This window comes from Simplicispira piscis (assembly GCF_054783455.1).
This window is the reverse complement of sequence record NZ_BAAGQN010000006.1, coordinates 18081-73944: the sequence shown is the minus strand read 5'-3', so window position 1 is coordinate 73944 and position 55864 is coordinate 18081. Positions and strand designations below refer to the sequence as shown.

Sequence of the window (55864 nt, the reverse complement as noted above, 5' to 3'; positions counted from 1 at the left end):
CTGCTTCGATATTAGAATACGCGCTTCGCCGATTTAGCTCAGTGGTAGAGCAACCGCCTTGTAAGCGGTAGGTCGTCAGTTCAATCCCGACAATCGGCACCATCATTTTTCAAGCGCTCTGAAAAACCCGCACTTCCATTGATCTGGAGATGCGGGTTTTTTATTGTGGCTGCAGAGGTCGTCGGAGTCGCGTCAAATTCACAAGGAAGATCCCGGTATCTGCAACCAATGAAGTTGCGGGGGGCTAGAAACGAAAAACGAGCCGGGAGGGCTCGTTTTTTTATGATGTGGCGGAGACTGTGAGATTCGAACTCACGGACGGTTGCCCGTCGGCAGTTTTCAAGACTGCTGGTTTAAACCACTCACCCAAGTCTCCGTGATGGCAGCCGCGTATTTTAGCCGCCCCAGCGGCGTTCTTCGGGCGAGTTGGTGTTGTTTTATCTGTAGCGTACTTGACCGCGGTAAGGGCACCCATCTATTCTGGTTGCTTCGGCGGCAGATGGGACAGGCACTGGCGGGACTCTGTCTTGCCTCGGCAACTTTGCTGGCCTTTGGCACACTGGAGCACTATCCATGCACAACGAATCCATTGATGAAACCATGCAGCGTTTGCAGGCGATCGTCGTGCGCGAAACAGGGGTAGGGCTTGGGGCGGCGGCGCTGGCTGAAGTGCAAGGCTTTCTGACGGCGGGTGACAGGCTGCGCGCCGACTGGGTGAAGACCGGCGATGCCACGCTGCAGGCGCAGCCGCGCGAGGTCACCTTGCTGCTGGCAGACCTGCGCGGCTTTACAGAAATGTCTGCGCTGCAACCTGCGGCAGAGGTGATTGCCGCGCTCAACCGCTGCCTGGTGCGGCTGAGCGAAGTGGTGTTGCGCCACCAGGGCACCATCGAGCAGTTCCTGGGTGATTCCATGCGCGTCGTTTTTGGCGCACCCATCGCCCATGAGGATGACGTGGAACGCGCCCTGGTGTGCGCGGTCGAAATGCAGCTGGCCATGCGGGATCTGAATCTGGTGCATCTGCGCGAGCGCTTGCCACAGGTTTATCTGGGGATTGGCGTCAATACCGGTATGGTGATGGCCGGGCGCTTTGGCTCGGATTTGTTCTCGCAATACACGGTGATGGGGGAAGAGGTCGACCTGGCTTCGCGCATCGAGGCCTTCAGCCTGCGCGGGCAGGTGCTGATCAGTGAATCGACCTACCAGCGGTGCTGGAATCTGGTGTCTGCCACGGCGCCCATGCAGGTCTACGTGAAAGGGCGGCTGCAGCCTGTCAGCCTGCGGGAGCTGGTGGCTATTCCGTCGCGCAAGCTGAAGGTGCCGCGCCAGGAGTTTCGGCGCAGCCACCGCGCGGGCACCCGCGTGCCCTGCTTGTGCCAGCTGGTGCAGGGCGATGATGTGCAACCCCGCATCATTCACGCCATGATTCTGGACATGAGCTACCACGGCCTGATGCTGGAGTTGCCCGAACGGATCGAGCCTGGCAATGTGCTGCAGCTGGAGTTTGATCTGACGCTGGTGCAGTACCGTGCCGTGGGCGTGTTTGCCCGGGTAGTAAAAATCAAGGCGGAAAAAGGCCACTGGGTGGCGGGCCTGGAGTTCACCGAGATCAGCGAAGAATGCCGCCCCAAGGTGCAGATGTTTGTGCAGTTGTTGGTGGCTTCACGTTAGGCGATGGGTGGTCTCACCAAGCTTGGTCCCCTCGACAGGAATCGAACCTGTATCTGACGCTTAGGAGGCATCCGTTCTATCCATTGAACTACGAGGAGCAAGCAGGCGTGAATTGTACGCGGAGATATGCTTCTGTATTGATAGCTGGTGCCGCTTGCTGGTAGAGCGCTAGAGGCTAATTTCACTCAAAAATGCAGCTGGGCTGGTTGCGGCTCAGTCGTAGCGCATGGTGTAGATCAGGTCGGCAGCGCTTTTCTCGCCGGTTTGCCCGCGCAGTGTGAGGTGGCGGGTGAGGTCGTAGAAGATGTAGAGCGTGCCCAGCGTGCCTGACAGGCTGCGCTCGTACGTCACGTACAGGTCCTTGGACAGGCGCTTGCCAAACGTGAGAGCCGCGCCAGTGGCGTCTTCGCCAGCGCCTGGGCCTTTGAAGCCGATTTCGTCCAGGCCCAGGCGGCGTGCCGCGTTGGCTGCGGTGTTGTCGGTGCCGCCCCGGCCGAGCAATGCCAGTGCGGCCTGCTGCAGCACGGCGGCCTCGGCGCCACCGCCGGCGGCGCTGCGGCCCAGCACCACCCACGAGAGCTTTTCGGCGTCGGGCAGCTCCGGGTCGGAGTAGAGCTTGACACGCGGTGCCAGCGCGCTGCCGGTGACCTGCACCCCCGCACGCACGCTGATGTGTGGGCGCAGCGCCAGGATGTCGAGCGAAGGGTTGTTGTATGGCCCGTTGAAGCGGATGAGGCCGGTTTCCACATCCAGCATCTGGCCCCAGGCGCGGTAGCGGCCCTGCTCGGTTTGCACCTCGCCGGTGATGCGCGGGGGTGAGCCCGGCGTGGTGCTGCTCCGAATCTCGACCTCGCCGGCCAACCGGGTGGTGATGCCGTGGCCGCTCAGGGCAAAGTCGTTGCCCAGGTTCAGGGTGACGGCGATGCTGGGTGGCTTGGCGGTCTGGGCCTGGGCGCCTGCTGTAGCGGCCTCTTGCGCCTGGGTGCGGTCTTTGGCGGCGGAGCGGACCACCACGTCGCTGCCCAGGCCGGGCGCCGATTCGTCGGGCAGGATGATGGTGGCACGGTTGGCGGTCAACTGGCCGTGCAGGCTGATCTGGCCCTGCTGCAATTGGGCCCGCAAGGGGCCTGACACGCTGAGCTGGCGGTCGGCGCGCACCTGCACCTGCAGGGCCTTGGCCTCCGCTTGGAAGTCCATGGTGATACCCGAAAAGCCATCGGTGGCGGCGCTCCACTGGATATGGCCCGTGCCGGTGAGCAAGCCGCCATCGTCGGGCGCAGCCGTGCGGTTGCCGCTGAGCCCGGCGATGCGTGCACGGCTGCCGCGCCCGCCTTTCAGTTGGAACTCGGTAATGTCGATCCGGTCACCCTCCAGCGTGGCGCGCAGCCGCCCGTCCTGCAGGTCTACCCCGTCAACAATGGAGCGCACGGCCAGGGCATCGGCGCCCAGTGTTCCTGTCCAGCGGGGTGCGCTGCGGGTGCCTGCCAGGGTGGCGCTGGCGTCCAGGGTGCCGCGCACGCGCCAGCCGGGTGGGGCCAGGGCCGACCACACGCCCACATCGGGCAGGCGCGCCCGCAACTGGCCCTGCAGCGGCGCGTCGGCTGGCCAGAGGCTGGCGGCATTGCCTTGCAGTGCCAGCTGGGTGCTTACGCTGGCATCGATTTCACCAGCACGCTCGCTGGCCCAGACGAGGCGCGCACGCAGGGTGTTTCCTTCGGCCTGCAGCGCCAGTTCGGCCTGGCGTACGCCAGCGGGCGTGCCCGCCGTCGCGGCGGTGCTGCTGGCAGTGCCCTGCACGGTGGTGGCGATACCTGCATCGCCCGCCAGGATGCGCAGGTCGCCGCTGCTGCGGCGCAGGCTGGCGCTGGCGCGCAGGGTGTCGCCCATGTCCACATTCCATTCGCCGTCGAGCAACAGGCTGGTGGCCAACCCCAGGCGAGCGAGCAAAGGCTGGGCCGGGCTGCCCTGCACGGCAGGGGCGCCGTCGTTCAGGCCCAGGGCATCCAGCCAGGCCATGGGCAGGCCTTGCAGAGAGCCCTGGGTTTGCAGCCGCAAAGGCGTACCGGTGCCACGGCCCCAGCGCATGGGCTGCCAGCGCAGCGCGACGCTGCCCTGCAAGGGGCCGGTCAGGTGGGCCTGGCCTGCCGATGTTTGCAGCTGGAGTGTGCCGCTCTGCGCCTCGGTGCGGGCTGAAAGGCCCAGGGGGGCGTCCAGTTGCAAAGCCCAAGGGCCAGGGCGCTGGGTGTCCTGTGCCTGCAGCGCCAGTGTGGCGATCTGCGCCTGCCATTGCCCGGCGGAGGCCTGCCCGCCTGCAACGCGGGTTTGCAAGCGCAGGCGCTGTTGTCCAGTGGGGCCTGTGCGGGCTTCGGCGTTCAGGTGGAGCGTGGCCTGCGCGAGGGAGCCCGACACGCTCGCCTGCACTTCTCGCAGTTGCACCGCGGTGGGTCTGCCGCCTTCGCCAGTGGCGGATGGGATCGACAGGTCAAGCCGTGGGGTGCTCAGGCTGGCTTGCAGCGTGGCGTCGCTTTTTCCAGGGAGGGGCTGCATCAGCCCGCGCCAGCCACCGTTCCAGCGCGCGGTCAGCTGGGCTGCACCCTGGGCTGAGGCGCCCTGCAAGGCGCGTTGCAACTCGGCGCCGATCAAGGGCAGGCCGGCCAGCCAGCGTTGGGTCAGTGCGACGTCGGCCCATTGCACCTGCAGATCTCCCTTGCCACTTTGCGCTGCCAGCTGCCCGCTGGCGCGTGCCGTGGCCCCTGGCACAGCCAACACCAGCTGGCCCTGGGCGGACTGTGCGCCGGGGTGGATCAGGAGGTCGGTCGCCTCCACGCGCGCTTGCAGTGCGTCGATGAGCAGACGATCGATCTGTAGTGTGTCCGTGGAGGTGCCGTTGTCTGTCGTTGCGGAAGATGCTGCCTGCCATTGGCCCTTGCCGGTGAGACGGCGAATACGCAGCGGGGCAGGGTGGCCGGGTGCGGCTTTTTCTGTGGTCGAGGAGGCTGCGGTTCCGATGTCTGCGCTGAAATGCACGGCGCTGCCCTGTGTCCGGGCGCTGATCTGGCCCGACAGGGGCGCTGCCGCCAGCGCAGTGTGCAGGGCGTCGGGATGGAGCTGGCGCAGTTGCGCAGTGCCCGCCAGCGCGCCCGTGGCGGGTGTGTAGTGGCCTTGCAGTGCGACGCTGCCCTTGCCTGCGCTGGCGCTGGCGCCGGGCAGCGTCCAGCGGGTGCCGTCATAGGTGGCGTTGGCCTGCAGTGCTGTCAGCGGCAGGCGCGAAGCGTCCCAGGGGCCGGGCAGGGTGTTCTGCAACTGCACGCCGATGGCCCAGCCTGCAGGGGCCTCGGCCGTGCCGGGTGTGGGGCCCGCATGCACGGTGCCCTGCAATTGCGTGGTGGGGGCTTGTGGCCACAGAGCCGCCAGATTGAGGGCGCGCAGCGTGGCCGTTGCCGACTGCAGGGGCTGTGTCGCCCAGGGGGCAGCGGCCGCTTGCACATCGGCTTGCATGGGGGGGCCGGGCGCGTCTGCCGCATCGCCTTCGGGGCGCAACTGTGCCTGTAGCTGTAGTTGGGCCGCCGATGTGGCCAGGGTACCCTTCAGCGTGGCGTGGGCAGCGATTTGCAGGGGTGCACTGCTGCCAGGCGCTTGTGTGTGTACGCTGCCGTCGAGCGTGACCTCCAGCGCCATGGGCGTTTGCGCATCAAGGGTTGCGCGTGCGCGGTAGCGGCCCTGCGCCAGCTCCACGCTCTGGACGTTCAGGCGGTGCTGCCGACCGTCAAACCGGTAGTCACCGGCCAAATCTCGCGCCTGGACCGCGGGTGCGCCCGCCCAGTCCAGTTGATCGACCCGGAAAGACAGGCCGATATGCAGGGGCAACTCCAGCGCCGTGGGCGGTGTGGGTGGTTCCTGGGTCTGGGGGGCGCCTTGCGGTGTGATTTGAACCTGCGCGGCATGTAATTCGCCCAATTCCAATCGGCCCTGCAGCAGCGGTGCCAGCTGCCATCCCAGTTGGATGTCTTTGGCCTGGATGACCAGGCTGGGGCTGCTCCAGCGCAACTCGCCAATATGGCCCCCGCTGCGCAGCGAGCCGGTGACACCGCGTGCTTCCAGCTGCTGGTGTGCGGGCAAAAACTGTGCTGCACGGCGCAGGGTGGACGCCAGTGAGGCATCCCCGCTCGCCCACCACCAGGCGCCAGCGCCCAGGCCCAGTACCAGCGCGACCGCAACCACCAGCAGCCAGCCCAGTGTGCGCACGGTGCTGCGCCGTGCCCCGGTGCGCAGGTGTGCTGAACCTCCGGGGCTGAAGTCCGGCCCTGCGACGGGTGGGGGGGACGTGTGGCGGCCCATCAGAAGCTGAACCCCAGGCGCAGATGCAGCCGCACTTCCTTGGCCTGCACGCCATAGGCCAGGTCGGCCTGCAGCGGCCCCACCGGGCTGCGCCAACGCACCCCGGCGCCTACGCCGACGCGGGCGTGCAGGTCGCTGGCGCGGTCCGCCACGGCGCCCGCATCGATGAAGAGGGTGCTTTCCCAGTCGGTCATTTCACCGCCGTAGACGATGGGGCGCTGCCATTCGACACTGCCCGCCGCCATGTAGCGGCCGCCGTAAAGCTGGCCGCTATCGGTACGCGCGCCAATGCTGCGGTAGCCATATCCGCGCACCGTGGTATCGCCGCCGGTTAGGAACAGTTGCGTGACTGGCAACTGGGCGCCGTCGCGCGCCAGCACGGCGCCCCCCTCGGCGCGCAGTGCCACGCGGGCGTTGCGGCCCTTGCCGTCGGCTGCCTCTACCCGCCCTGCCGGCAGGAAGGTTTGCCAGCGCACCAAGGTGCGCACAAAGGGGTCTCGCTCGGGCCGCAGCGTGGTGCCTATGCCCAGTTCCACGCCTATGCCGTGGCCTCGGGTGGGCGCGGTCAGGCTGTTGAAGTAGCGGCCTGTCCAGCCGTAGTTCACGCTCAGTGCCGTGCTGGAGGGGGGGGCGCTGGTGCCCTGGTTGTTGGCATAGTCGTATTGCAGGAAATAGTTGCGGTCGATGCGTTGGGTGATTTTGCTGCGGCCCGTGCGCAGGCGGCCGCTGTTCACAGTGAAGTCGCCCGTTGCTTCGCGCAGTACCTGGCCCTTGGCAAACCAGCGCCAGCCGTTGTTGTCGGGCAAGTCGGTCCATTCGGTATCCAGCAGCTTGGTTTCGCGGTCCAGCAACAGCTTGCTCACGGCGCGCCAGCCCAGGCCGGGCACCCGGTTGTGGGTGTGCTCCATCGACAGGCGGGCGCCGCTGTCGGTCGAAAAGCCGGGGCCGAACACCAGTTTTTGCATTTTGGCTTCGCGCACATGGGCCACCACGGGGGCGGCCTGCGGGTCGTCGCCCTCGGTGTCCAGCGTCAAAAACACGGCGTCGTAGTACCCGCTACTGGCCAGGTTGAGCTGGGCGTCGAGCAGTGCCGCCTCATCGTAGATAGCTCCCGTGGGCAGGCGGGCCAGGCGCCGTGCGCCGTCGGGGTCATAGCGCTCGCTGCCCTCTACCTTCAGCGGGCCGAAGCGGTAGGCCGGGCCGGGGGCGTAGGTGACGCTCAGGCGGGCCTCATGGGTGTCGGTATCCACCTCGGCGCGGCTGTTGGCAATGTGGGCGGTGGGGTAGCGGCGCACCTGCAATTGGCGCAGGCCGTCGTTCTTGGCTGCATCCCACGCAGACTGGGTGAATGGCTGCCCAGGGGGCAGCGACCAGCCGCGCTGCACGCGCTGCTGCTGGCGCGTGCGGGCGTCGGGATCACCATTGGGCGTTTCGGCAAAGGCGATGTCTGCACTGGCAATATGCGTTTGGGGGCCGGGCTCCACGGTGATGGTGACCGTGCGCAGCCTTTGTGGCTCGTCGGGGGGTGGCGCTTCCAGTGCCAGCGCGATGGTGGGCGCAAAGTAGCCCAGGGTGCCCAGCAGCTCCCGCGCATTGGCGTCCGCCGCGCCCAGCAGGCGCTGCAATTCGCCGTCCTGCAGGTCGGGCAGGTGGCGAAAGCGCTGCAGTTCGAGGTGGCGCTCCAGTGTTTCGCGCACGGTTTTGGGGGCGTGCACCTGTACCTCGAACGAGGGCGCTCCCGAGGTGGCGATGACCGGGGCCGGCGCGTTGTCGGCGGCGGCTTCGTCGCTGGCGCGCGGCAGCAGGCTGCAGCCGGGTAGGCACAGGGCCAGCAAAAGCAGCAACGCCGACCAGGGGGTCGGCGTTGCTGTGGCGACGGTCGGGCGCGGAACGCAGTGTGGCACAGCAAATAGAGGACTGAATGGAAAAAAGTGGAGGCTGGGTGGCGGGGTTTCTCCGACCGCCCATCTTTGCCACTATGCCCTGAAAACCAGCGTGCCCGTGTCAGACAGCATCGCACGCTGCATGGGGCGCCGTGGCCTATTTGGACAGCAGCCGCATCGTCTCTTCCAGGCCCTTGAGCGACAAGGGATACATGCGGTTGCTCACCAACTGCTGGATGATGCTGATGCTCTGGCGGTACTGCCACACGCCCTGGGGCTCAGGGTTGATCCACGCAAACTTGGGGAAAGCGTGCGTGAGGCGCTGGATCCACTCGGCGCCGGGTTCTTCGTTGTTGTATTCGACGCTGCCGCCGGGCTGCAAAATTTCATAGGGGCTCATGGTCGCGTCGCCCACAAAGATGAGTTTGTAGTCCTTGTTGTACTTGCGGATGATGTCCCAGGTGGGGAATTTTTCGGCAAAGCGGCGGCGGTTGTTCTTCCACATGAAGTCGTACACGCAGTTGTGGAAGTAATAGAACTCCAGGTGCTTGAACTCCGTCTTCACGGCGCTGAACAGTTCTTCCACCCGCTGGATGTGTTCGTCCATCGTGCCGCCCACGTCCATGAGCAGCAGCACCTTCACGTTGTTGTGGCGCTCGGGCACCATCTTGATGTCCAGATACCCGGCGTTGGCCGCCGTGCTGCGGATGGTGTCGGGCAGGTCGAGTTCGAGCTCATGCCCTTCGCGCGCAAATTTGCGCAGGCGGCGCAGCGCCACCTTGATGTTGCGTGTGCCCAGCTCCTGCTGGTCGTCGTAGTCGCGGTAGGCGCGCTGCTCCCATACCTTCACAGCGCTCTTGTTCTTGCTTGCTCCGCCAATGCGGATGCCTTGCGGGTTGTAGCCGCCGTGGCCAAAGGGGCTGGTGCCGCCGGTGCCGATCCACTTGTTGCCGCCCTCGTGGCGTTCTTTTTGTTCTTCGAGGCGCTTTTTCAGCGTCTCCATGAGTTCGTCCCAGCCCATCTTTTCGATGGCGGCCTTCTGCTCGGGCGTGAGCTCGTTCTCCAGGATCTTGCGCAGCCAGTCGGCGGGAATTTCCTTGGTGAAATCGGCCACCATTTCCACGCCCTTGAAGTAGGCGCCAAAGGCCCGGTCGAACTTGTCGTAGTGCTTCTCGTCCTTGACCAGCGTGAGGCGGGCGATGTTGTAGAAGTCGTCCAGGCTCCAGGCGTCGTCCGATTTGGGGCCCACCACACCGGCCTGCAATGCTTCGAGCAGGGTGAGGTATTCCTTGACCGAAACCGGCAGCTTGACCGAGCGCAGGGTGTAGAAAAAATCAATCAGCATGGTTTTGCATGTTTTTGGTCTCTAGCGCTTATGCAGCCTGCGCATGAAGCTCTAAAAGATATAGCAATTGTGCCCGGGCTTCGGGCCATTCACCGGCACGCATGCTGTACATGACCGTGTCGCGGATCGTGCCGTCGCGTCGCAGTGCATGGCCACGGATGACGCCGTCTTTCCGGGCGCCCAGGCGCTCGATGGCGCGCTGCGAGGCGAAGTTGTAGTTGTCCGTGCGCCAGCCCACGACGTTGCAGCCAAGCTGGTCAAAGGCGTGGCCCATCATCAGCAGTTTGCAGGTGGTGTTGACGTGGCTGCGCTGCACGCTTTTGCGGTACCAGGTGTAGCCAATTTCCACCCTTTTGACGGTGGGCAGGATGTCATGGAAGCTGGTGCTGCCCAGCACCTCACCCGTTGCGTCATCGCACACGGCAAAGGCAAAGCGATTGCCGTCTGCACGCATTTGCAGCGCTGTTTCGATGTAGGCGCGCGTGTCCTGCGGCTCGGGCACCGAGGTGATGCGCAGCTTCCACAGTGCGCCGTCGGCTGCTGCGGCGCGCAGGCCCTCTTCGTGCTCCAGGACCAGGGGCTCGAGGCGCACGCCGTTTTGGCACATCACGAGGGGCTCTATAAAACGCATGGACAGGCTCCCGGACTCAACGGTTCCTCTGGTTCATGAAAACGAGCTTTTCGAACAGGCTTACGTCCTGCTCGTTCTTGAGCAGCGCGCCCACCAGCGGCGGCACCGACACCTTGTTGTCCGCGCTTTGCAGGGCGGTGAGCGGAATGTCTTCTGCCACCAGCAGCTTGAGCCAGTCGAGCAGCTCGCTGGTCGAGGGCTTCTTCTTCAGGCCCGGCAGATTGCGCACGTCGTAGAAGGTCTTCATCGCCACGCCCAGCAATTCGCTCTTGAGCGTGGGGAAGTGCACGTTCACGATCTGCCGCATCGTGTCCGCCTCGGGGAACTTGATGAAGTGGAAGAAGCAGCGGCGCAAAAACGCGTCGGGCAGCTCTTTCTCGTTGTTCGAGGTGATGAACACCAGTGGCCGGTGCTTGGCCTTGATGAGTTCGCGCGTCTCGTAGCAGTAAAACTCCATGCGGTCGATCTCGCGCAGCAGATCGTTCGGGAATTCGATGTCGGCCTTGTCGATCTCGTCGATCAGCAGGGCCACCGGCTGGTCTGCCGTGAAGGCCTGCCACAGCACGCCCTGGATGATGTAGTTGCGGATATCTTTCACGCGCTGGGCGTTCTCGCCATCATTGAGCTGGCTGTCGCGCAGACGGCTCACGGCGTCGTATTCGTACAGACCTTGCTGCGCTTTGGTGGTGGACTTGATGTGCCATTGCAGCAGCGGCATGCCCAGGGATTGGGCCACTTCTTCGGCCAGCATGGTCTTGCCGGTGCCAGGTTCTCCCTTGATGAGCAGGGGGCGCTGCAGCGTGATGGCGGCGTTGACGGCCAGCATCAGGTCCTGGGTCGCGACGTAGTTTTCCGAGCCTTGAAATTTCATGGAATAGATTGCGGGAACGTTGACAAATGGGCTTGACAGCTGCTGGCTATAATCGCCAACAAAATCTGAGCCCCCTGAGCTTCACTCTTTCAAGATTGTGCGCGCAAAATGAACAAGACGTTGACCACGCTATTTGCCCTTGCTGTCGCCTGCGGGACGGCACTTTCCCATGCCCAAGAAGTACAGGGCGACGTCAAGGCGGGAGAGCAAAAAATAGCCATGTGCATCGGCTGCCACGGCATCGTAGGCTATCAGTCGAGCTTCCCCGAGGTGTACAAGGTGCCCAAGATTTCGGGCCAAAGCGCGGGCTACATTGCCTCGGCTCTGCACGCCTACCAAAAGGGTGACCGCAAGCACCCCACCATGCGCGGCATCGCCGTCTCGCTGACGGACCAGGATATTGCTGATCTGTCCGTTTACTACGCACAGCATGCCAAGACGACCGTCGAACTGCCGGCCAAGCCAGCACGCGAACCCCATGCACAAGTGACGGCCCTGTTACAGAAGGGTGCCTGCGTGTCCTGCCACGGCGACAACTTTGCCAAGCCCATTGACCCGTCGTACCCCAAGATCGCAGGTCAGCACGCGGACTACCTGTTTGTCGCACTCAAGTCCTACAAGACTGAAAATAATCCGCACGTAGGTCGCAACAACGGTGTGATGGCTGGCATCGCGGGCCAGTTCAGCAATGCAGAGCTGAAGGCGCTGGCGGGCTATATCGGCAAGGTCGATGGCGACCTGCAGGTGGTGCCGCAGCCGCGCTTTCGCTGACCGCTCAAAACTGTCTCCTTCGCAAAACCCGCCTTTGGCGGGTTTTGTTTTTTGGGAGCGGATGCCGCTGCGGCGAACATAGAATCGACGCACCCGATGGCCGCACTGGTGTGTTCATGGGAGTGCTGAGCGGGAGCATGGAGCTTGTGCCAGCAGCGGTTTTTCGCTTGAGTTGGCCTGCTGGCCCCGTACCCATGCATTTCCCACATCACCTTTTCGTGGCTTTGGCGCTGGTCGCTGCCGCTCCCCTGGCCTGGGCGCACATGTACAAGTGCACCGATGCGCAAGGGCGCTCCATTTATTCGGATCGCGCCTGTGCGCTGGGTCCCAAACCGGTGCCCCCGCCCGCGCCGGTCGAAGCAGCCCCGCCCAAGAAGCCGGGTGCAGCGGTGGTCAAGCCTTTTATTGACGGCAAACTCACGGTAGCCGCTGTCGACCGGGTGGTGAGGCAGGCGGCAGACATGGCGGAACGGTCCGACTACCGTGGCCAATGTGCATTGGCCGGGCCGGAGCTGACGTTCAAGATGACCGACCACAGCACAGCACCGGCCTCGGTGCACTCGGGTGGACGGCGCGAAATCTGTGCAGTACAGCGCGAATCGGCCCAGGCCGTGGATGCCATGCAGTTGAGGGCTTCGGTGCGCTTGGGAAAACTGGCCATCAGTCTCAATCCCGACAGCACCCGGGCCACGGTGAAGTATGAAAGCGTATCGACCTTGACCCACCAGGGCGAAGTGTTGATGGTGCTCAAGTGCACGCGTGAAGAGGTTCTGGGCGTCTATGACGGCGAGATTCTGTATGCGCAGGCCCAGGCCGTTTGCAGGCCGTGAACAGGCCTTTCCCAAGCGCCCGATAGCGCGCGCCGCCCGATACTGGCACGGTGCGGGGGGGTATGCTTGCCCTGAGGGAGCGGGTCACCTAGAATGACCCTATGACTTTCCTGGTTTTCACCCTTCGCACGCCCGCCGTGCTGCCTGCATCGGCAGCTCTGACGGCCTGTGTGCTGCAAAGGATGGGTGATGCGAAACCAGCCGTGCGGGCCGCAGATTCCTGGGCCCGGCGGTAAGCACCCCCCACCTTCTTCAGCGTCATCCAGACCGCCGGGCTTTTTTGCCATTGGTGCGCGCCCGTGCGTTGCGCATGCCATGGCCGCATGCCTTGTGCCTTTGCCTGACCGCCTGCACAAGATGCACGATGACGCAGCCGCCGGCGCCGCCCGCCGTTTATCGACTGCCGACCAGGAGACTGCCCGTGCCCATCCACACCATTCTGGCCCTCACCGATTTTTCTAACCAGGCTGAGCGCGCCCTCGACCGTGCCGCCCTTCTGGCTGCCGCCCACCAGGCCCGGTTGCGCATTGTGTATGCGTCCGACACCCCTCCGCTGCAGCTTGCCGATCCCTATGCCCGTCTGGAGCAGCGTGCGCGTCAACTGGCACGGCGCCACAGCGTGCAGGTGACTGCTGTCAGTGGCTCGGGCCAGCGCATGGCCGATGCCATGGCCGAGGCCGACCGTGCCGACCTGCTGGTGGTGCACCACACCATGCACCGCGGGCCGTTCTGGCGCCGTTCTGCCTTGTCGCGGCTGTTGCAGCGCAGCCCCTGCCCGGTATTGGTCGTGCGCCAGTCCGCCCAGGCAGACTATGAGCAGGTGCTGGTAGCGGTGGACTTTTCCGCCACCTCCCGGCCCCAGGTGCGCTACGCCAGCGGTTTTGCGCCCGGGGCGGCCCTGGAAATTTTCCATGCCATCGACACCGGAACGGAAGCCTGGATGCGCCGTGTTCAGGCCGATACGTCAACGGTGCAGGCCTACCGGCGCGAAGTGCAAGCGCAGGCGCAAGACCAGATGTTCCAGCTCTCGGACTCGTTTGACACCCGCAGAAACCGTGTTGGTACGCTGATTGGCCGAGGATGCCTGGCGCGCCATCTGGAAGTGCAACAGGAATGCGTGGCCGCTGATCTGATCGTGGTGGGCCAGCCGCGCCGCACGGCCTGGTTTGATGTGCTGCGTGGCAGCGTGGCGCGCAAGCTCTTGGGGCTGGGCTTGGGCTGCGACCTGTTGCTGCTGCCGCATGACTCCCCCAACGTGGCACGGTCGGTAGTGCGCCAGCGTGGGCTGGCGCCAAGGCTGCAGACCTGAGTCGGGGTGGGGCCCTGCCGCGTCCGGTCAGTCCTGCGTGGCCCGACGCTGCACGCTGGCGATATAGGCATCGCCATCGGGCGGGCGGCCCGAGCGCTGGCTCTCCCATAGCATCTGGCCCAGGCATTCCATGGTGGCGTGGTGCGCGTCGTGCAGCGAGTCGAGCCGCCGGGCCAGCAGCTCTACCGCCTGGCGGATGCCGCGCGGCTGGTCGATGCTGCACTGCTCGCTGATCGACAGGTGCATGGACAGGTGCAGGAAAGGGTTGGTCCGGTCCGGGGTTTCGTCGTAGTTGCGCGCCAGGGCTGCGTCTACGTCCTGCAAATCGGCATGGAACTCGGGGTGCTCGGCGATCCACAGGCTGGCCAGTGTCTCGATGGCCTCCATGGGCTGCTGGGCGTTCGCCTTGGCATGCGCGGCACAAAAAAAGCGGCGGACATCCGCCTGGGATGGATTGAACATGGGGCGATTGTCCCGTATGCAGCAGCAGTGCACCTGCGGTATGGATACAGTGGCGCCCCAGCACAGGAGACTCTTGCATGACCCATGCCTTTATTTGCGACGCCGTGCGCACGCCATTTGGCCGTTATGGTGGCGCGCTCTCCGGGGTGCGTGCCGATGACCTCGGCGCCATCCCCCTTAAGGCCTTGATGGCACGCAACCCCCGCGTGGACTGGGCCGCCATCACCGATGTGCTGCTGGGCTGCGCCAACCAGGCGGGTGAAGACAACCGCAACGTGGCCCGCATGGCCAGTTTGCTGGCGGGTCTGCCGCTGCAGGTGCCGGGCGCCACCATCAACCGCCTGTGCGGCTCCGGGCTTGATGCGGTCGGCACCGCGGCGCGCGCGATCAAGGCGGGCGAGGCCGATTTGATGATTGCGGGTGGCGTGGAGAGCATGAGCCGTGCCCCTTTCGTCATGCCCAAGATGGACGCAGCCTTCGCGCGCAACAACGCCGTCTACGACACCACCATTGGCTGGCGCTTTATCAACCCGCTGATGAAGGAAAAATTTGGCGTGGATTCCATGCCCGAGACGGCCGAACATGTGGCCCATGAGCACGGCATCGAGCGCGCGGCCCAGGACCGCATGGCCCTTGCCAGCCAGTGCAAGGCGGTAGCGGCCCAGCAGGCCGGCCACTTCGCCCGCGAAATCACTCCGGTCACCCTTGCGCAGAAAAAGGGCGATGCCGTCACCTTCAGCCAGGACGAGCATCCCCGCGAAACCAGTCTGGAGGCCCTGGCCCGCCTGCGGGGCATCGTGCGACCTGACGGCACCGTCACGGCGGGCAATGCCAGTGGCGTGAACGACGGCGCCTGCGCCTTGCTGCTGGCCAGCGAAGGCGCTGCCCGGCACCATGGTTTGACACCGCGTGCGCGCATTGTTGGCATGGCGGTGGCTGGCGTGGCGCCGCGCACCATGGGCATCGGCCCCGCTCCCGCTACGCAGAAGCTGCTGGCGCAGACCGGCATGGCCCTGGAACAGATCGATGTGATTGAACTCAACGAAGCCTTTGCTGCGCAAGGCCTGGCTGTGCTGCGCTTGCTGGGCCTGCAGGACGATGACGAGCGCGTCAACGCCTGGGGCGGTGCCATTGCGCTGGGCCACCCGCTGGGGGCCAGCGGTGCGCGCCTGGCGACCACGGCGGTCAACCGCCTGCATGCCACGGGCGGGCGCTACGCGCTGTGCACCATGTGTATCGGGGTGGGGCAGGGGATTGCGCTGCTGCTGGAACGGGTGTGACCGCTTGCCCATCCACCGCGCACACTGGTGCTTGGGTGGGTTAGTACTCTCAAAACAATAGCTGCTTGCGCTTGCCTATCAAGCGTTAGAAGCCATTTTTGCTTGAAGTATTGAGTGGAGACTCATCTGCTGGGGTCATCGCCTCCGCATCTTTCCCATAGCCCGGGTACCCCCTGCCTGCCGCATGGCGCAGGTTGCGCTCCTCCCGCTCCTTGGCCAACTGCTCGGCCAGTTGGCTGCGGCCTTCGCGGGCCACCGCGATCATGCGGGCCTGGTCCTTGTGGTGCGGGTACATGCGGTCGGCCAGTGCAATGTTGTGCTGGCGAAAGCGCACCAGCAGAGCGTCGGCCTCGGCGGCTTCCAGGCCCATGTGCCCGAGCACGCTGCGCGCGCTCAACAGGCTGGACTCAAACACCTCGCGCTGCACCTGCTCGACGCCCAGGTCGCGCAGTTCGTTCCAGTGCGTGAGGTCGCGGGCGCGCGCCACGATCTTCAGGTGCGGGAAATGCTCACGCGCGAGTGCCGCAATCTTGAGCGATGCGCTCGGTGCATCGACCGCCAGCACCAGCACGCGTGCCTGGGCAGCACCCGCCATGCGCAGTAGGTCCAGGCGCGTGGCGTCGCCATAAAAAACGCGGTAGCCAAAGGTGCGCGCCACTTCCAGAATATCGACACTGTGGTCCAGCACCGTGGCGGGAATGCCTTGGGCCAGCAGCACGCGCGCCACGATTTGCCCGTAGCGGCCAAACCCGGCAATCAGCACCGGCGCCGTTTGCGGCTCGGAGATCTCGCCTTCGGGAGGCGCGCGCAGCGTGGCGGCAAAGCGCGGCAGCACGAAGCGATCGATCAGCAGCAGGAGCAGCGGCGTGCACAGCATCGACAGTGCGACGGCGCCGATCAGCAGCGAGGCCATCTCGCCCGGCAGCGCACCTGCACCCGCTGCGGCCTGGAACACCACAAAGGCAAATTCCCCGCCCTGCGCCAGCAGCAGCGTGAACACCGGGCGCTCCTGGTACGGAATTTTCACGGCCCGCGCCAGTGCATAAATCACCACGCTCTTGATCGCCACAAAGCCGGTGAGCAGCAAAGCCACCACAAGCGGCGCGCGCAGCATGGCGCCAAAGTCGATGCTCATGCCCACGGCAATGAAGAACAGGCCCAGCAGCAGGCCCTTGAAAGGCTCGATATCGGTCTCCAGCTCGCGCCGGAACTCGCTCTCGGCCAGCAGCACACCGGCCAAAAAAGCCCCCAGCGCCATCGACAGGCCGACCAGCACCATCAGGTAGGCAATGCCGACCACCAGCAGCAGCGCTGCTGCGGTAAAGATCTCGGGGGTGCGGCTGCTCGCAATCCAGCGCAGCAACGGGCGCAGCAGCAAGCGACCACCGAGGATGATGGCGGCGATCACGCCGACGATCTTGAGGGCTTCGAATGCCGCGGCGCCCGGTGTGTGGGCCGCCCCCGTTGCACTGGCCGTGCCCAGCACCGCCACGAGCGCCAGGATGGGGATGGCGGCAATGTCCTGGTAGAGCAAGATGGAAAACGCTGATTCGCCACTGCTGGTACGCAGCAGGTTGCGTTCGCCCAGCGACTGCAGCGCAATGGCGGTGGACGACAGCGCCAGCCCCAGGCTGCCCACCAGTGCTACGCGCCAGGGCAGGCCGGCGAGCAGCGCCGCCGCGCACAGCAGCAGCGTGCAGCCCAGTACCTGCGCGGTACCGAGCCCAAAAATCGGCCTGCGCATGCTCCACAGGCGCGCAGGCTGCAACTCCAGCCCAACGAGGAACAGCATTAACACCACGCCAAACTCGGCAAAGTGCAGGATGTCTTGCACATTGTTCACCAGAGCGAACCCCCAGGGCCCGATGGCAATGCCGGCGGCAAGGTAGCCAATGATGGCGCCCAGCCCCAGCGCGCGCGCCACCGGCACGGTCAGCACAGCGGCGGCCAGGTAGAGAAAGGCGTAGTTCAGCCAGGCGGGCGCGTGGGACATGGGTTTCGCTACAGACAAAGAACGGGCATGGGTGATTTTGGCACCAGCAGAGCGCGCGCGCCGCTCGGGCCAGCGTGTCGATAAGATACCGACCCGATCCACGCTTTTCTGCGATTGATTCCATGGACTTGCATACTTGGCTGGCCTTTGTGGCGGCAACCTGCGTGATTGCCATTTCTCCCGGCTCGGGGGCGGTACTGGCCATGAGCCACGGGCTGTCGTATGGCGTGCGGCGCACCAGCGTCACCATTCTGGGCCTGCAGCTGGGCTTGCTCTTGCTGCTGCTGGTGGCCGGTGCGGGCGTGGGCTCGCTGCTGCTGGCGTCGGAGACGGCGTTCAACACCGTCAAGGTGCTCGGCGCGTGCTACCTCATCTACGTCGGCTGGAGCCAGTGGCGGGCAGGCACGGGTGATGCGCTGCAGGGCGGCGTGACGGCCCCCGCGGGGACCTGGCAGCGGCGCTTTGCCACCGGGTTTCTGACCAATGCCACCAACCCCAAGGGCATTGTGTTCATGGTGGCCGTGCTGCCACAGTTCATGACGGATGCGCGCCCGTTGTGGATGCAGCTGCTCGTCATGGCCGTGACTTCGCTGGTGATCGACCTGACGGTGATGCACGGCTACGCACTGGGAGCCAGCAGCCTGCGCCGCATGATGCAAAGCCCGCGTGCCATGCGCAACCAGAACCGTGTATTCGGCGGCGTACTGATGGCAGTCGGTGCCGGCCTGTTTTTTGTGAAGCGGGGCGGGGCGCATGCCTGATTTGCTATTGATAATATAGCTGCTAGCGCTTGATGAATAAGCGTTAGAAGTATATTTTGCTCAATTTTTTAGGAATAAGGAGACCGTCATGCCCGTGGTCGTGGTCGCCAATCCAAAGGGCGGTGTGGGCAAGTCCACGCTGGCAACCCATGTGGCAGGTTACTGGGCCAGCCAGGGCCGCGCGGTAGTGCTGGGCGATGTGGACCGCCAAGAGTCCGCGCGCCTGTGGCTGGGCCTGCGCCCGCCTGCTGCGCCGCCCATTGGTAACTGGGATGCCAGCGCCGACCGCATCGTGCCCCCGCCCCGAGGCAGCAGCCATGCAGTGCTCGATACACCCGCTGGCCTGCAGGGCTGGCGCCTGAGTGATGTGCTCAAGCGGGCCGACAAGGTCATCGTGCCGCTGCAGCCCAGTGTGTTCGATATTTTTGCCACGCGCGAGTTTCTCGACCAGCTGGCCACGCACCGCCGCGCTGGGGAGGTGCAGGTCGGCATTGTGGGCATGCGGGTGGACGCACGCACCCGTGCGGCCGAGCAGTTGCACCAGTTTGTGGACAGCCTGGACCTGCCGGTGCTGGGCTATTTGCGCAATACGCAAAACTACATCCACCTGGCCGCACACGGGCTGACGCTGTTCGACCTGGCACCAGGCCGCGTGGCGCGGGATCTCGAACAATGGCAAGGCATCTGCACATGGCTGGACGCTTGAGCGCGCGGGGCTGTCGCCCGGCAGACATCGCAGCACCGCAGGCGGGGCTACATTGCGGCCATGAAAACCTTCCATTCCTATTCCGAAGTGAGTGCCTGCGTTGGCCAGGAGGTCGCCGTGACCGACTGGATCACCATCACGCAGGAGCAGGTCAACCTGTTTGCGCAGGCCACGGGCGACCACCAGTGGATCCATGTGGACCCCGAGCGTGCCAAGGCCGGGCCGTTTGGCGCGCCCATCGCGCATGGCTTTCTCACGCTGTCGCTGATCCCGCGTTTTTTCGAAGAAGCGCTCACCATCGAGGGCGCGCGCATGGGGGTCAACTACGGCCTCAATCGGGTGCGCTTTACCTCGCCCGTGCCCGTGGGCAGCCGGGTGCGTGCACGGCTGACCTTGCAGTCCACCGAGGCACTTTCGCCCGATGGCATGCAGATGAACTGGCTGGTGACGGTGGAGCGCGAGGGCGGCGACAAGCCTGCCTGCGTGGCCGAGTCGCTGTCGCGCAGCTACGGTGCAGCGGTATAAGGTGCCATCCCCCTGAGGTGCTTCGCACCTTCCCCCTTCTCTCGCCTCGCTGCGCGATGCGGGAAGGGGGACGCCGCCAGCGCGGCGGGGCGGCCCTTGCGCGGCGGTCGCTGGCCTGGGCCATGCCAGTCTCACGGGCTGCGAGTGCTAAGCATCGCCTTGGAAGGTGGATGCATTGCAGTGCACCATCTTCAGGCCCGGTCTGTGCTGGGCGGGGGGGCTGAACCATGGATCGCCTGCAAGCCATGAAGATCTTTGCCCGCGTGGTGGACGAGGGCGGCTTTGCCGCTGCCGCCCGCGCCATGGACATGTCGCCCCCCGTGGTCACGCGGATGGTGGCTGAGTTGGAACAGCATTTGGGCACGCGATTGCTGCAGCGCACCACCCGCAAGCTGGCTTTGACCGATGCCGGCGATGCCTATTTGCAGCGGGTGCGCGCCATCCTGCACGACATCGAGGATGCTGAGGCCGTCACCGCCGCTAGCACCCGCGATCTGCAAGGCACCGTGCATGTGCTGGCGCCGCCCACACTGGCCACCTACTTTCTGGCGCCGAGCATGGTGCACTGGCGTGCGCGCTATCCGCGTCTGCTGCTCGACATAGAGACGGACAATTTGGTGGCCGCACGGGTCGATGAGTTCGATGTCACCTTCATGGTGGTACCGGAAGGTTTTGACGGCAACGTGGTGGCGCGCACCCTGTTCCAGGGCGAGGCTATTGTGGTGGCCTCGCCCGATTACTTGCAGCGCATGGGCGTCCCGCAGGAGCCCGAGGACCTGGCGCAGCACCACTATCTGCGCGATTCGGGTCAGGCCGTGCGCGCCCATACCGGGCGCCGTTTGCGTCTGCAGCCGCTGGAGGGTGATGGGCCTGCCCGGGAAGTGGATGCGCCCGTGGTGCTCCAGTCGGTCAGTACCGAGCTGCTGCTGCGCGCAGCGCTGGATGGTGTGGGCGTCACCGTGGTCGCGCAATTGCTGGCGGCCCCTTTTCTGGCCAGCGGTGCGCTGATCCATGTGCTGCCCCAGTGGATCTATTCGCGTTACACAGTGTATGCGGCGCTGCCCTCGCGCCGCATGCTGCCTGCGCGCACCAAGGTTTTTCTGGATTTTGTCAGCGAGCAGGTGCCCCAGGCGGTAGTAGCGCAGCAGGGCGGGTAAAGCTCAGGCTTGAGGGACTGGCATGGGCGCGATTGCAAAGCTGTTTTGTCGCCAGGCCTCGAACACTGTCACGGCCACGGCGTTGGAGAGGTTCAGGCTGCGTTGGTCCGGCACCATGGGCAAACGCAGGCGCTGCGCCGGCGCAAAGGTTTCGCGCAGTTCGGGCGGCAGGCCCCGCGTTTCAGCGCCAAATACCAGCCAGTCACCGGGCAAAAAGCAGGCATCGTGCACGGTTTGCGTGCCGTGGGTGGTGAGGGCGTACATGCGCAGCGGGTCGGGCTGCGCCGTGCGCAAAAAGGCCGTCCAGCCGGGATGGCGCAGCACCTGCGTGTACTCGTGGTAGTCCAGCCCGGCGCGGCGCATGAGACGGTCTTCCATGGAAAACCCCAGCGGCTCAATCAGGTGCAGTGTGCACCCGGTGTTGGCGGCCAGGCGAATCACATTGCCCGTGTTGGGGGGGATTTCGGGCTCGACCAGGACGATGTGGAACATGGCGCGTATTTTCGTTTGGAATATGGAGCCAGTGGGGTAAGCAGTCGTATCAAAGGGGTGCTTCGGTGCGCGCGAGCACCAGGCCCGCCACTGAAGCTGCGCCCGCCTGGAGCAGGGCCTGGGCGGCGGCTTCCAGGGTGGCGCCGGTGGTCATCACATCGTCCACCAGCACGATGCGCTGGCCTTGCACCTGGGTGGTGCGCAGCGGTTCCACAGCAAAAGCGCCACGAAGGTTGTGCAGGCGTTGCGTACGTGGCAGGCCTTTTTGTGCCACCGTGTCGTGCAGGCGCAGTAGCAGCGTGCTGTCGGTCTTGTGGGGAGCCAACTGCCGGGCCAACAAAAGCGACTGGTTGAAACCACGTTCTTGCAGCCGTTGGCGAGACAAGGGCACCGGCAGTACCAACTGCGCGGCGTCCAGGGCGGGCTCTGCCCAGGGAGTGCTGCGCAGCAGTGCGGCCAGGCTGCTAGCCCAGCCGGGATCACCGTGGAACTTGAATTCGGCCACGATGTCGGCCCAGGGGTAGCTGTAATCCACAGCGGCAATACAGGCGTTTAGCGCTGGTGCCTGCCGCAGGCAGGCGCCGCATTGCGGCCCGCCGGATGGCAAAGGAATGGCGCAGGTGGTGCAGCGGCGGCGCGGCTGGGCAAAGCGTGCGGCGCAGGCATCACACACGCGCCGCGTGGGCCAGGAATGGCACACGGCGCATTGGCTGGGCAGGAGTGCTGCCCAGCGCCCCGCTCTGGCGGAAAGCCCTGATGCGATGTGGCTCAGCATGATGCTGTCAATATATGCGGTTTTTCCAGTCTGCAGAGCCCCGTACCATGCCGTCAGAGTGCCCCCCCACCATCGATCCTATTGCCGCCGCGCGCTGGCATGCGGCAGCCCCCGCGCATTCCCCCTGGCTGCACGAGGAGGTGGCGCGTCGTATGGAAGGACGCCTCCAATGGATCCGTGAAGCCCCTGCGGCGTGGTGCCACTGGGACGCCGTGCGCGGCGGTCTGGAGGCCCATGCGCTGGTGCGCCAGCGCTATCCGCAAGCCCCGTGCCACGTGGTGGAAACATCGCCACCCTTGCAGGCGCAGGCTGCCAAGGCCCTGGCACAGTCTTGGTGGACTGCTGCGCGCTGGAGAGGCGGGCCGGTGCACTTTGGACGCCCTGCGCAGGGGGCGGTGCAGATGCTCTGGGCCAACATGGCGTTGCACATGGCGCCCGATCCCCAAGCCTTGATAGCGCAGTGGCACCATGCCCTGGCCGTCGATGGCTACCTGATGTTCTCGTGCCTGGGGCCCGATTCGCTGCGCGAACTGCGGGCCGTCTACGCCGCTATGGGCTGGCCTGCACCGGGCCATGCGTTTACCGACATGCACGATTGGGGCGACATGCTTATTGAAGCGGGTTTTGCCGAGCCGGTCATGGACATGGAGCGCATCACGCTCACTTTTCCTACAGCGCAACGCTTGCTGCAGGAATTGCAGGAGCTGGGAGCCAACTTGCACCCGCAGCGCTTTGCTGGACTGCGCGGGCGCCATTGGCATGCACGTCTGCTGGAGGCGCTGGAGGAGCACCTGCAGCGGCCGGGTGAGGGTTTGGGGCTGACCTTCGAGATCGTCTATGGCCACGCCTTCAAGCCCGCGCCTCGGATACCTGTCGCAGAGCACAGCGCAGTGTCCCTGCAGGATATGCGTGCCATGCTGCGCAAATCAGCACCATAGAACAAGTTGGTTACGGCTTGTCAATGATTTGTCGCAAATCGCCCCGATCGCGGCCGATGATTTGCGCCAAGCTCTGATTTAAAACAAGGCGCGCTACAATCGCCCCGAATGCCAGCAGGGGAACTTGTGGGGAGACTGCGCCAGCCTCTGGGGCTGTGCCGCAATGGTGTGCGCGCCAAGCGTGGGCCGTTGCTGCGCCGCGCCGCTCACGAACTTCTCTGGCCCCATCCATTCCGGTGCAGGCTGCCGGTGTGCTGTCGCACGAAGATCGTGCCGCAGGCAGGGGCGAGCCGGTAGCGCGGTCCCGCACAAGCGGTACTGGAAATCGATTTGAGAGGCTGAAACAAGTGAGAACCATGAAGAGCATTCCCCGCAAGCTGGCCTCTGTGCTGTGGTTGGCTGCCGCCTGGATGGGAGGCGTGGCGCATGCCGTGTCCGATCTGCCGGGTGGCCCTGCCGTTAATCAGCTCAATCTGCATCCTCCGGTCACGCGCATCGCCGAAGAGCAGCATTTTCTGCACTGGATGATGCTCATCATCTGTACGGTGATCTTCATCGGCGTTTTCGCTGTGATGTTTTATTCCATGTGGAAGCACCGCAAGTCGCAGGGTGCCAAGGCAGCCAACTTCCATGAGTCTGTGACAGTGGAAGTGGTCTGGACGGTGATTCCGTTCATCATTGTGATCGCCATGGCCTTGCCTGCCACCAAGGTGCTGGTGGCGCAAAAAGACACCACCAACGCAGACCTCACCATCAAGACCACCGGCTACCAGTGGAAATGGGGCTACGACTACCTCAAGGGCGAGGGCGAGGGCTTGTCCTTTATTTCCACGCTCGACAGCAGCCACCGCGCCATGTCCAACAGCGGCGACGTGACCAATGCACCCGTGGACTACCTGCTGAAGGTGGACAACCCGCTGGTGGTGCCCGTGGGGCAGAAGATTCGCATCATCACCACGGCCAACGACGTGATCCATTCCTTCATGGTGCCCGCGTTTGGCATCAAGCAGGACGCCATCCCCGGTTTTGTGCGCGATACCTGGTTCCGTGCGGATCAGGTGGGCGATTACTACGGTCAGTGCGCCGAGTTGTGCGGCAAGGAGCATGCCTACATGCCCATCCATGTGAAGGTGCTGTCCGCGCAGGACTACTCGCAGTGGGTTCAGACCGAGATGAAGAAGGTTGAAGCCAAGCGGGACGATCCCTCGCGCGTCTGGGCGCTGGACGATCTCGTCAAGCGTGGCGAGAAGGTCTATGCATCCAACTGCGCGGCTTGCCACCAGGCTAACGGCAAGGGCGCCGGTTCCATCAAGGCGCTCGATGGCTCTGCCATCGTGAAAGACGCTAACCATGTACTCCAGATTCAGACCGTGTTGCACGGGGCTGCCAATGGTGTCATGCCGTCATGGAAGCAATTGAGCGACACGGATCTGGCCGCAGTGATCAGCTATACCAAGAACGCATGGTCGAACAAGACGGGCCAGCTCGTGCAGCCTGCTGAAATCGTGGCCCAGCGCGGCAAGTGATCCGCGTTGAAAAGAGCATTGAGGAATCCAATATGAGCGCAGTTCTCGACCACCCCGCACACGCAGGCGGCCACGACCACGATGACCACCACCACGCAGCACCCAGTGGCTGGCGCCGCTGGCTGTTTGCTACCAACCACAAGGACATTGGCACGCTGTATTTGCTGTTCTCGTTCACCATGCTGATGGTGGGCGGTGTGCTTGCGCTGATGATCCGCGCTGAGCTGTTCCAGCCGGGCCTGCAGCTCGTCAATCCGGAGTTGTTCAACCAGCTCACCACCATGCACGGCCTGATCATGGTGTTCGGTGCCATCATGCCGGCCTTTGTGGGTTTTGCGAACTGGATGATTCCGCTGCAAATTGGCGCATCGGACATGGCTTTTGCGCGCATGAACAACTTCAGCTTCTGGCTGATGATTCCCGCCGCGCTGCTGTTGGTGGGCTCGTTCTTCATGCCCGGCGGTGCGCCGGCTGCCGGTTGGACGCTGTATGCACCGCTGACGCTGCAGATGGGTCCGTCGATGGATGCCGGTATTTTTGCCATGCACATTCTGGGTGCATCGTCCATCATGGGTTCTATCAATATCATCGTCACCGTCCTGAATATGCGGGCACCCGGCATGACGTTGATGAAGATGCCCATGTTCTGCTGGACCTGGCTGATTACGGCGTACCTGCTGATCGCCGTGATGCCTGTGCTGGCTGGCGCCATCACCATGACCCTGACGGATCGCCACTTTGGCACCAGCTTCTTCAACCCCGCGGGCGGCGGTGACCCGGTGATGTACCAGCACATCTTCTGGTTCTTCGGTCACCCCGAGGTCTACATCATGATCTTGCCGGCCTTCGGCATCATCAGCCAGATCGTTCCCGCGTTTGCACGCAAGAAGCTGTTTGGCTACGCCTCCATGGTGTATGCGACCTCGTCGATCGCCATTCTTTCGTTCATTGTGTGGGCGCACCACATGTTCACCACTGGCATGCCGGTGACCGGACAGTTGTTCTTCATGTACGCCACCATGCTGATTTCGGTGCCCACGGCGGTAAAGATTTTCAACTGGGTGGCCACCATGTGGCGAGGCTCGATGACCTTCGAGACGCCCATGCTGTTTTCGGTGGGTTTCATCTTCGTGTTCACCATCGGGGGTTTCACGGGTCTGATCCTGGCGATGGCCCCGATCGACATCCAACTGCAGGACACCTACTACGTGGTGGCGCATTTCCACTATGTTCTGGTGGCGGGTTCGCTGTTTGCCATGTTTGCAGGCGCCTACTACTGGCTGCCCAAGTGGACCGGCGTGATGTATTCCGAAACGCGCGGCCAGATTCACTTCTGGTGGTCGATGATTTCGTTCAACATCACGTTTTTCCCCATGCACTTCCTGGGCCTGGCGGGCATGCCACGTCGTTATGCCGACTACCCGATGCAGTTTGCTGACTTCAATATGCTCGCCAGCATCGGAGGCTTTGCTTTCGGATTTGCTCAGGTCTATTTCTTCTTGTTCGTGGTGTTGCCGGCCATGCGTGGCAAGGGCGCCAAAGCCCCCTCGAAGCCCTGGGATGGCGCCGAAGGGCTGGAGTGGGAAGTGCCTTCGCCCGCACCCTTCCACACCTTTGTGAACCCGCCCAAGCTGGACGCCACGGCGACCCGCATCATTGGTTGAGGAGCAAAGCCATGACGACTGTAGAACAGAAAAAATCCAACCTGCGCATGGCGCTGGTGCTGGCCTCGGTGGCCGCCACCTTCTTCGTAGGTTTCATGGCCAAGATGATTGTGCTGAGCCACTGAGCACGGGCCATGAACCGACGCCGCGAAAATGCCAGGATGGTGGGCAAGCTGGCCGTGATAACGGTGGGCATGTTCGCCTTTGGCTATGCGCTGATCCCGATTTATCAGCGCATCTGTGAAGCCACGGGGATCAACATCCTCTCGCTGTCCGAGCGCCAGGTGCCTGGCAATGGCCAAGCAGGGCCGGATGCGCGGCGTGGGCTGAATACGCAGGTCGACAAGAGCCGCACCATTACGGTTGAATTCGACGCCAATGCGCGTGGCCCCTGGGAGTTCAAACCCGCGACGCGCTCGATTCAGGTGCACCCGGGCGAGCTGACCACTGTCATGTATGAATTCCAGAATGTGCAGAACCGGCGCATGGCTGCCCAGGCCATCCCCAGTTACGCGCCGCGCCAGGCTGCAGCGCACTTCACGAAATTGGAGTGCTTCTGCTTCAACCAGTACACGCTGGAACCTGGTGAAAAGCGCGAGTGGCCAGTGGCCTTCGTGATCGATCCGCGGCTGTCCAAGGATGTCACCACGATCACGCTGTCCTACACCTTCTTCGAGGTGGGCGGCAAGACGCCCGCGGCGCCCACCACGGCAGCGGCTGTGCCGCCCGCACCCTTGATGGCGCTGGAGGCCGCAGGTACATGAACCACAGCGATGCGAACAACGATAACCCGCAGGGCGAAGTGCTGCGCAAGGGTTCCCTGTTGCGCACCATGAAAGCGGTCGCCTGGTCCCTAATTGGGCTGCGCAAGGACAGTGAATACCGGAACGATCTGGAACGCATCAATCCACTGCACATCATCGCGGTCGGGCTGATTGCCATCTTCGCGCTGGTGGCTTTTTTGATCGTGGCAGTGAAATTAATAGTCTGAGCCCTTTGGCCCATGCCCATGGAACGAATAACAAAGAAACTGAGAGTCAGGAGCTGAAATGAGTGCAACAACCCACGGCGCAACCCCGTACTACTACGTTCCCGCAGAGTCGCGCCATCCCATCATGGCGGCGATAGGGCTGTTTTTCGTGATCCTGGGCGCCAGCCAATGGATTAATGGACAAGACTGGGGGCAGTATTCGCTGTTCCTGGGACTGGCCTGGTGGCTGTTCGTGCTGTACCAGTGGTTCCGTGATGCAGCGCAAGAAAGCGAAGGCGGTCTGTACAGCCGCAAGATTGACCTTTCGTACCGCTGGAGCATGAGCTGGTTCATCTTTTCGGAGGTGATGTTCTTCGGCGCCTTCTTCACGGCCTTGTGGTGGGCACGTGCCCACTCGGTGCCTGCCCTCGGGAGCTTGGACAATGCCATTCTCTGGCCCGACTTCAAGGCCGTCTGGCCCAGCATGGCCGCTGGTGCCACGGGTTCGCCCGCCGGTATTGTCGAGCCGTTCCAGACCGTCGGCCCCTTCTGGTTGCCGACCATCAACACGGCCCTGCTGCTGACCTCGGGGGTGACGCTCACCATCGCCCACCATGCGCTGCGCGAGAACCTGCGCGGCAAGACCATCGCTTTCATGTGGATCACGGTGCTGCTGGGTGTCACGTTCCTGTGCGTTCAAGGCTATGAGTACTATCACCTCTACACCGATCTGAACCTCAAGATGACGTCGGGTGTGTTTGGCTCCACCTTCTTCATGCTGACGGGTTTCCATGGTTTCCACGTGTTTCTGGGCATGCTGATGCTGCTGGTCATCACGCTGCGGCTGCAGAAGGGCCATTTCACTGCTGAGCACCATTTCGGTTTCGAAGGAGCCGCCTGGTATTGGCACTTCGTTGACGTGGTCTGGCTGGGCCTGTATTTGCTGGTCTACTGGATGTAACAGGCCGGTTCGCAGGCAAAAAAGGCGCCGCAAGGCGCCTTTTTTTCTGGCGGATGGTGGGCTCTGGCGTCAGCGGCTTGCGGGCAGCCCCGTGGGCTGGATGTAGCCGAGCTTCCATGCCAACAGAAGACAGACAAACAAGAATATGGAAAGGCCTACCCGCCAAGCCAGCGCCCCGGCCATACGGCGGCCGCTGGCCTGGTTATCCTTGCCAGCGCGCATCATGAAGAACAGCGCGGCACCAAGGCTGGCGAGAATGGCCAAAAATACAAGTATCACCAGAATGATCATGGGGGACATTATCCAGTGACTGCGCCGCGCCGTGTGCGCCTCGATTCCCGCTTCTGGCTGGTCACGGCTGCTGCCGTGGCCACCATGGCCGCCACGGCAGCGTTAGGGCGCTGGCAGCTCGACCGCGCAGCCCAGAAAGAGGCTTTGCAAGCGGTCATCGATGCCCGCATTCACCTGCCGCCCCTGGAGGCCGACGCCTTCGAACAAATGGTGGCATCCGGTACGGCGGAGGCATTGCATCGCCGGGTGGTGTTGCGCGGGCACTGGGTGGCGCGCAACACGGTGTTTCTGGACAATCGGCAAATGCAGGGGCGGCAAGGGTTCATCGTGGTCACGCCGCTGCAGCCTGAGCACAGTCCGGCCGCCATCCTGGTGCAGCGTGGCTGGGTGCCGCGCAATTTTCAAGACCGTACCGCTTTGCCTCCCGTGGCCACGCCTGAAGGCTTGGTGGAGCTGACTGGGCGTATTGCAGCACCTCCGACACGCCTGCTAGAGCTCGAAGGGGGCCACCAGGCGGAGGGGTCTTCCCGTATCCGGCAAAATCTCGACCTGGATGCGTTCAAGTCCGAAACAGGGTTGCCGCTGGCGGATGTCTCCGTTTTGCAAACAGATGCCGAAAATGAGGGCTTGCTGCGCCAATGGCCACAGGCTCGTGCCGGTGTGGAAAAGAACTACGGCTACGCATTCCAATGGTTCGGGCTTTGCAGCCTGATTGCGATTCTTTATGTCTGGTTTCAACTTGTCCGACGCTTCATCCGCCCCCGCAACACAACGCCCTGATGCCGCCACGCCCCCGGCAGGCACCGGCGGGGCTGCGCAGAAAACACGCCGCCGCGCCCGCTGGAAGCTGCTGCTGCTGTTGCTGGTGTGCGTATCGCCCGTGGTGGCGTCGTATTTCACCTACTACGTGGTGCGGCCTGAAGGCCGGCGCAATTTCGGCACGCTGGTACAGCCCCAGCGGCCTATGCCCGATCTGGCCACAACCGCGCTGGATGGCCACGGTGGCAGCCTGCGCGCCCTGCGGGACCAGTGGCTGTTGGTGAGCGTGGCGCCTGCCGGGTGCGGCGAGCCCTGCCAGAAGCAACTCTATCTGCAGCGCCAGATGCGCGAGAGCCTGGGCAAGGACAAGGATCGACTGGACTGGGTGTGGCTGGTGACCGATGGGGCGCCGTTGCCCGACACGATCCAGCCGGGGCTGAAGGAGGCCACGGTGCTGCGCGTGGATGCGACGGCACTGGCGCAGTGGCTGGAGCCCGAGGCGGGCCATGCATTGTCTGATCACCTGTATGTGGTGGATCCCATGGGCAACTGGATGATGCGATTCCCCCCAGGCCTGGACACGGCTGCCGCCGCCAAGGCCAAGCGGGATCTGGAGCGCCTGCTGCGGGCTTCGGCCTCCTGGGATACTGCCGGTCGCATGGAATTGAAATGACCGATCTCTACGATCTCTCGCCGCTCCTGCGCTTGATGCTGCTGGGGACCGTGATTGCCCTGGGACCCTTGGCGTGGGTGTGGTGGCGCAGCCGTGGATCTTCCCGGGGGCGGCGTTTGCAGGCCCTGACGGTACTCACGCTGTTTCTGACGTTCGATCTGGTGATGTTTGGCTCCTTCACGCGCCTGACCGACTCTGGTCTGGGTTGCCCCGACTGGCCCGGCTGCTATGGCAACGCCAGCCCGCTGGGGGCGCACAGTGAAATTTCGGCGGCGCAGCAGGCCATGCCCACCGGGCCGGTGACACACGGCAAAGCCTGGGTGGAAATGGTGCACCGTTACCTGGCCACCGGTGTGGGTGTGTTGATCATCGTCTTGACCGTGGCCGCCTGGCGCGAGCGCCGCCGGGTCCGTAGCGCTGCCGCCCCAACGGGCGATGAAGCCTTGAGCCCCTGGTGGCCCACGGTGACGCTGGCATGGGTGTGCCTGCAAGGCGCGTTTGGCGCCCTGACCGTGACCATGAAGCTGTTTCCCGCGATCGTTACCTTGCATTTGATAGGAGGGCTGGTGTTGCTGGCGCTGCTGTGCGTGCAGGCCGTGCGTTACACCCGCGCCACTGCGGGTGTAGGGCCTGCACCGGTGGCCCCGGGCCTGCGCTTCTTGCTGTGGCTGGCTTTGCTGCTGGTGTCAGCACAGGTGGTACTGGGCGGTTGGGTGAGCACCAACTATGCGGTGCTGGCGTGTACCACCTTTCCCGCTTGCCAGGGAAGCTGGTGGCCCGAGATGGATTTTTCCCAGGCTTTTGAGGTGTGGCGACCCCTGGGCCTGCTCAAGGATGGCAGCCATATCGGCTTTGCCGCGCTGACAGCTATCCACTACGTGCACCGGCTTTTTGCCTATGCCGTGCTGGCCGTGCTGGTGCTGCTGGCCTGGCGCCTGCGCAGCCCAGGCCCGCAGGCTGACGGCACGCCAGCCCATGGGCGGCAGCGGGTTGTGCAGGCGCGCTGGCTGCTGGGCCTGGCCGCCTTGCAATTGCTGACCGGTTTAAGCAACGTGGTGCTGGACTGGCCGCTGGTGGCTGCCGTGCTGCACACGGGCGGCGCTGCTGCGCTGGTGGTGGTGCTGACCTGGGCGCTGGATTCCAGCACGGTGCTGGCGCGAGGAGTCGACCGTGTACAACGCACCCCGGTGGGTGCCACAGGAGCCAAGGCATGAGCATCGCTGCGTCTCTTCCTGCATCGTCGCGTCTGGTGCAGTACTACCAGCTGACCAAGCCGCGCGTGGTGCAGCTGATCGTGTTTTGCGCGCTGATTGGCATGGTGCTGGCCGTGCCGGGCCTGCCGTCGGGCAATGAGCTGCTGCGCATGCTGGCAGCCAGTGCGGGCATCTGGCTGGTCGCGGGTGCTGCAGCTGCGTTTAATTGCCTGGTGGAAAAAACCATTGATGCCAAGATGAAACGCACCGCCTGGCGCCCCACGGCCAAGGGACAGCTGTCGGATATGCAGGCGCTGGTCTTCTCGGCCGTGTTGTGTGTGGCGGGTTCGGCCATCTTGCTGGTCTGGGTCAACCCCATCACGATGTGGCTGACCTTTGCCACCTTCGTGGGCTATGCGGTGATCTACACCCTGCTGCTCAAACCCAACACGCCGCAGAACATCGTGATCGGCGGCGCCTCAGGCGCCATGCCGCCGGTGCTGGGCTGGGCGTCCATGACGGGCAATGTGGGCCCGGAGGCGCTGATCCTGTTCCTGATTATTTTCCTGTGGACGCCGCCTCACTTTTGGGCCTTGGCCCTTTACCGCGTGGAGGAGTACCGCAAGTCGGGCCTGCCGATGCTGCCTGTGACGCATGGCAATGCCTTCACGCGGCTGCAGGTGTTTCTCTACACCCTGGTTCTTTTTGCCGGTTGCCTGATGCCCTTTGTTTACGGCATGAGTTCGTGGATCTATCTGGCAGCGGCAGTGCTGCTCAGCGGCGGTTTTTGCGCCTATGGTTTTGCGCTGTGGCGCAACTACTCGGATGCGCTGGCCCGCAAAACCTTCCGTTTTTCCCTTATTCACCTGAGCCTGCTGTTTGCGGCGCTACTGATCGATCACTATGTTCTGTGAGGTTCCATGCTGAAACGCAATACTCTTAAAACGATAGCTGCTTGCGCTCTACTGGTAAGCGCTGGAGGCATGTTAACCGCTTGCTCTAAAGGTAAGCCCGAGTTCCGCGGCGTGGACATCTCCGAGGTGGACTATGCGCGTGACTTCCCGCTCCCCGACCACAACGGGCAGCAGCGCAGCATTAAGGACTTCAGCGGCAAGGTGGTGGTGGTTTTCTTTGGCTACACCCAGTGCCCCGATGTGTGCCCGACCACCATGCAGGAAATGGCCGAGGTCAAGCGCATGCTGGGCAAGGATGGCGATCGTCTGCAGGCGATTTTTGTCACGGTCGACCCCGAGCGCGATACGGCGGACATGCTCAAGGCCTACATGGGCAATTTCGATCCAAGCTTTTTGGCCCTGCGCGGCACGCCCGAGCAGACGGCTGCCGTCGCCAAGGACTTCAAGATCTATTACAAGAAGGTCGATGGCAAAACGCCCACCAGCTACACCATGGACCACTCGGCCGGCAGCTACATCTACGACACACAGGGGCGGCTGCGCGTCTACTACCGCTACGGCAGCGGTGTCGAGGCACTCGCCGCTGACGTGCGCACCTTGCTGGACGAGGCGAAGTAAATCAGGCCGCAGCGCCCGCCGAGTGGGGGGCGGCTGAGCGGGTGCGGGCAGGTGCCAGGTAGCGCGACAAAGCCAGCCCATCGGTGCGGATTTCTGGCGTATGGCCCATAGCCAAGTCAGCTACCAGCTTGCCTGAGCCGCATGCCATGGTCCAGCCCAGGGTGCCGTGGCCGGTGTTGAGCAGCAGGTTGGCGTAGGGCGTGGCGCCGACAATCGGCGTGCTGTCGGGTGTCATGGGGCGCAGGCCCGTCCAGAACTCCGCCTTGGGCAGGTCGCCGCCAGGGAACAGGTCGCTCACCACCATCTCCAGCGTCGCGCGCCGACGCGGATTGAGCGAGAGGTCAAACCCCGCCAGCTCGGCCATGCCACCCACGCGAATACGGTCGTCGAAGCGCGTGACCGCTACTTTGTAGGTCTCGTCGAGTACGGTCGATTGCGGCGCCAGCGCCGGGTTGAGCAGCGGCACCGTCAGTGAATAGCCCTTGACCGGATAGACCGGCAGCTTGAGCCCCAGCGGCTCCAGAAAGCCGCGCGAATAGCTGCCGAACGCCAGCACATAGCGGTCGGCCGTCAACACCTGGCCGCCCACGCGCACCCCGGTGATGCGGTCACCGTCGTGGAGCAGGCCGTCGACCGATTGGTCGAAACGGAAATCGACCCCCAGGCCACGCGCCAGCTCGGTCAGCTTTTGCGTGAACATGTGGCAGTCGCCGGTTTCGTCGTTGGGCAGGCGCAGGCCGCCGGTGAGGCGGTCGCGCGCCTGCGCCAGTGCAGGTTCTACCGAGGCGAGCTGGTCGCGGTCCAGCAGTTCGTAGGGTACGCCGCATTCCTGCAGCACCGCGACATCGCGCTGTACGGCATCGAGCTGGGCCTGCGTGCGAAACAGCTGCAAGGTGCCCTGGCTGCGGTGCTCGTAGGCGATGCCGGTGTCCGCGCGCAACTGGCGCAGGCAGGTGCGGCTGTATTCGGCCACGCGCATCATGCGTTCCTTGTTGACTGCGTAGCGGTCGGCCGAGCAGTTTTTCAGCATGGCGGCCATCCAGCGCAGCTGGAACAGGCTGCCGTCGGGCCGGATCGAGAGCGGGGCGTGCTTCTGGAACATCCACTTCATGGCCTTGAAGGGAATGCCGGGCGCGGCCCAGGGCGTTGAATAGCCGGGAGATACCTGGCCAGCGTTGGCGAAGCTGGTTTCTTGCGCAGGGCCACTCTGGCGGTCGAGCAGCACCACTTCGGCGCCGGCGCGGGCCAGGTAATACGCAGTCGTGGTGCCGATCACGCCGCCACCCAAAACTATGACTTTCATCGCGCACTCCAATGTCAACAAGATTTATAGGGAGTTTATGGATTTGAATGCAGTAAATTTCACTTAATATGAATGGATATACGAGAATTTCAGCTGAAATTGACTGCGTTTTTGCCACCACGCCCTTCAAATGACCGAACTCGATCGTATCGACCGAAAAATCCTCGACATCCTGCAGCGCCAGGGCCGTATTTCCATGACCGAGCTGGCCGAGCAGGTGGGCTTGTCCACCTCGCCGTGTTCCGAGCGGGTGCGGCGCATGGAGCGTGAAAAAGTCATCACCGGGTACCACGCGAAGGTGGACCCGGCGGCGCTCGGCAAGACGCTGCTGGTGTTTGTCGAGATCACGCTCTCATCCAAGTCGGGCGACGTGTTCGACAAGGTGCGCCAGGAGCTGCTGCACCTGCCCGAGGTCATGGAGTGCCACTTGGTGTCGGGGAGCTTCGATTATTTGGTCAAGGCGCGGCTGGGTGGCATGAGCGAGTATCGCCACCTGCTGGGCGATATGCTGAAGAAGCTGCCTGTCACCGCCCAGTCCCACAGCTACGTGGTGATGGAAGAGGTCAAGGAAAGCCAGGTCCTGCCCGTGGACCGTTGAGTGCTGCAGCCCCGTGGGTGGATCGGCATCCAGAACCCCCGATTTTCCAAAAAAGAAGCGCGCAACCTGGGAGGGTGCGCGCCTTTTGAAGGTGATTACAAGGCGGTCAGGCGTATTCAGCCAGGCTTTTCTTCATTTTCTTCATGGCCGCCACCTCGATTTGGCGGATGCGTTCGGCGCTCACGCTGTAAACCGCTGCCAGTTCGTGCAGCGTCATGCCGCCCGAACCATCGTCGTTGACCTTGAGCCAGCGCTCTTCCACGATGCGGCGGCTGCGTTCATCCAGGCTGGAGAGGGCCGTGGCAATGCCGTCGGTGGCCAGTTCGTCACGCTGGCGCGACTCGATCATGGACGTGGGCTCGTGCGCGACATCGGCCAGGTAGGCAATGGGGCCAAAGGCCTGCTCACCATCGTCCGAAGGTGCGGGATCCAGTAGCACATCGCCGCCCGACATGCGCGTCTCCATCTCCATGACTTCTTCGCGCTTGACCTTGAGCTGCGCTGCCACCAGGTCGATTTCATGCTCGGACAGCGTATTGCGGTGCGTGTCGTTGGCGTCAACATCGGCCTTGAAGCCCTGTTTCATCGAGCGCAGGTTGAAAAACAACTTGCGCTGGGCCTTGGTGGTGGCCACCTTGACCATGCGCCAGTTCTTCAGGATGTATTCGTGGATCTCGGCTTTGATCCAATGCATGGCGTAGCTGACCAGACGCACGCCTTGATCCGGGTCGAAGCGCTTGACCGCCTTCATCAGACCAATGTTGCCTTCCTGGATCAAGTCGCCGTGCGGCAGCCCGTAGCCCAAATACTGGCGCGAGATCGAAACCACCAGGCGCAGGTGCGACATCACCAACTTACCGGCGGCATCCAGATCGTTGTCGTTGCGCAAGGCACGTGCGGCCGACTGCTCTTCTTCAGGGGTCAGCAGCGGCAGGCGGTTGACCGCTGAAATGTAGGCGTCCAGATTGCCCAGCGGCGGCACCAGCGCCCAGGGGTTGGCAGGGGCCAGGGCCGTCGTTGCGGATCCAGATTGAATGGTCATTCTAGAATTCCTTTCCTCAATATCATCATATTAGCACTCTCTTCGAGGGACTGCTAAACCCGAAGTTCCCCTGGGGGCTGGGGTGTAGGTTTTACGAATTTTGAGTGAAAATGGCTTTTAACGCTTAATGGGTAAGCGCTGGTAGCTATAAAAATTATAGCTCGATACCGTGATTTCTTTGTTCCATGAGGAACCGGGGCAGCCTACCCAAGGAGAACTGTATGAAACTGCTGGAGGCTTGCGCTGAACTGAGCGCCGTCACAACCACGGTGGCCACCGCGCAAGAGGCCCGGCGTCTGGCGCAGGCCGTGCTGCAGCAGCGCCTGGCCGCCTGTGTGCAGATTGAGGTGATCGCCTCGCACTACCACTGGAAGGGCACGCTGCATGAAGAAAGCGAGCACCGTCTGGTGTGCAAGACCCTGCTTGTGGCCGTGCCGACGCTGCTGGGTTTGTTGCGGGCGCAGCATCCCTACGCATTGCCTGAGCTGGTGGTGCAGCCGCTGCGGGCCACGGCGGAATATGCCGACTGGGTGCGACAGGAGATTCAGACGGTCTCCTGAAGCGCGTCAGACCGCCAGGTCAATCTGTTGCACGGTGCCTGCGCTGCCGTCTTCGCGCAGATAAATGCTGGTCGAGCGCACGGCGCTCAAGGCGCTGCTGTGTTCGCCGCGCAGGGCAAAGGGGCTGTCGGCCGAGGCCAGGTGCAGGCTGCTCCAGGTTTCCTCGCGGTGGGTGCGCTGCATATCCAGCTGCAGGGTGAAACGGATTTCCTGCCCGTCGGCGGTACGTACAACGCCTTCGGCAGCGAATGGGGTGTGTTCCGATTCTTCCACCCGTGTGTGCTGCTCGACCATTAGGCCAAAACCGGCACTGCGCGCGGCTTGCGGATGGGCTGGCAGAGGCAAACTCCGTGGCAGCGGGTGCCGGTTCGGCCTGCAGGGTGCTGATTTGGGCGAGCACACCAGTCATGCGCTCGATCAGGTCGCGCACCATGGCCAGGCGGGGCTTCAGGTTCTCTTGGGAGTCTGCGGGTGTGGTGGCGCGGGTGGCGCAGTGTTGTGCGTGCAGGTGCAGGGCCGAAGAGGCGATTTTCATGGGACACCCTCCATGGCATGGATGGAGGGTTATCAGTCCGGTTGCGGCAGAACTTGAGCGCTGCGACCGATTGAGCCTACCAGTACCCTCTGCTCGAAAGCCTCCAGCGGTTCTGGCCGACCAAAGAAGTAGCCCTGGAAGGCCGGGCAGCCATGCTCCTGCAGAAAGCGGTGGTGTTCTGCGGTTTCCACGCCTTCGGCGATCACGGCCAAGCCCAGTCGACCGGCCAGGGCAATGATGGCGTGGGCGATGGCAGCATCCTTGGGGTCGTGCAGCACGTCGCGCACAAAGCCCTGGTCGATTTTGATCTGGTCCAGCGGCAGGCGTTTGAGGTAGCTCAGCGATGAATAACCCGTTCCAAAGTCGTCCAGCGAGAAGCCCAGGCCGTGCTGCTTGAGCGCAAGCATGGTGGCGATCACACTGTCCACGTCTTCCAGCAGCAGCGTCTCGGTGAGTTCCAGCTTGATACGTGCCGGGTTGGCGCCTGTTTGCGCCAGCAGTTGCAGCAACTGCGGCACAAAGTCGTCCTGGCGGAACTGGCGCGCGCTCACGTTGATGGCCAGGTTCAGGTGTGCGAACCGTGTGTCTTCGCGCCAGCGTGCCTGCTGGCGCAGGGTGGTTTCCAATACCCAGTGGCCCAAGGGCAGGATGAGGCCTGTTTCTTCTGCCAGGGGGATGAACACGCCTGGCGATACCATGCCCTTGACGGGGTGCACCCAGCGCACGAGTACTTCGGCGCCCGTGACGCGGCCATTGCCGTCCACCTGGGGCTGGTAGAGCAACAGGAACTGCTCAAGGCGCAGACCGGTATGCATTTCAGTCTCTAGCAGGGCACGTTGGTTGACGGCTTCCTGCATATCGGGGTCAAAAAAGCGCAGGGTGTTGCGGCCTGCGTTCTTGGCGCGGTACATGGCCAGGTCGGCCTGCTTAAGCACTTCATCGACCGAGGCATGCGGCTGGCGCAACAAGGTGGCGCCGATGCTCGCAGTCATGTGGTGTTCATGGCCTTGCAGCAGGTAGGACAGCCGCAGCCGCGTCAGCACCTGTTCGCTCACGGTGCGCACCTGGGCGGCGGCTTCGGTGGCTTCGGCGTCCAGGTTTTGCAGCACGAGCACAAACTCGTCCCCACCCAGCCGGGCCACAGTGTCCTGTTCACGTACGGCGCTGCGCAGGCGCCCAGCCACCTCGATCAGCAGCAGGTCGCCGACGTCATGGCCCCGGCTGTCATTCAGGGTTTTGAAGTTGTCCAGGTCCAGAAAAAGCACCGCCGCGTTGAGTCCGGTGCGCGCGCTGCTGGCCATCACCTGCTGCAGCCGGTCGACCAGCAGGCGCCGGTTGGGCAGGCGGGTCAGTGCGTCATAAAAAGCCAGGTAGCGCGCCTCTTCCTCGGCTGCCTTGCGGCCCGAGATGTCGATGTCGATACAGAACAACTCGGGCGCCTGGCCGGGTACGTCGATGCGGGCGTGGCTGGAGAACACTTCCACGGGCGTACCGTCCTTGTGCCGCAGACGCAGTTCGCCTGGGGGGATGGGGGTTCCGGCGGTGAACATGGCCGCTATGTCTCGGCGTACCGGCTCGTGCATTTCAGCAGGGACGATCAGATCCACCAGGTTCTGGCCCAGCGCCTCCTGTTCGGTGTAGCCATACAGATTTTCGGAGGCCTTGTTCCAGTAGGTGGTGGTGCCATCCGCCAGATAGCCCTGCACGGAAATGGATGGAATATCGCGTAGCAGGGAACGAAAACGCAGTTCGGATTCGCGCAGCGCGCTCTCTGCCGCCAGGCGCTCAGTGATGTCGCGGGCCAAAAAAACCACCGTGGCCTGCCCGTTGACCACCGTACCCAGCGGGCGGGCGCGCCCCTCGAAATGGCGCTGACCCGACAAGGTGTGCATCTGGTATGAGAAGGTTTCCGTCTGGCCGCTGCGCAGTGTTTTGCGGATCAGCGTGAGGAACCGGTCGGCCTGCGCTGCAGGCAGCAATTCGTGCACCAGCTTGCCCAACAATTGGGAGGCCGGTATCAGCAGCGGGGCATCGTTGGAAGACAGCACATCGATGTAGCGGCCCTGTGCATCGATCACCAGCAGCACATCAGGCAGGGCCGTGGCAATGGCGCGCAGGCGGGCCGAGCTGTCGATCAGTGCCCGCTCAGTGGCCTGGCGGTTCTCCACATCGCGTAGCAAGATGCCCAGCAAGGCCGTGGCAGGGGTGAACACCAGCAGCAATGGCAGGGCCAGCGTGGCGTTGATGTGCTGCACCATATCCGGCGCAAGCCACTGAAACAGCCCCAGTACCCCCAGGTGCAGCACCAGGCCAAAGGCCATGAGCGTCAGGGGCTGTACATCCAGCCGCCCCCGTGCACGGGCCATGCGGTATCCCAGGCCGAGCAGTGTGGACAACATGATCACCATGACCCCCACAAGCGCCCCGGTGCCTCCGGCCCACAGGCGCCAGGCCATGGCGATCAGTGTCGACAGGGCCGCCACCAAAGGGCCGCCAAACAAACCGGCCATGCTCAAGATCACGGAGCGCGCATCAAAGAAGACTCCTGGCGCCAGTGTCACCGGGTTGAGCATGCCCAACACGCATACGCTGCCAAACAACAACCCTGAAAAGATCTGACCCAGCCAGGGCCAATTTTTCAGCGCACGCATGTTCGCGCCGTGCAAAAAGCACAGTGCCAGCAGCATGGCGACACCTTCGGTCAGTTGCAGAACCATGGCGCATCATCCGCCATCTATTGCTGTGAGTAAACGCAGCCAACCCATTGGTTGACCGCCGCACCCCGGCGCTTGGTCGCTTCTGGATCAGCCCAGCAGTGCCTGGGCGAATTCGCGGGCGTTGAAGGTTTCCAGGTCTTCGAGCTTTTCGCCGACGCCGATGAGATACTGAAAGGTTGGCGTCCGGTCTCTGGGCAGGGGCCAATGAAAAAGTGCTCCGAAAAGTCGTTTATCTCAGTAGACCGTAGCCCCACTGGAGTTTTCGTTTGCGCTCAGGTTCCTCATTGGTTTGGAAGCGTCCAAAGTACCGATCTCCCCAAGTTCTTTCTGATACCAAGTCGAATGCACAGTCGAATGTCATATCACGTATGCATGCGGCATTGGGAGACCAAAAATTGGTGATATCGTCCGCAAGGGTCGCGCTTCGGTAGTATCGGGCGATGGGCTCTTGCAGCGCAAGATCATTGGCCGCGTGGCTCTCAAGATATAAGGTTCCACGGCACAGGGATCGAGCAATAGCCAGCGCCTTCACCATATCCGGCAGGTGATACAAGACGCCGAGAAAAAGGACATGATCGAAGGTTCCGAGTTCTTTGGCAGTCAGATCGTAGATATTAGCGCTATGGTATTGAAAATCTCCCCCTGTGATGATTTCCATGACGCCGAATCCATGGGTATTCTTAGGGCGATAGTCTACGGCGACCACTTCTGCACCCAGTTGATGGGCTGCTAGCGAGAAAAAACCGTCTGAAGGACCAATGTCGAGTACGCGTTGGCCCCTCAGATCAGAGGGAAAAGAAATATCATGTAATAAAAAACTTGGATTGTAACTGCCTGGCGTAATAAGGCCGGGATAAATTTCGAATGTATGGTGCCAGTGTTTGACAGATTTTACCAGCTGCTGAGCTTTGCTGAAGTTCAAGGCGTCTCCTGGGAATTATTATCTGCAGTCCATGGAATGATGAATTAATCATGCTGGGTATTTTTTCGCGCTGTAGTGTACTGCTACTGCTACTGCTACTGCTACTGCTACTGCTTGCAAAGATAGTCCGGCGCTGGGGTTTTCTGTGCAAAGGGGTCGATAAGATCGCTGGAGTATTTTCCGGCAATCAGTCGCTGCGGTGGAAGAAAATGGGCTCGAAAAAAACGGCTGAATTTTGCAAGACGCTCTCCGCGTGAGGTCAGGTGAATGCAGTTAGTGGAATCAATAAATACGGTGCCGGACTCTAATTGTTCGGTGAGTCGTACATCCATCAAACGATGCTCTTTAACATATTCTTCACGGAAGATGAAATTCAAATATTTGACTTGGATACCACTACCGCGCTGGTGAATTTTTTCGAGAAAATAAAATGACAGCGAGCGATCTATTATTGTAGGGAATGTGATTGCCATAATGTAGCCGAGTAATCCGCAAATAACAATATTTTGCGTAGTCTCCAGTGGACTAAAATATCGTGCGAATGGCGTGATAAAAATAAAAAAAATATAAATTAGTAGTGCGAGGCTGCAAGCCCATATGGCTGCATAAAAAACAACATCTACCCTGAAAAAGTGAATGTAAAGCCAATATGTGATTACCGTGATCACGGTATAAATGGCGAATCCGGCTATCGATAAGGCTAAGCGTTGCATCAAGTATTTGGCTGTCGGCAGGGGGAAGAAATGTCCGCAGCGGCCCAATTCTGTTCCAATACTGGTTGTGAATGCAGTGGCTCAAAATGAGGGCGTGAACGGTGTGCATCGACGCCAGCGAGTGCTTCGCTGCGGCTCTGGAGCGATTTTCCATAGTCTGAACCATCCGCTGAAAGTCTGTGCAGCTTCCCCAGGCGCGCAGACAGCGTTGCCGACGCCACAGCGGCAAGCGCTGACACGCTGAGTACAGCGGTGCATAACGCGGTAGCCGGCCCGAACGTTTCGCCCGGTCTTGCAGCCACTAGTCCGCCCAGCACCACTGCGCCCATCCAAGCCAGCCCTATAAACAGGGCACCAGCCAGGGCAAGCCGATGCTGGATCAATGGTGCTAGGACTGCAAGAGAAGCGATACCGTGCTGCACGAGTTTGCGCAGATTCATCTTGGAGCGGCCTGCGTACCGTTGTCCTCGGTTCACGCGCACTTTTCGCATCTTCAAGTTCGACGCAAGCACAGTGGCTGCCAAGTGCTGAGAGATAGTCGGCATGGCACTTAGGCGTCGCACCCCAGGCTCGCTCAGGACCATGAAGTTACCGAAGTTCATGCGATGGCCAGTCAGGAACCGAAAAAGTGTCTTGTAGGCTGCATACAGCAGTTGGAAGAGCGGTCCATCGTCGCGTTTTCCGCGGGATGCTACCGCTACATCACAAGTTTCTCCCAGTTCCGCTGCTAATTTGCTAATCGCCTCAGGTGAATCTTCTCCATCGGAATCCATGATCACCACAGTTTGATCGCACCGAAGCACATGTTTCGCGATGTATTGCAAACCCACAGCAATAGCTGTTTGATGGCCCATATTGCAGTCTAGCCGCAGCAGGTGAAGGTCCTGCAGTGAATGCGTCGACGTTTCGAGGGGCAGGAATGGATGACGTTGTGATCCATCATCGACAACTACTACGCAATGAGGCACATGCATGCGTGCCTCCAAGTGTTGTAGTAACAGTGCGCATGCCTCCCTGTCCTCGTACACGGGCATAAGCACAATGAATTTTGCGCACAACTGGGGTATAGGAGTCATCTCAAAAAATAAAGCGCAAAGACATTGAGGGCGGTCTTTTTCTGACGCTTGCCACCTTCCATTGAGGTGGCAGCCAGATCACCTGAAGCATTGGACGGCAGGATGAGCAAGCCATGAAGCGATCCACCATGCCATTCGTGATGCCCGTGCTCTCCGCAGTTGCTCGGCCAGTTGCCGCTAGCCTGCTTTGCTGGAGGGGATTGTTACACTGCTACACCGATTGTCGAGCGCTTCTCTGCACTTCGTGCAGGTGCACATGGCCTGGACGAAATGCCGTCTGGCTTGGGGTTGGCGAAGCGATTCCAGGCTAGCGTCGCATTCTTTAGCGACCCTTCACCGATGTCACGGCAAGTTTTACCACACTATGAGTTATCAACGCTCCCGTTCGGTTGCTTTGCAACGCGTACTCGACCAGACTGCTTGCCCTTTCCGTTGGGATAGCAGTCGACTGATTGCTCTGCTGTTTTTTTGTGCAAGTTTTCTGATTTTCAACAGCAACTTGCGAACAATAGGGGCAGTGGACACCTACGCAGCCCGGTATTTGCCATTGTCGATTTGGAAAAATGGCAGCTTGGTTCTGGACCCGATCGCACAGCACGTAGCGCAGGGCGCCAGCCTGCCCCAACAAGCGGGTCAAAAAGATGATGTCTGGTGGATTCTCAAAACCAAACAGGGCAGTTTGGTGTCCATGTACCCGCCGATTACGCCCGTTCTAGTGGCGCCGCTTTATGCGCCCGCCGTCATGTACCTGAACGCCACGGATTGGAGTCTGCAGCGCGTCGAACGCGTTGGGCGCATCATGGAAAAATTGTCCGCTTCATTTGTCGCAAGCATCAGTGTCGCGTGCATGTTCTTGCTTCTTCGACGGCAATGCGATGTGGCAACCTCTGCAGGGTTAGCCTCATTGTTCGCATTTGGGACGTCGACTTGGGTTATCAGCAGCCAGGCGCTATGGATGCATGGCGTCGCACAATTGCTCGTCATCGCTTTGCTGTGGCTTGCCGTGACGCCACTGCAAACGCCCTGGCGGGGATTTATAGGCGGTCTGCTTTGCGCTTTGCTTGCTTGTAATAGGCAGCCTGACGCGATACTTGCCATGGGCTTTGCGCTACATGCACTTGCCCGGGACCGCCGGAATTTTGGATTTTTTATTGCAGGGGCCGTTTTGCCTGTGGCCGCCACCCTTGTTTACAACGTGCAGGTGGTCGGAAATGTGGTCGGGGGCTATGGCCTGGCGATGGAAGGCAAGCAGCTTGATCTCTCTGTGCCGGGCACTATTGACGGTGTGCTCGGTCTTTTGATCAGCCCAGTACATGGTCTTTTACTGTTCTCCCCGTTTCTTGTCTTTGCACCACTGGGTTTTATGCTGCAAGCCAAGCAACCATCCAACCGTTTGCTGTCGCTGCTTTTGGCTGCAACAACGGTGTGCCAGCTATTTTTTTACGGTGCAGTGAATTGGACCTCCGGGGTGAGCTGGGGGCCTCGATTCATGACTGATATGCTTCCCATACTTATCTGGGTTCTACCCGTCGTCATCCAACGCCTGAGCGTCATCGGACGGCGAGCATTTGTGGCGCTGGGGTTGTTTGCTGTTGCCAGCTCCGCGGTCGGAGCGTTTGGATATAACGGCAGTGTTCACGCCGAATACCTCAGCGTTCATCCGGCAAGCAACTGGAAAGAACACAAGACCAGCTCCGCACAGGCTGCATGGATGGTGGCCCATTCGCCGTGGAAGAACCAGCCGACGCTTTTCAATGATCTTTTTCCCGGTCTTTACGGATCTATCGATCGATTGAGTATCTCCCCTGAGGGTGTGGCCACGGTGGAGGGATGGTCGCTTTTCGGTAGCCGTCAACCGTTCGATGTCCATCTGCTGATCGATGGGGCGCGCGTGCCTGGAGGGGCGGGCCACTTCGAATACCGCGAGGACGTGGCGAAGTTCATGGGCAACTCCACCGCAGGGGCGTGGAAGATATCTTTCCCGGCGTCGCTCTTGACTTCAGATCGCCCCGTGTTCAGCGCTTTGGTCCGTTCGCATCTCTATGCCATGCCTTGGGCTCTTCAGGCATTCGAATTACCGAAGCCTGCTGTAGCCCCGTCGGCCCTTAAGGCGTCAATGGATGCCTCCTGGCAAGGGTCGATTGATGTTGTGCGTGTGTATCCAAACCGCGGGGTCGAGGTCGTAGGTTGGACTGCGCGCGGCCGCCAAGCGCCTGAAAATTTGGAGCTTTGGCTCGATGGCGAACGGGTCGCTGTAATCGATTCTTTCTTCCGGCGGCCTGATGTGGAGCAGGCCCTTGGATGGAGTGCGCCCAGTGGATGGAGGGTGCGTATTCCAGCGCGCCGCCTGCCTGGGGGCGAGCACAAAATCTCCGTTGTATTACCGGCGCAAAATTCGGCCCTTGCGCCGCAGCAGCTCATTTCCAGGATTTTCTCGGTTACGGCCCCGGCCGATGCTCAACAGTGGTCTCACAACATGCCGATGGAGGAGCTGGCCAGGCTTGCAGCGCGCACGCTTGAGCATCAACAAGACAGCGACGGCTATTGGCTGACCGACTACACCACTGACGTACGTTTCCATCAACCCGGAGTTGAATTGAATGTGTTCTCCACAGCTGCGATCGTTGATCTGCTCAGCCCTGTAGGTGAGCGATTGAAACTCTCTGACACCTTGAACCGTGCCAGGGGCTTTCTATCCTTGCAAATTGAGGAGTCCGGCCTCGTTCGATACCACGGGCGTCCCGATCTGCCCTCCCATGGCGTGATGGGGTGCAAGATCACGCCGGATGCAGACGATACCGCGCTGGTCTGGCGGCTCGCGCCTGTGTCAGACGGCAAGTTGCAGACGAGGGCCCGCGCCGCACTGGAAGCATTCAAAACGCCAGAAGGGCTCTATCGCACATGGCTAGCCACACCAGACCACTACGAGTGCATCGACCCTGGTCAGGACCCCAATCCTGCCGATATCGGTATCCAGATCCATGTGCTGATGTGGCTCTATCAGATTGATCCCATGGCGGCGCGAGAGCTTTGCATCATGCTGCAATCCCGTTCAGAGGATCCATCCCTGTGGGTGTACTACAAAAGGGCACCGGCAGCTGTGGTGTGGCGGTTGCCCGCTCTGCAGGCCATGGGGTGTCCTTTGAAACTGCCACCGTCTTTGCTCGCCGTCGAGGATACGGATCAGCAATTGTGGTTGCGGGTTATTGAGCAGATTCAGGTGACGGAAGCGGGGGGTGACCGGCGCCAGCTCAAGACAAACGAAGACCTGCTGCGAAAGCTCGCTGATGGCGGGTTCCTGCGCGTCTGGCAGTCCCCTTTGCTGTATTTCCACAATGACCTGACCGCCACCGTGCGCCGCTACTACTGGTCGCCCGAGTTGGGGTTGGCGCTGTGGCTGCGCCTTTTTGTCGCCACTGAGCAGGCCCGCCAAGTGGCGGTTGTTCAGCGCTGAAAGTAATTTTTCGGTGGGAATACGTTGTTGGCCCCAATGGTTGCGCTGCGTGCGTGTGGATGAAGTGGCGGTGCTTCAAGGAACTCCGTTGATAGGGTTCACGTTCGCGTTGGATCGTTCCGTGGCGCTCCATGGACTTGATGCCCTACAGGTACTGGCGGTCTTGGTGTGCGCGAGCGTTAGTCTGGTGGCACACATCATCGTGCTCAATGATTGGGCAGGCATCGACGGCGATCTGAATGACCCGAGTCGTAGTGCGCGAACCTTTCTATCGCTGGGGGTGTCCCGGCGCACCATGTGGTGGCTTGCGCAGTTTTTAGCTGCGCTGGGATTGGCTGTCTCTGCCTGTCTCGCTGATCCCGCGTTGTGGATTGCGGCGGGCATGCTGGTGACCAGCGCGCTTTACTCAGCGCCCCGCTGGCACCTCAAGGGGGCTCCGGTTGCGAGTTCCCTGCTTCACCTGTTAGGAGGAAGTCTGCATTTCTTGTTGGGATACCTTGCCATTGCACGGCTGAATCTTCCAGCTATTCTTTTCGCTGGCTACTTCGGGGTGGTATTTGCCGCCGGGCACCTCATGCATGAGGTGCGCGGGCACGATGCAGATTGCGCTAACGGCATCCGTACGAATGCGGTGGCATTTGGGAAAAAAGCGACATTTATCACGGCATTCGTATTGTTCAGCATGGCATATTTGCTGCTTGCTGTGTACAGCGCTGCGGAGCAGCATTGGGGGCTGTTTGGGATATCTGTGATGGCTTATTTGCTGCACACCGTCAAGTCTTGGCGGGCCCTGCTGTCGCAGCTTGAACTGCGTCCCTTACTTCAGTTGCAATCGCAGTACCGGCTCAACTTTGCGCTGATCGGTATAGCGCTGCTGGCCACCCTTACACTGTCCTACATGCGTAGCATGCTGTCAGGCGCGGCCGGTTAACTGGCGGTACAGCAACCGCAAGGGTTTGGTTATGCGCCATGAGGCAGACTGCAGTAGGGCATCTACCCGTGCTTCAAGAAATTGCAGCTTGATCCTCGTTTGTACGTACTCCTGCTGGTCTGCCAGCAAGGCCTGAACCTGCTGTCCGGTGGCTGCTAGCTGGTGATGGAGCACGAGAATTTCCTCGTGCATTTCGGTTCCAGCTCGGACAAGGCGTCGGCATTCCGCTTGAGCATCCAACAGGTCGAGTTCGATATGCGGGCTGAGGTGTGATGAGGGCGCAACGGAGAGTACGCGCGGCAGTGCGCGGTCTTGCACCAAGCCGGTTCGTGCGGTTTCATGGAGCCGAGCCACCATGCTGTCCAGGGGGCGCAGGGCCTCGGCCTGGGGGTGGGTACGTCGTTCATGCATCAATGGTTCCATTGGAGAGTCTTTCGCGGGATGCCAATTCTGGGTGAGCCTCGGATTCACTTGCTCATCACGACGTGCTTTGCCACGTGAGCACTTCATTAATCCGACTTCTCAGTCGCTGCGAGCAGCTGTCCAGGCTATGTCGCTGACGCAGCAATGTCTGTGCATTTTTTGCACGGCGCGCTGCCTCTTCCGGCGAAAAATACACGGAGCGCATCTGCCAGGCAGCGTGCACCTCATCGGGCTCAGCCCACACTTGGTCGGTGTGGAACGGGTAATCGCCTTTGGGCACTGGCACCAGCTTATAGTCTACCGGCCATCCAGTGTGGTGGGAAATCAATTCCGTGGTAGCGGAGTAGTCAGTGGCAATCACGGGCTTTCCCATCTGGATGGCCTCTGCAATCAGCAGGCCCAGACCTTCGCTGCGGTGCAAGGACACCACGACGTCACAGCATCCAATGAGTTGCAAGGTCTTCTCCCTGCTCAAAGTGTCTTCTATGAGCTGAACCTCGGTGTCCTGGCGTAATTCCTCCAGCCATTGTGATTGGTCGCTTTGCAGCTTCTTCGAATTGAGAGCTTTGAGGACCAGCTTGGCTCTGGCCACAGGCTTGGACTGCCGAAAAGCCTTGTAAAACGCCCGTACCACAGCCATCGGATTTTTGCGCTGAACGAAGGAAAAGCAGTCGAAAGAGAAGTAAAAAATGAAGGCGTCCGCATCCAGTCCAAATTGGCTTCGGCCTGCGGGAGGAGGCGGATCGAAGGTCAGCGCCAGCGGCATGTACCGTACAGGTCTTTTGACCTTGTGTTTGAGCATGCCCTCGATAAAACGCGTGGGCGCCCATACCTCATCGACCATTTCCAGCGCTGCGATCCATGGGGAAGGAAAACTCTCCAGTTCCCAAAAGGGCATCATAGATCGCCACGCGCTGGCATGCAGCGAGGGTCGAAGTTTTTCGAGTACCAGTGGCAACTGATCAGCGTTGATATTGAAGATTTCAATAGATGCGTGCGAGCTGTCTACAAATAGGGGTTCGAGCGACTGCTCCACTTCATCGGAAAAAGCGCTGATGCGAATGGGTAGACCCCGTACCGGGACTTGGCCATGGTGGAGGGCGCGCAGCATCTGGCGGCCTGCTTCGCCCACACCCAAGGCCAGTCGCAGGTAGCCTACGACCGTGACCAGGGGCGCTGCATCGCTGGCTGGCGCAAGTGCATGGGGCTCTGCATGGGGTTCTTCAGGCATGTTCCAAGGCTGTTTGGGAGCCATGGCCGCCCTGCCATCGAACCAGGGGCGGCCGTGGGCGCTGAACCATTGCAGATATCCGTCTGCACCCTGGTGGGTGGAAATATCGAAAGCATGCTGTAGCCAGGGTTGATTGCGCCACATCTCCGCTGTCAGGCGTGTGACTTTCCCGTGGGTGCCGCTGGCTGCCTCCGGGCTGGGCAGGTGGAGGTAGTCCTCGTAAGTCAAAAAAGGGTCTCCACCCAGCCAGCGCACGTGCCGATCACGGAATATCCGGCGCACGAAGGTCGGTATTGGAGTTCCCGAAGCGAATCGCCCATAGGCATACGACCCCGCCGGGATCGAACCATGTCCCCGCGCAAGCACGCGGTCTGCGTAGTCCTGCATCAGAGCCGCCAGCGGTTGGGAGATGCCCGAGTCGCAAAAAGCCTCGGTGTGTTTTGACAGCCGGCGCAGGTTCCACGGGTCAATTCCACTGAAGTGGAAGAAGCGAAGGGGTTTCCCGTCAATTCGCCATGCGCCTCGGCTGCCAGCGAGATCCCGCTGGTGGAGATTCCAATAAGCGACGTTGTAAGCGGTGTCTCTGAGGATTTGTACGTGTGGCGAAAATCCCGGGATCAAATCCATGAATTTCTGATCGACGAACCGACCTGAATCGGGTTCGTTGACACAGTCGTATTGCAGCTTACGGGACCACCAGCGAAGCAGGCGCTCCGTGTCAGGTGCAGAGCCTACCCCGAGAAACCCCAGGTTGTAGACCCCTGCACGCATGATGCCAACATCGTCAGGAAACTCATCGCGCTCGGCAGGCTGGGTGAGATGGGGTGTCAAAACAAACGATGCACCAGACTCCAGAAGCTCGAACACCTTGTCCAGCGGCGCATACAACTCTATATCCGGATCAAGGTAGACCACATGGTCATGACCGCGATCCCGCAAGGCACGGAACATGAATGGTTTGACTGCCGTGTTGAACTCCAGGATGTCGTACCGAAACGCGAACCCACGGAAGTCATCGATGTTCAGTGTCTCGGCGGCTATGACCTCGCATTTAGCTGGATAGTCCACCAGCTTTTGCTGGATCTCGTCGGCCAGGCACAAATAGACCGCTGCCTCGGGGTGATGCCTTTGTACGCTCTCCAGCAGTACCCTGGCCATGGATACATAGTTATTGGAGCAGATGGTGAAGATCGCGCGTGGTGCCGCCATGATGTGTTCTTTGGAAAAGGGCTCGTTGCAGCGGCAAAAAGCCTCAGCGCGGACCGGGTAATCAGGGCCTTCAAGACAGCAGGGCCTGGGCGAATTCGCGGGCGTTGAAGGTTTCCAGGTCTTCGAGCTTTTCTCCCACGCCGATGAAATACACCGGAATCGGGCGCTCCTGCGCGATAGCGGCCAGCACGCCGCCCTTGGCGGTACCGTCGAGCTTGGTGACCACCAGGCCGGTGAGTTGCAGCGCGTCGTCGAAGGCGCGCACCTGGGCCAGGGCGTTCTGGCCGGTGTTGCCGTCGATCACCAGCAGGACCTCGTGCGGTGCCGTGGCGTCGGCCTTGGTGACCACGCGGCGGATTTTTTTCAACTCTTCCATCAGGTGTATCTGGGTGGGCAGGCGGCCCGCCGTGTCCACCAGCACCACATCCTTGCCGCGGGCCTTGCCGGCGGTCACGGCATCAAAGCTCACAGCGGCGGGGTCGCCGCCTTCCTGGCTGACGATCTCCACGGTGTTGCGGTCGGCCCAGACGCCCAGCTGCTCGCGCGCAGCCGCGCGGAAGGTGTCCGCCGCAGCCAGCAGCACGCTGGCCCCTTCGTTGGCCAGGTGGCGCGTGAGCTTGCCGATGGAGGTGGTCTTGCCTGCACCGTTGACGCCTGCCACCATGATGACAGTGGGGGTGTGCTCACCAATCACCAGGGCCTTTTCCAGGGGGCGCAGCAGGGCGGTCAGCGCGTCGGCCAGCAGGCCCTTGACGGCGGCGGGGTCGGTGGTTTTGGATTCCTTGACGCGGCGCTTGAGGTCTTCCAGCAGGTGCTGCGTGGCCTTGACGCCGGTGTCGGCCAGGAGCAGCGCTTCTTCCAGCTCTTCGTACAGCGCATCGTCAATGCGCGTGCCGGTGAAGACCGTTGTGATGCTTGAACCCGTCTTGCGCAGGCCCGATTTAAGGCGGTCAAACCAGCCCTTGCGTTCGGCTGCGGGCGCTTGCGCGGTGGGCGCAGCCGCAGGCAGGGTTGAGGGGGCGGGTGCCACCGCGGTGCTGACCGGAGGCGTTGGCAGGGGATGCCGCGCTGCGAGTGCGGGCGCAGGTGCAGCGACGACAGGTGGCGGCGGCGGCGCCTGAACGGCCGGTGCCGGTGGGGCAGGGGGCTGCGCCTCTGCAGCAGGCATGGCCGGTAAGGGGGCAACGGGCTCTACAACCTGTTCCGGTCGGGGTAGGACGGGTGCGGGCGGAATCTCGGGTGCGGCGATGGGCGCCGTGGAGTCCTTGCTGCCAAACGGCTTGCGCAGCCAGCCAAAGGCGCCGCCTGGGGCGGCGCTGGCCGGGGGCGCGCTTGCTACGGGCTGGGCCGGGGGGGTGGGCGGCAGGCTCGCCGCAGGGAAGGCTGGGGCCGAAGGCTCTGCCGCAGGCACTGAGCCGGGTGACGACAAAGGCGCGGGCGTTGTCTCTACCGCGGGCGGTGCTGTGACCGCTGGCAGCACCTGCGGCTCGTGCACCTCTGGTGTTGCGGGCGCGGGAGTCTCGGCGGGCGGTGGGGCGGTTTTTTTCTTGAAAAAGCTGAACATTGGCGGGTTCGTAGAATCAGTGCATTCTATGAAACGCGCACTTCCCCTTCTGGGCCTGTTGGCCTGCCTCGCCGTTGGGACTGCCGCTGCGCAGTCTGACCGCCCTTCTCAACCCCTTGCCAAGGGCGCTTCCACGCCCCAGGCTGGAGCCATGCCGTTGCCCGTTTCGCCCTCCGGGGCGCGGCAGTTTCAGCTGTCCAATGGCATGCAGCTCATCGTGCAGCCCGACCGGCGTGCTCCCACGGCGATGCACATGGTGTGGCTGCGGGTGGGCTCGATGGACGAGGTGGACGGCACCTCGGGCGTGGCCCATGTGCTGGAACACATGATGTTCAAGGGCTCCAAGACTGTTCCCCCGGGTGATTTCTCGCGCCGTGTGGCCGCGCTGGGGGGTACCGAAAATGCCTTCACCAGCCGCGACTACACGGGCTACTACCAGCAGATTCCCGCGCACCGTCTCGAAGAAGTGATGCGCCTGGAGTCCGACCGCTTCGCCCACAACCAATGGCCCGACGCCGAGTTCCGCAAGGAGATCGAAGTGGTGAAGGAAGAGCGCCGCATGCGCACCGAAGACCAGCCACGCGCCCTGCTGTGGGAGCAATTGGGCGCGGCCGCCCTCGTGGCTTCGCCCTACCGCCGCCCCGTGGTGGGCTGGATGAGCGACCTGGACGCCATGACACCCGACGACGTGCGCCAGTTCCACCGCCAGTGGTACGTGCCTGGCAATGCCACCATCGTGGTGGCGGGCGATGTCGATGTGGCCAAGGTGCGCGCCCTGGCCGAAAAGTATTACGGCAGCATTCCCGCGCGTGCCGTTCCTGAGCGCAAGCCACGCGCTGAACCCGTGCAACGCGGCCTGCGCCGCATTGAGGTCAAGGCACCTGCCGAGCAGGCCTATGTGGCGCTGGCGTTTCGTGTGCCGCGCCTGGCCTCGCCCGATGCGCTGACGGCGGACGACCGCGACGCGCTGGCGCTGACGGTGCTTTCGGCCGTGCTCAGCGGCTACGACGGCGCCCGCCTGGAGCGTGCGCTCACCCAGGGGCCGCAGCGCGTGGCCGACAGCGCCGACAGCGGTGCCTCGGTGGTGGGGCGCGGCCCCGCGCAGTTTGTGCTGACCGGGGTGCCTGCACAGGGCAAGACGGCGCAGCAGGTGGAAGATGCCTTGCGCGCCGAAGTGGCGCGTATCGGCCGCGAGGGCGTGGACCCGGCCGAACTCGAGCGTGTGAAGACACAGTGGATGGCCAGCAAGGTGTATAGCCGTGACTCGCTGCAAAGCCAGGCCAGCGAGCTGGGCAGCTACTGGGTCCAGGGTTTTGGGCTGGATGCCGAGGACCGCATGCTGGCGCAATTGCGCACGGTGACGGCCCAACAGGTGCAATCGGTCGCGCAGCGCTATTTTGGTGACGACCAGCTCACCGTGGCCACGCTGCTGCCCCAGCCTCTGGCGGCGGGCGCACAGCGCCCCACCACTGCCCCCGGCAGCGCTGCCCACCGCCATTAAAGGGCTTACGCCCTGCAGGAATGAATATGAATGCTATTAAATACATAGCTTCCCGCGCTTTATTGATAAGCGCTGGAGTGGTTTTTTATACCCAATCTGCCTGGGCGCTTCTGCCCATACAGCACTGGCGTGAGCCCAGTGGCGCCCAGGTGTGGCTGGTGGAAAGCCCGGCTATTCCGATGGTCGATGTGCAGATTGACTTTGATGCCGGCAGCCGCCGCGACCCCGCCAACCAGGCCGGTCTGGCCAGCGCCGTGGCCACCATGGCCTCCAAGGGTGTGCGTGCCGGGCGCGGTGCTGCGGCCCTGGACGAGAACGCCCTGGGAGAAGCCTGGGCTGATCTGGGTGCGCAGTTTGAGGTGGGTGCAGGCAAGGATGCGCTGAGCTATTCGCTGCGCTCCCTGACCGAGCCGGACCTGCTCGACAAGGCCGTGCTTCTGGCCGCGCGCCAGATGGCCGAACCCGCCTGGCCGCAAGATGTGTGGGAGCGCGAGCGCGCCCGCTGGACAGCGGCTTTGCGTGAGGCCGATACGCGCCCCGGCACCGTGGCCAGCCAGGCCTTTGCTGCGGCCGTGTACGGCAACCACCCTTACGGCCAGCGCGCCACCGAGGATACTCTGGCGCGCATCCACCTGGCGGACATGCAGCAGTTCCACACCCGCCATGTGGATGCCTGCCGTGCGCGCGTGCACATCGTGGGGGCTGTCGAGCGCGCCCAGGCGCGGCTGCTGGTGGCAGCCTTGCTGGCGCGCCTGCCGGCCTCCGACCCGTGCCCGGCACTGCCCGCCGTGCCCGAAGTGGCCCCGCTGGTCGCCGCCATGGAAAAAGACATTCCCTTTGCCTCGGCACAAGCCCAGGTGCTCGTTGGCCAGCCTGGCTTCAAGCGCAGCGACCCCGATTTTCTGGCACTGCTCGTGGGCAACCACATCCTGGGCGGTGGCGGATTTGTCTCGCGCCTGACGGAAGAGGTGCGCGAAAAGCGCGGCCTGAGCTACAGCGTGTACAGCGGCTTTGCTCCGGGCCTGCATGCCGGTGCCTTCACCATCGCCCTGCAAACCCGGCCAGATCAGGCAGCGCAGGCCTTGCAGGTGGCGCGTGAGGTGCTGGATCGCTATGTCGCCGAAGGGCCGACCGAAGAGGAGTTGCGTGCCGCCAAGGACAACCTGGTGGGCGGCTTTGCCCTGCGCATCGACAGCAACAGAAAGCTCTTGTCCAACGTGGTGAACATCGCCACCAACGGTCTGCCGCTGGACTACTTGGACGGCTGGACGAAGCGTGTCGAAGCCCTTACCGTGGCCGACATTCGTGCTGCCATGGCGCGCAAGCTCCAGCCAGCGCGTATGGTCACCGTGGTACTGGGAGCGCAGCCATGAGCCGCCGCCTGACCCCCGCGCAGGCTGCTGCCGCCATGCGCCCGAAGCCCCACACCGCCCCTGCAGTGGCCGCCCGGCCCGAGAAAAAACCGGCCACCCCCCAGGGCGTGGGCGAGGTGCGCATCATCGGTGGGCAGTGGAAGCGCACGCGCCTGCCCGTAGCGCAACTGCCCGGCCTGCGGCCCACGCCCGACCGGGTGCGCGAGACACTTTTCAACTGGCTGGGCCAGGACCTGGCGGGCTGGCGCTGCCTGGATGCTTTTGCCGGCACCGGAGCCCTGGGTCTGGAGGCCGCTTCGCGCGGCGCCGCCAGCGTGCAACTGGTAGAGCAGGATGCCGGTTTGGTCGAGCGCCTGCAGCAGCTGTGCCAGCGCCTGAAGGCCAGCACCGTGCAGGTGCGCCGGGGTGATGGCCTGGCCGCTTTGCAGCAAAGCGCACCGGCCAGCCTGGACCTGGTGCTGCTCGATCCCCCCTTTGAAAGCCCGCACTACGAGGCGGCCCTGAAAGCCGCCGCCCGCGCGCTGGCGCCCCAGGGTTTTGTCTACCTGGAGACCGCCACAGCCTGGAGCGACGAGGTACTGGCACCGCTGGGCCTGGCACTGCACCGCCACCTCAAGGCAGGCGCTGTGCACGCGCATTTGCTGCGCGCCCTGGGTTGAAGATTTGCTACTTAATTAATAGCTAATAGCGCTTGATGAATAAGCGCTGTAGCTTGCTTTTACTAAAACCTTGTTGTGGATGCACACCCTGGCGCAGCGCTGCATAATGCCCACGCCTTGATGGCATTCCCGTCCTTCCGAAAGCCCCGCCATGTCCCAGAACATCATCGCCGTCTACCCCGGAACCTTTGACCCCATCACCCTGGGCCACGAGGACCTGGTGCGCCGCGCCGCGCAGATGTTTGACCGCGTGATCGTGGCGGTGGCCATGGCCCACCACAAGAAGACGCTGCTCAGCCTGGACGAGCGTATGGAAATGGCGCGCGCCGCGCTGCATGACTGCCCCCAGGTGCAGGTGGTGCCCTTCGAGGGGCTGGTGACCGAATTTGCTGCTGCGCACGGCGCCAAGGCCATGCTGCGGGGGCTGCGCTCGGGCACCGATTTTGACTACGAGTTCCAGCTGGCCGGCATGAACCGTGCGCTGGCGCCGCAGATCGAAACCGTGTTCCTCACCCCTTGCAGCCAGCACCAGTTCATCAGCAGTACGCTGGTGCGCGAGATTGCCACGCTGGGGGGCGATGTGGCGCAGTTTGTCTCGCCCGTGGTGCACGAGGGCCTGCTGCACAAGTTGGGCCGCTCGGCAGTCGCCTGAATCCAACCGGGGTTCAGGTGCGGGCTGCGGGCATGCTGCTGCCTTGCGCGATGGTGTCGTGCACAAAACGCAGTTTGCACAGCGCGCCTGCGGACAGTGCAAACGGGTAGGCGTCCTGCTGGCCCAGGCTGCGGTTCAGGCTGTTGAGCAGCAAAGTGAGCGGCACCCATTGCCGCACCATGGTGTCAAACCCTGGCGCAGGCTGGGTGAAGGGGTTGGCCACATGCTCGCGCGGCCCGGCGTTGGCGCCAGGCACGTTCAGGCCGGTGGCGTAGGCGGCGGCTGTTTCCAGCAAATCCACCATGTGCAGGTAGTGCGCCCAGGTTTCGGCCCAATCTTCCCACGGGTGGGCGGCGGCATAGGCGCTGACATGGTGGGCGCTCCAGTCGGTGCGGGCGCCTTGGGCGTAATGCGTTGATAACGCCTGCGCGTAATCCCGCCGCTCGTCGCCAAATACGGCGCGGAAGGCGTCCAGCTTGTCTGTGTCACGCACCAGCCGGTCCCAGTAAAAATGGCCCGATTCGTGGCGCAGGTGGCCTACCAGCGTGCGAAAGGGCTCGTGCAGCGCAATGCGGCGGCGGGCGCGTTCGTCGTCGTCGGCCTCGGCCACGTTCAGCGTGATGGTGCCGCCATGGTGGCCCGTCACGATGGCCGGTTCGCCCGGCAGGTCGGCCAAAAAAGCGTAGGCAGGGCCCGCGTCTGGCGGGGTGTTGTCGTCCGTAGGCTGCAGACCGAGCCGCGCCAGGGTATAGAAAAGCTGGCGCTTGGCTTCTTCGATGCGAATCCAGTGCCGCAGGTTGGCGGGGGCGGACAGATCGGGCAATTTGTGCGTCTGGCGGCAGGCAAGGCACAGCAAGTGGGGGCTGGCCGCGGGGACGCCAAAGTTGCAGGCGTCCCAGGTGGTGTGGTTGTAGCAAAGACGGTAGAGCGCGCCCGGTTGTACGGTGCCCAGCCGCCGCCACAGGCCCGCACCCGCTTCAGGTGCCGGGGCCAGTGCCGCCAGGGTCACCTGGTCAGGCAAAAAGGCCAGCGTGCTCCCGCAGTGCATGCACTGCACGCTGTCGAAGAACACCACATGACCGCACTGGCCGCAA

At 62.6% G+C, this 55864-nt stretch carries 50 protein-coding genes and 3 tRNA genes; 30 read left to right on the top strand and 23 right to left on the bottom strand.

All coding sequences use genetic code 11. The annotated features are described in order from the left end of the window. Window positions 1–27: 27 nt before the first annotated feature. Window positions 28–102, top strand: a tRNA-Thr gene (locus ACYVOC_RS02535). A gap of 186 nt (window positions 103–288) precedes the next feature. Here the strand turns inward: ACYVOC_RS02535 and ACYVOC_RS02530 are convergent. Continuing rightward, window positions 289–376: transfer RNA gene (locus ACYVOC_RS02530), tRNA-Ser, on the bottom strand. A gap of 197 nt (window positions 377–573) precedes the next feature. Between ACYVOC_RS02530 and ACYVOC_RS02525 the strand changes: the two genes are divergently transcribed. Then, window positions 574–1671, top strand: a complete 1098-nt coding sequence (locus tag ACYVOC_RS02525) for an adenylate/guanylate cyclase domain-containing protein (protein ID WP_461160778.1) — start codon at window positions 574–576, stop codon at window positions 1669–1671. Between the two features lie 23 nt (window positions 1672–1694). On the opposite strand, the gene ACYVOC_RS02520 is transcribed toward ACYVOC_RS02525, so the two are convergent. From ACYVOC_RS02520 to ACYVOC_RS02495, 6 genes are all read right to left on the bottom strand, one after another. Then, window positions 1695–1769, bottom strand: a tRNA-Arg gene (locus tag ACYVOC_RS02520). A 115-nt stretch (window positions 1770–1884) separates the two neighbouring features. After that, window positions 1885–6009, bottom strand: coding sequence for a translocation/assembly module TamB domain-containing protein (locus ACYVOC_RS02515; RefSeq protein ID WP_461160777.1), 4125 nt, complete (start codon window positions 6007–6009; stop codon window positions 1885–1887). Further along, window positions 6009–7913, bottom strand: coding sequence for an autotransporter assembly complex protein TamA (locus tag ACYVOC_RS02510; RefSeq protein WP_461160776.1), 1905 nt, complete (start codon window positions 7911–7913; stop codon window positions 6009–6011). Before ACYVOC_RS02510 ends, ACYVOC_RS02515 begins: the two co-directional genes overlap by 1 nt. 136 nt (window positions 7914–8049) lie before the next feature. Further along, window positions 8050–9237, bottom strand: coding sequence for a vWA domain-containing protein (locus ACYVOC_RS02505; RefSeq protein WP_116004685.1), 1188 nt, complete (start codon window positions 9235–9237; stop codon window positions 8050–8052). Window positions 9238–9265: 28 nt separating this feature from the next. Further along, entirely contained in the window at window positions 9266–9868 is a 603-nt protein-coding gene (locus tag ACYVOC_RS02500; protein WP_116004684.1) for a GNAT family N-acetyltransferase, read from the bottom strand. Between the two features lie 16 nt (window positions 9869–9884). Continuing rightward, on the bottom strand, window positions 9885–10739 hold the full coding sequence (locus tag ACYVOC_RS02495) for an AAA family ATPase (protein ID WP_116004683.1): 855 nt from the start codon (window positions 10737–10739) through the stop codon (window positions 9885–9887). Between the two features lie 108 nt (window positions 10740–10847). Between ACYVOC_RS02495 and ACYVOC_RS02490 the strand changes: the two genes are divergently transcribed. The 3 genes from ACYVOC_RS02490 to ACYVOC_RS02480 all read left to right on the top strand — a co-directional run bounded on the left by ACYVOC_RS02490 (window position 10848) and on the right by ACYVOC_RS02480 (window position 13649). Continuing rightward, window positions 10848–11510: a c-type cytochrome gene (locus tag ACYVOC_RS02490; protein WP_116004682.1), complete on the top strand. Its 663-nt coding sequence runs from the start codon at window positions 10848–10850 to the stop codon at window positions 11508–11510. A 194-nt stretch (window positions 11511–11704) separates the two neighbouring features. Next, window positions 11705–12340 (top strand): DUF4124 domain-containing protein, encoded by a 636-nt coding sequence (locus tag ACYVOC_RS02485; RefSeq protein WP_461160775.1) that lies wholly within the window; start codon window positions 11705–11707, stop codon window positions 12338–12340. Window positions 12341–12761: 421 nt separating this feature from the next. Continuing rightward, window positions 12762–13649 (top strand): universal stress protein, encoded by an 888-nt coding sequence (locus ACYVOC_RS02480; protein WP_461160774.1) that lies wholly within the window; start codon window positions 12762–12764, stop codon window positions 13647–13649. A gap of 27 nt (window positions 13650–13676) precedes the next feature. On the opposite strand, the gene ACYVOC_RS02475 is transcribed toward ACYVOC_RS02480, so the two are convergent. Continuing rightward, entirely contained in the window at window positions 13677–14111 is a 435-nt protein-coding gene (locus ACYVOC_RS02475; protein WP_461160773.1) for a DUF1841 family protein, read from the bottom strand. 77 nt (window positions 14112–14188) lie between these two features. Here ACYVOC_RS02475 and pcaF point away from each other — a divergent pair, with 77 nt between their 5' ends. Continuing rightward, window positions 14189–15391 (top strand): 3-oxoadipyl-CoA thiolase, encoded by a 1203-nt coding sequence (gene pcaF, locus ACYVOC_RS02470; RefSeq protein WP_461160772.1) that lies wholly within the window; start codon window positions 14189–14191, stop codon window positions 15389–15391. 85 nt (window positions 15392–15476) lie between these two features. Here pcaF and kefC read toward each other — a convergent pair whose 3' ends face one another. Continuing rightward, window positions 15477–17384, bottom strand: coding sequence for a glutathione-regulated potassium-efflux system protein KefC (gene kefC / locus ACYVOC_RS02465; protein WP_461160771.1), 1908 nt, complete (start codon window positions 17382–17384; stop codon window positions 15477–15479). A 122-nt stretch (window positions 17385–17506) separates the two neighbouring features. Here kefC and ACYVOC_RS02460 point away from each other — a divergent pair, with 122 nt between their 5' ends. From ACYVOC_RS02460 to ACYVOC_RS02445, 4 genes are all read left to right on the top strand, one after another. Continuing rightward, window positions 17507–18145, top strand: a complete 639-nt coding sequence (locus tag ACYVOC_RS02460; RefSeq protein WP_116004677.1) for a LysE family transporter — start codon at window positions 17507–17509, stop codon at window positions 18143–18145. A gap of 88 nt (window positions 18146–18233) precedes the next feature. After that, complete coding sequence (locus ACYVOC_RS02455; protein ID WP_461160770.1) at window positions 18234–18851, top strand: nucleotide-binding protein; 618 nt, start codon at window positions 18234–18236, stop codon at window positions 18849–18851. 60 nt (window positions 18852–18911) lie between these two features. Then, the gene (locus tag ACYVOC_RS02450; protein ID WP_116004675.1) at window positions 18912–19376 is read left to right on the top strand and encodes a MaoC family dehydratase; all 465 of its coding nucleotides are present in this window, start codon (window positions 18912–18914) and stop codon (window positions 19374–19376) included. 227 nt (window positions 19377–19603) lie between these two features. Continuing rightward, window positions 19604–20533 carry a LysR family transcriptional regulator gene (locus ACYVOC_RS02445; RefSeq protein ID WP_116004674.1) on the top strand — a complete coding sequence of 310 codons (930 nt, stop codon included), beginning with the start codon at window positions 19604–19606 and terminating at the stop codon, window positions 20531–20533. Window positions 20534–20536: 3 nt separating this feature from the next. Here ACYVOC_RS02445 and ACYVOC_RS02440 read toward each other — a convergent pair whose 3' ends face one another. Both ACYVOC_RS02440 and ACYVOC_RS02435 read right to left on the bottom strand, forming a co-directional pair. Next, window positions 20537–21025 (bottom strand): tRNA (cytidine(34)-2'-O)-methyltransferase, encoded by a 489-nt coding sequence (locus ACYVOC_RS02440; protein ID WP_461160769.1) that lies wholly within the window; start codon window positions 21023–21025, stop codon window positions 20537–20539. A gap of 49 nt (window positions 21026–21074) precedes the next feature. Then, window positions 21075–21800: a ComF family protein gene (locus ACYVOC_RS02435; RefSeq protein ID WP_116004672.1), complete on the bottom strand. Its 726-nt coding sequence runs from the start codon at window positions 21798–21800 to the stop codon at window positions 21075–21077. A 47-nt stretch (window positions 21801–21847) separates the two neighbouring features. Between ACYVOC_RS02435 and ACYVOC_RS02430 the strand changes: the two genes are divergently transcribed. The 7 genes from ACYVOC_RS02430 to ACYVOC_RS02400 all read left to right on the top strand — a co-directional run bounded on the left by ACYVOC_RS02430 (window position 21848) and on the right by ACYVOC_RS02400 (window position 27859). After that, complete coding sequence (locus ACYVOC_RS02430) at window positions 21848–22738, top strand: biotin synthase (protein WP_461160768.1); 891 nt, start codon at window positions 21848–21850, stop codon at window positions 22736–22738. A gap of 356 nt (window positions 22739–23094) precedes the next feature. Then, the gene (coxB, locus tag ACYVOC_RS02425; RefSeq protein WP_461160767.1) at window positions 23095–24264 is read left to right on the top strand and encodes a cytochrome c oxidase subunit II; all 1170 of its coding nucleotides are present in this window, start codon (window positions 23095–23097) and stop codon (window positions 24262–24264) included. Window positions 24265–24296: 32 nt separating this feature from the next. Continuing rightward, window positions 24297–25928 (top strand): cytochrome c oxidase subunit I, encoded by a 1632-nt coding sequence (gene ctaD, locus ACYVOC_RS02420; protein WP_116006126.1) that lies wholly within the window; start codon window positions 24297–24299, stop codon window positions 25926–25928. A gap of 11 nt (window positions 25929–25939) precedes the next feature. After that, complete coding sequence (locus tag ACYVOC_RS02415) at window positions 25940–26053, top strand: cytochrome oxidase small assembly protein (RefSeq protein ID WP_233521152.1); 114 nt, start codon at window positions 25940–25942, stop codon at window positions 26051–26053. A 9-nt stretch (window positions 26054–26062) separates the two neighbouring features. Next, window positions 26063–26692, top strand: coding sequence for a cytochrome c oxidase assembly protein (locus tag ACYVOC_RS02410; RefSeq protein WP_116004669.1), 630 nt, complete (start codon window positions 26063–26065; stop codon window positions 26690–26692). After that, window positions 26689–26919 carry a DUF2970 domain-containing protein gene (locus tag ACYVOC_RS02405; RefSeq protein ID WP_116004668.1) on the top strand — a complete coding sequence of 77 codons (231 nt, stop codon included), beginning with the start codon at window positions 26689–26691 and terminating at the stop codon, window positions 26917–26919. The genes ACYVOC_RS02410 and ACYVOC_RS02405 overlap by 4 nt, the downstream gene beginning before the upstream one ends. 58 nt (window positions 26920–26977) lie before the next feature. Beyond that, complete coding sequence (locus tag ACYVOC_RS02400; RefSeq protein WP_116004667.1) at window positions 26978–27859, top strand: cytochrome c oxidase subunit 3; 882 nt, start codon at window positions 26978–26980, stop codon at window positions 27857–27859. Window positions 27860–27928: 69 nt separating this feature from the next. Here the strand turns inward: ACYVOC_RS02400 and ACYVOC_RS02395 are convergent, their stop codons facing one another. Then, window positions 27929–28150: a twin transmembrane helix small protein gene (locus ACYVOC_RS02395; RefSeq protein WP_199562992.1), complete on the bottom strand. Its 222-nt coding sequence runs from the start codon at window positions 28148–28150 to the stop codon at window positions 27929–27931. Window positions 28151–28165: 15 nt separating this feature from the next. Here ACYVOC_RS02395 and ACYVOC_RS02390 point away from each other — a divergent pair, with 15 nt between their 5' ends. From ACYVOC_RS02390 to ACYVOC_RS02370, 5 genes are read left to right on the top strand one after another with little or no spacing between them, the layout of a single operon-like run. After that, window positions 28166–28930, top strand: a complete 765-nt coding sequence (locus tag ACYVOC_RS02390) for an SURF1 family protein (protein ID WP_370453672.1) — start codon at window positions 28166–28168, stop codon at window positions 28928–28930. After that, window positions 28875–29582 carry a hypothetical protein gene (locus ACYVOC_RS02385; protein WP_461160766.1) on the top strand — a complete coding sequence of 236 codons (708 nt, stop codon included), beginning with the start codon at window positions 28875–28877 and terminating at the stop codon, window positions 29580–29582. Before ACYVOC_RS02390 ends, ACYVOC_RS02385 begins: the two co-directional genes overlap by 56 nt. Then, a complete protein-coding gene (locus tag ACYVOC_RS02380; RefSeq protein WP_461160765.1) occupies window positions 29579–30796 on the top strand; it encodes a COX15/CtaA family protein in 1218 nt (405 codons plus the stop codon). Before ACYVOC_RS02385 ends, ACYVOC_RS02380 begins: the two co-directional genes overlap by 4 nt. Beyond that, a complete protein-coding gene (gene cyoE, locus ACYVOC_RS02375) occupies window positions 30793–31689 on the top strand; it encodes a heme o synthase (protein WP_461160764.1) in 897 nt (298 codons plus the stop codon). Before ACYVOC_RS02380 ends, cyoE begins: the two co-directional genes overlap by 4 nt. Before the next feature lie 6 nt (window positions 31690–31695). Further along, entirely contained in the window at window positions 31696–32307 is a 612-nt protein-coding gene (locus ACYVOC_RS02370; RefSeq protein WP_116004662.1) for an SCO family protein, read from the top strand. A 1-nt stretch (window position 32308) separates the two neighbouring features. On the opposite strand, the gene ACYVOC_RS02365 is transcribed toward ACYVOC_RS02370, so the two are convergent. Further along, window positions 32309–33610 carry a D-amino acid dehydrogenase gene (locus tag ACYVOC_RS02365; RefSeq protein WP_461160763.1) on the bottom strand — a complete coding sequence of 434 codons (1302 nt, stop codon included), beginning with the start codon at window positions 33608–33610 and terminating at the stop codon, window positions 32309–32311. 130 nt (window positions 33611–33740) lie between these two features. Here ACYVOC_RS02365 and ACYVOC_RS02360 point away from each other — a divergent pair, with 130 nt between their 5' ends. After that, on the top strand, window positions 33741–34208 hold the full coding sequence (locus ACYVOC_RS02360) for an AsnC family transcriptional regulator (protein WP_116004660.1): 468 nt from the start codon (window positions 33741–33743) through the stop codon (window positions 34206–34208). Between the two features lie 106 nt (window positions 34209–34314). Here ACYVOC_RS02360 and rpoH read toward each other — a convergent pair whose 3' ends face one another. Further along, on the bottom strand, window positions 34315–35250 hold the full coding sequence (gene rpoH / locus ACYVOC_RS02355) for an RNA polymerase sigma factor RpoH (RefSeq protein WP_461160762.1): 936 nt from the start codon (window positions 35248–35250) through the stop codon (window positions 34315–34317). 221 nt (window positions 35251–35471) lie between these two features. Between rpoH and cutA the strand changes: the two genes are divergently transcribed. Continuing rightward, the gene (cutA, locus tag ACYVOC_RS02350; RefSeq protein ID WP_461160761.1) at window positions 35472–35810 is read left to right on the top strand and encodes a divalent-cation tolerance protein CutA; all 339 of its coding nucleotides are present in this window, start codon (window positions 35472–35474) and stop codon (window positions 35808–35810) included. A 6-nt stretch (window positions 35811–35816) separates the two neighbouring features. Here cutA and ACYVOC_RS02345 read toward each other — a convergent pair whose 3' ends face one another. The 5 genes from ACYVOC_RS02345 to ACYVOC_RS02325 form a co-directional block, all read right to left on the bottom strand. After that, window positions 35817–36155, bottom strand: a complete 339-nt coding sequence (locus ACYVOC_RS02345; protein WP_461160760.1) for a hypothetical protein — start codon at window positions 36153–36155, stop codon at window positions 35817–35819. Window positions 36156–36377: 222 nt separating this feature from the next. Then, on the bottom strand, window positions 36378–39062 hold the full coding sequence (locus ACYVOC_RS02340) for an EAL domain-containing protein (protein WP_461160759.1): 2685 nt from the start codon (window positions 39060–39062) through the stop codon (window positions 36378–36380). Window positions 39063–39291: 229 nt separating this feature from the next. Next, complete coding sequence (locus ACYVOC_RS02335; RefSeq protein WP_461160758.1) at window positions 39292–39984, bottom strand: class I SAM-dependent methyltransferase; 693 nt, start codon at window positions 39982–39984, stop codon at window positions 39292–39294. Between the two features lie 107 nt (window positions 39985–40091). Continuing rightward, a complete protein-coding gene (locus ACYVOC_RS02330; RefSeq protein WP_461160757.1) occupies window positions 40092–40697 on the bottom strand; it encodes a hypothetical protein in 606 nt (201 codons plus the stop codon). Next, complete coding sequence (locus ACYVOC_RS02325) at window positions 40697–41731, bottom strand: glycosyltransferase (protein ID WP_461160870.1); 1035 nt, start codon at window positions 41729–41731, stop codon at window positions 40697–40699. The genes ACYVOC_RS02330 and ACYVOC_RS02325 overlap by 1 nt, the downstream gene beginning before the upstream one ends. 406 nt (window positions 41732–42137) lie before the next feature. Between ACYVOC_RS02325 and ACYVOC_RS02320 the strand changes: the two genes are divergently transcribed. Both ACYVOC_RS02320 and ACYVOC_RS02315 read left to right on the top strand, forming a co-directional pair. Continuing rightward, window positions 42138–45227, top strand: coding sequence for a hypothetical protein (locus ACYVOC_RS02320; RefSeq protein WP_461160756.1), 3090 nt, complete (start codon window positions 42138–42140; stop codon window positions 45225–45227). A gap of 49 nt (window positions 45228–45276) precedes the next feature. Beyond that, window positions 45277–46158 carry a UbiA family prenyltransferase gene (locus tag ACYVOC_RS02315; RefSeq protein ID WP_461160755.1) on the top strand — a complete coding sequence of 294 codons (882 nt, stop codon included), beginning with the start codon at window positions 45277–45279 and terminating at the stop codon, window positions 46156–46158. Here ACYVOC_RS02315 and ACYVOC_RS02310 read toward each other — a convergent pair. The 3 genes from ACYVOC_RS02310 to ftsY form a co-directional block, all read right to left on the bottom strand. After that, on the bottom strand, window positions 46141–46569 hold the full coding sequence (locus ACYVOC_RS02310; RefSeq protein WP_461160754.1) for a hypothetical protein: 429 nt from the start codon (window positions 46567–46569) through the stop codon (window positions 46141–46143). The genes ACYVOC_RS02315 and ACYVOC_RS02310 overlap by 18 nt on opposite strands. Before the next feature lie 67 nt (window positions 46570–46636). Then, on the bottom strand, window positions 46637–49021 hold the full coding sequence (locus ACYVOC_RS02305) for a glycosyltransferase (RefSeq protein WP_461160753.1): 2385 nt from the start codon (window positions 49019–49021) through the stop codon (window positions 46637–46639). 70 nt (window positions 49022–49091) lie between these two features. Beyond that, window positions 49092–50189 carry a signal recognition particle-docking protein FtsY gene (gene ftsY, locus ACYVOC_RS02300; RefSeq protein WP_461160869.1) on the bottom strand — a complete coding sequence of 366 codons (1098 nt, stop codon included), beginning with the start codon at window positions 50187–50189 and terminating at the stop codon, window positions 49092–49094. A gap of 424 nt (window positions 50190–50613) precedes the next feature. Between ftsY and ACYVOC_RS02295 the strand changes: the two genes are divergently transcribed. The 4 genes from ACYVOC_RS02295 to coaD all read left to right on the top strand — a co-directional run bounded on the left by ACYVOC_RS02295 (window position 50614) and on the right by coaD (window position 54770). Next, on the top strand, window positions 50614–52086 hold the full coding sequence (locus ACYVOC_RS02295; RefSeq protein ID WP_461160752.1) for a M16 family metallopeptidase: 1473 nt from the start codon (window positions 50614–50616) through the stop codon (window positions 52084–52086). 26 nt (window positions 52087–52112) lie between these two features. Next, window positions 52113–53459, top strand: a complete 1347-nt coding sequence (locus ACYVOC_RS02290; protein ID WP_461160751.1) for a M16 family metallopeptidase — start codon at window positions 52113–52115, stop codon at window positions 53457–53459. Further along, window positions 53456–54118 (top strand): 16S rRNA (guanine(966)-N(2))-methyltransferase RsmD, encoded by a 663-nt coding sequence (gene rsmD / locus ACYVOC_RS02285; RefSeq protein WP_461160750.1) that lies wholly within the window; start codon window positions 53456–53458, stop codon window positions 54116–54118. Before ACYVOC_RS02290 ends, rsmD begins: the two co-directional genes overlap by 4 nt. A gap of 151 nt (window positions 54119–54269) precedes the next feature. Next, entirely contained in the window at window positions 54270–54770 is a 501-nt protein-coding gene (coaD, locus tag ACYVOC_RS02280; RefSeq protein ID WP_461160749.1) for a pantetheine-phosphate adenylyltransferase, read from the top strand. Window positions 54771–54783: 13 nt separating this feature from the next. Here coaD and ACYVOC_RS02275 read toward each other — a convergent pair. Continuing rightward, window positions 54784–55864, bottom strand: a 1081-nt coding sequence (locus tag ACYVOC_RS02275; RefSeq protein ID WP_461160748.1) for a zinc-binding metallopeptidase family protein, incomplete at its 5' end; no start/stop codon positions are given.

What these genes read in the sequence shown, in the direction of transcription:
- cyoE (WP_461160764.1), top strand. Translation starts at nt 30,793, where the DNA reads ATGAGCATCGCTGCGTCTCTTCCTGCATCGTCGCGTCTGGTGCAGTAC.
- ACYVOC_RS02485 (WP_461160775.1), top strand. Translation starts at nt 11,705, where the DNA reads ATGCATTTCCCACATCACCTTTTCGTGGCTTTGGCGCTGGTCGCTGCC.
- kefC (WP_461160771.1), bottom strand. Translation starts at nt 17,384, where the DNA reads ATGTCCCACGCGCCCGCCTGGCTGAACTACGCCTTTCTCTACCTGGCC.
- ACYVOC_RS02380 (WP_461160765.1), top strand. Translation starts at nt 29,579, where the DNA reads ATGACCGATCTCTACGATCTCTCGCCGCTCCTGCGCTTGATGCTGCTG.
- ACYVOC_RS02330 (WP_461160757.1), bottom strand. Translation starts at nt 40,697, where the DNA reads ATGCAACGCTTAGCCTTATCGATAGCCGGATTCGCCATTTATACCGTG.
- ACYVOC_RS02310 (WP_461160754.1), bottom strand. Translation starts at nt 46,569, where the DNA reads ATGCATGAACGACGTACCCACCCCCAGGCCGAGGCCCTGCGCCCCCTG.
- ACYVOC_RS02325 (WP_461160870.1), bottom strand. Translation starts at nt 41,731, where the DNA reads ATGCCCGTGTACGAGGACAGGGAGGCATGCGCACTGTTACTACAACAC.
- ctaD (WP_116006126.1), top strand. Translation starts at nt 24,297, where the DNA reads ATGAGCGCAGTTCTCGACCACCCCGCACACGCAGGCGGCCACGACCAC.
- ACYVOC_RS02505 (WP_116004685.1), bottom strand. Translation starts at nt 9,237, where the DNA reads ATGCTGATTGATTTTTTCTACACCCTGCGCTCGGTCAAGCTGCCGGTT.
- ACYVOC_RS02415 (WP_233521152.1), top strand. Translation starts at nt 25,940, where the DNA reads ATGACGACTGTAGAACAGAAAAAATCCAACCTGCGCATGGCGCTGGTG.
- coxB (WP_461160767.1), top strand. Translation starts at nt 23,095, where the DNA reads ATGAAGAGCATTCCCCGCAAGCTGGCCTCTGTGCTGTGGTTGGCTGCC.
- ACYVOC_RS02490 (WP_116004682.1), top strand. Translation starts at nt 10,848, where the DNA reads ATGAACAAGACGTTGACCACGCTATTTGCCCTTGCTGTCGCCTGCGGG.
- ftsY (WP_461160869.1), bottom strand. Translation starts at nt 50,189, where the DNA reads ATGCCTGCTGCAGAGGCGCAGCCCCCTGCCCCACCGGCACCGGCCGTT.
- cutA (WP_461160761.1), top strand. Translation starts at nt 35,472, where the DNA reads ATGAAACTGCTGGAGGCTTGCGCTGAACTGAGCGCCGTCACAACCACG.
- ACYVOC_RS02360 (WP_116004660.1), top strand. Translation starts at nt 33,741, where the DNA reads ATGACCGAACTCGATCGTATCGACCGAAAAATCCTCGACATCCTGCAG.
- ACYVOC_RS02500 (WP_116004684.1), bottom strand. Translation starts at nt 9,868, where the DNA reads ATGCGTTTTATAGAGCCCCTCGTGATGTGCCAAAACGGCGTGCGCCTC.
- ACYVOC_RS02525 (WP_461160778.1), top strand. Translation starts at nt 574, where the DNA reads ATGCACAACGAATCCATTGATGAAACCATGCAGCGTTTGCAGGCGATC.
- ACYVOC_RS02320 (WP_461160756.1), top strand. Translation starts at nt 42,138, where the DNA reads ATGAGTTATCAACGCTCCCGTTCGGTTGCTTTGCAACGCGTACTCGAC.
- rsmD (WP_461160750.1), top strand. Translation starts at nt 53,456, where the DNA reads ATGAGCCGCCGCCTGACCCCCGCGCAGGCTGCTGCCGCCATGCGCCCG.
- ACYVOC_RS02295 (WP_461160752.1), top strand. Translation starts at nt 50,614, where the DNA reads ATGAAACGCGCACTTCCCCTTCTGGGCCTGTTGGCCTGCCTCGCCGTT.
- ACYVOC_RS02450 (WP_116004675.1), top strand. Translation starts at nt 18,912, where the DNA reads ATGAAAACCTTCCATTCCTATTCCGAAGTGAGTGCCTGCGTTGGCCAG.
- ACYVOC_RS02385 (WP_461160766.1), top strand. Translation starts at nt 28,875, where the DNA reads ATGTCTGGTTTCAACTTGTCCGACGCTTCATCCGCCCCCGCAACACAA.
- ACYVOC_RS02460 (WP_116004677.1), top strand. Translation starts at nt 17,507, where the DNA reads ATGGACTTGCATACTTGGCTGGCCTTTGTGGCGGCAACCTGCGTGATT.
- ACYVOC_RS02290 (WP_461160751.1), top strand. Translation starts at nt 52,113, where the DNA reads ATGAATGCTATTAAATACATAGCTTCCCGCGCTTTATTGATAAGCGCT.
- ACYVOC_RS02495 (WP_116004683.1), bottom strand. Translation starts at nt 10,739, where the DNA reads ATGAAATTTCAAGGCTCGGAAAACTACGTCGCGACCCAGGACCTGATG.
- ACYVOC_RS02455 (WP_461160770.1), top strand. Translation starts at nt 18,234, where the DNA reads ATGCCCGTGGTCGTGGTCGCCAATCCAAAGGGCGGTGTGGGCAAGTCC.
- ACYVOC_RS02365 (WP_461160763.1), bottom strand. Translation starts at nt 33,610, where the DNA reads ATGAAAGTCATAGTTTTGGGTGGCGGCGTGATCGGCACCACGACTGCG.
- ACYVOC_RS02515 (WP_461160777.1), bottom strand. Translation starts at nt 6,009, where the DNA reads ATGGGCCGCCACACGTCCCCCCCACCCGTCGCAGGGCCGGACTTCAGC.
- coaD (WP_461160749.1), top strand. Translation starts at nt 54,270, where the DNA reads ATGTCCCAGAACATCATCGCCGTCTACCCCGGAACCTTTGACCCCATC.
- ACYVOC_RS02475 (WP_461160773.1), bottom strand. Translation starts at nt 14,111, where the DNA reads ATGTTCAATCCATCCCAGGCGGATGTCCGCCGCTTTTTTTGTGCCGCG.
- ACYVOC_RS02405 (WP_116004668.1), top strand. Translation starts at nt 26,689, where the DNA reads ATGAACCACAGCGATGCGAACAACGATAACCCGCAGGGCGAAGTGCTG.
- ACYVOC_RS02400 (WP_116004667.1), top strand. Translation starts at nt 26,978, where the DNA reads ATGAGTGCAACAACCCACGGCGCAACCCCGTACTACTACGTTCCCGCA.
- ACYVOC_RS02305 (WP_461160753.1), bottom strand. Translation starts at nt 49,021, where the DNA reads ATGGCGGCACCACGCGCGATCTTCACCATCTGCTCCAATAACTATGTA.
- ACYVOC_RS02410 (WP_116004669.1), top strand. Translation starts at nt 26,063, where the DNA reads ATGAACCGACGCCGCGAAAATGCCAGGATGGTGGGCAAGCTGGCCGTG.
- ACYVOC_RS02445 (WP_116004674.1), top strand. Translation starts at nt 19,604, where the DNA reads ATGGATCGCCTGCAAGCCATGAAGATCTTTGCCCGCGTGGTGGACGAG.
- ACYVOC_RS02395 (WP_199562992.1), bottom strand. Translation starts at nt 28,150, where the DNA reads ATGATCATTCTGGTGATACTTGTATTTTTGGCCATTCTCGCCAGCCTT.
- ACYVOC_RS02430 (WP_461160768.1), top strand. Translation starts at nt 21,848, where the DNA reads ATGCCGTCAGAGTGCCCCCCCACCATCGATCCTATTGCCGCCGCGCGC.
- pcaF (WP_461160772.1), top strand. Translation starts at nt 14,189, where the DNA reads ATGACCCATGCCTTTATTTGCGACGCCGTGCGCACGCCATTTGGCCGT.
- ACYVOC_RS02435 (WP_116004672.1), bottom strand. Translation starts at nt 21,800, where the DNA reads ATGCTGAGCCACATCGCATCAGGGCTTTCCGCCAGAGCGGGGCGCTGG.
- ACYVOC_RS02440 (WP_461160769.1), bottom strand. Translation starts at nt 21,025, where the DNA reads ATGTTCCACATCGTCCTGGTCGAGCCCGAAATCCCCCCCAACACGGGC.
- rpoH (WP_461160762.1), bottom strand. Translation starts at nt 35,250, where the DNA reads ATGACCATTCAATCTGGATCCGCAACGACGGCCCTGGCCCCTGCCAAC.
- ACYVOC_RS02340 (WP_461160759.1), bottom strand. Translation starts at nt 39,062, where the DNA reads ATGGTTCTGCAACTGACCGAAGGTGTCGCCATGCTGCTGGCACTGTGC.
- ACYVOC_RS02370 (WP_116004662.1), top strand. Translation starts at nt 31,696, where the DNA reads ATGCTGAAACGCAATACTCTTAAAACGATAGCTGCTTGCGCTCTACTG.